Here is a 57671-nt window from a genome sequence, read left to right on the forward strand (position 1 = left end):
TCGCGACGCTGACCGTTCCTACGCTGCTCGGCAATTGGTTCGGCAAGAAGCAGCGCGGCAGAGTGCTCGGCATCGCAGCTGCGTTTACCGGCGTTGGCACGTTTTGTTGGGCTCCGTTGTTTACCATGATCCTTCAAAACTTCGGATGGTCGACGGCGTATCAGATCAACGCTGCGCTTATTTGTGTGTTCCTCCTTCCGTGGACGCTGTTCGTATTTAAATTCAAGCCGAGCGACAAGGGGCTTGAGCCGTATGGGTTCGACGCGGAACTTGCTTCTCAGGAAGCAGACGCCATGAAGCTTGGCGCGAGCCGTGCTACAGCGCTTAAATCAGCTCCTTTCTGGATCATGATGGTCGTCGTGCTGTTCACTTCGATCGGTATGGGATTTAACTCTAACCAGGTGGCTATTGCCACTGAGGCGATGGACGGGATTATGGCTGCCCCTGAAGCGGCCATGCTAGGTGCTTCGATGATTTCCGTTGCGGCGGTTGGCAATATCTGCGGAAAGGTTGCGTTCGGCTTCATGTCGAATCGTGCCGGCCTAAAGGCTACGTTTGTGGTATTCGTTCTCGCTTTCCTGGTTGGTTTTGGGCTGTGGGTGTTTGCTCCTGCTTCCGCGGCGCTTCTTGTAGGCGCGTTTTTGTTCGGCTCACACAACGCACTCATCTCCGTCGGCTATCCGCTTATTGTTCGTTCGCTTTACGGGAACAAGGATTACTCCAAGATTTTCTCGAACCTAATGACCGTAAACGGACTTATGGGTGGTATCAGCGGGACCATAATTAGCTTTGTCTATCAGGCTCTTGGCAGCTATCAGGCGGCTCTGATTGCCGCTATGGTAATGGTTATCGTCATTGGTGCATTGCTTCTTGTATCTTGCTCGTTTATCGGAAAGATCAAATGGGACAAAGCTGCTGCATAATGCGATTGAATCGATAGCTTAAAGGGGCGATATTTAGCATTTGCCCCTTGCTTTTCGGGGGTCTGCGGAAACGGAATCGGCAGGCCCCCGTTAGTAATTTGAGTTGAATGCTCCTTCGGTTTGTTAGTGGTATGCGGGCGGTCTATAGGGGTCGTTTTCTCCTTTTCGGCTTCTGCTGACGCGCTGGCAGAGTCCTCTCATGCTGCAGTGTGCGGATGCTTCGTTCAGTACAGCCTCATTTGCCCCGAGCGCATCGAAAGGCCAGAAGACTCTCGGTAAGTGATCATTCGCTTGCAAGCCGCATTGGCTAGCGGATTGTCAAAAGCTGTAAGTGCTGTATTATTTCCTTGCAAAATTGGCATATGCTCATGCATATCAGTTTGCGAGCGTTTTTCATGCGGTCGCTGGCGAAGAGCTAATTTATATTTGCGTTTATACTATGTCTACGGATCGGAGGGTCCTATGAACATAGATATTGTCAGAGAATTCCAGGTATTTGCAGTTAGCCAGAATTTAAGCAAAGCGGCCCGTGAGCTCCACGTTACCCAGTCTTGTCTTAGCAAACATATGGCAGAGCTTGAAGCTGAGACCGGACTTGATCTCATCGATCACGGATCAAAGAAGGTTACGCTTACGTCGGTTGGTAAATACTTCGCTAGCGAGATGGCGGTGCTGCTCTTTCAATGGGACGATTGTCTTCGCCGTTGCATGGAACTGCAAAAAGAGGCGCATTGCGAATTGCGTATAGCGGTATTTCTCGAAGGTAACGACGCGAACGATGTCTTATATCGGGCGGGGAATGATTTTCGTAAAGCTTGTCCGAATGTGGACATTGTTTACGCAAAGCTTGTCGGCAGTTCTCCCGCTGAAGCTATTCGAGATAGCTTGTTTGATGTTGTTGTCGACGTGCGGTGTGGCGAACCGAGCTCGTACCGCCCTGACGGAGATTACCTTGACATGCGCGCGGTGCCCATTTCGCGTAATCCGCTCCTTGTCTGGATGAGCAAGCATAATTCTCTGTCGGAGGAGGGCGGCATCTCTCTCGATGACCTGCTGAATATACCGATCATGACAAGCATGACGAATGTATACGATTACATGAGGGATATGACTCGCGACGCGTTTTCTCGATACGGCGCCGAACCCTTGTTTAAACCTGTGCATTTTGATGCGGAATCGCCTGCGTCGTTCTTTCTTTCCGATTTCGACGACAGGAGCGTCATGCTGACTACGTTAGGGATGGCCGACAATCGATGTCTTTCGGGACGTAAGGACATTGTGCATTTGCAAACGACGGATCCTCGCCTTGAGGCGACATCACTTGTTATGTGTCTCACTTCCAATAAATGCGCGATGTCTTTTCTTGATTATATCGAGCAGCTGCTGAGCAAATAATGAGATGCTCGATCACCGGGTTTCAACTGCTGGTTGAGAGTCATTAAGGTTTGGTTAATGCTTTGGGATGGGGTCGTCTAATCCCTGCTGAAAGCGCATGGCTAGAATGAACGCTTTCTTGGGTGGGTTCTTTCGATTTGTCAATTGCATCATGTCGTATAGGGCTGTTTGTACCAGGCACCCCGGAGTCGCGCCCAGAAGCTCGGAGGACGCATCGAGGTCTTCAGCTGCTTCCACCTGTATCTTGTTGGGCGATGTGGGGGAGACCTCCGTCTTCGACGTGGGCTTCTGAGCAGGAGCCGAAAAGCTGGTTCGCTTGTTTGAGGTATCTTCTTTGTCGCGTGAAAATGCTATTCACTCGGTGGGGGCGTTCCGACGGTCAGTCGCTTTTGAGTCTTCGCGTGCAGCACGCTTTGACGAACATTGGGAGAATGCTTTCTCGGCTCGTTCGATGCGATCAGCATCATGGAGCCTCTTGGAATCCCTTCTGGAGGCGAGCAAGGAATGGGCATTCTTTCGAAGAGCAGCTTCCCAGACGGCCTTCTCCGTTGCGGAGTGGACAGCGGCGGATGAGAACCCCTCCTCTCGGCGATTCTGCCGCGAGTCCATGGAATGCGACAAGAAGAATCAGATGTTTTCCTGGGGTCAACTCCTTCTTCTCGTCAGGAGCAATCCCGCCGCGGTGCCCGCGATCACGAACGGCACAATTCTGACGAACGCCCATTCGAACGCGTGGAGGAAGGCGATGGCGACTGCCGTCTCCGGATCGTCGAGATTCCAGTCCGGGTAGGAGTTGCCCAGAATCGCGAGGCATGCGAGAATTAGCACCATGATCGCGCGACCCTGCTCTCCGAATCCGTTCTCCACGCAGAACTCCCGGAACCACCTTCCGAAGATGTTCGGGTCGTAGCAGCCCCCGTAGATGTTGCTGACGACCGGGCTCTTCTCGGTTTGTGGGATCGCTATCGCGTCGGTGTCCTCGCCCTCTAGCCTCCTCTTCCTGGCCTCGAACTCCGTCCTTTGCACCCGCTTCCATTCCTCGAGGTACGCGACGATCTCGTTGTCGAGGGGGATCCAATGCTTGCTCTTCGGGTCTCTCGGGACCTTGTCGCAGGCATACTGCTGGGCGACGTAGAGCTTGCGCTTGTCGAAGTGGACGTGCTCCCAGGTGAGGCCGAGCATCTCGCTGCGCTTCATGCCCGTGTGCAGGGTACGCAGCACCGCGCAATGCTGGGCGCTCACGGACATCCCGAGGATGGTGGAGTTGAGCCTCTGCGCCTCGCCCGCCGTGAGGCTGTGCCGCTCCTTGGGCTTCGGCCTGGGGATGGATATGGGGGAGCAGGGGTTCTTGGCGACGAGCCCGTCGTCGACCGCCTGGTTCATGATCTGGGAGAGCTTCTGGTGGACGCGGTGTAGCCTGCTCTCGGTCGCGCCCTCCTTGCGCATCCTGGAGTAGGCGCTCCTCAGGGTGAGGGTGTCGAGCTCCTGCAGGCGGTACGCGCCGAAGGCCTCGGCTATCCGCTTGATCTCGTAGGCCTCCCGGTTCCACGCGAGCGGGCTCCTGAACTCGTGCTCGCGCTCCTCGTGGAAGCGCACCGCGTATTCCCCGATGGTGATGTCGCTCGGCCTCACCGCCGAGGCGTCCATGATCTCGGCGCGGTACTCCATCAGCGCCTTGGTCGCCTCCGACTTGGTGCCGTGCACGGTGCGGCTGGGCGACTTCCTGTACTTGCCCGTCACGGGGTCCTTGCCGAGCGCGACCCTGATGCGCCACGTGTTCTTCCTTCCCGTCTTCTCCACCGACCCTATGCCGGACAATGAGCTTCTTCCCGACATCGCGTACTCCTTTCCTTCGGTTCGCATGGGAAAGAAGACACCGCCGAAGACCGGCCGCGTCAAGCGGCGTTTACTGACTCCTTTGCCCGTCTTCGGTTACAGTACATAAACGTACTGTTATGGGCAAATTTGGGCTAATTATGGGCTAAAATGCTGAAACATCCTGAAACATCATTGGTGTCAGGATTTTTTGACGGGCTTTTAACCTGCGAAAATAGGGAAAAATGAAACAATCTGGCCACTTATAAGGTGTTCTCATAACCCGGAGGTCGTAGGTTCAAATCCTGCCCCCGCGACCAATAATCCCAGATCAGGCTTCGGCCTGATCTTTTTTTGTCGGTTCGACCGCCATGCAACCGTCATTGGTTTATAACCCAGTCTTTTATAGCCCCTTTCCCTTACCTGGTGCGCGTGGTGTTCAAAACTAAGTAGGTTAACTCATGTTGAACAGGTATACTGGTTTTGCGAGCGCGATAGGTTCGTGCGACACAGCATCGATAAGCGAGGTGATGGTGATGGGTCGAAACAAGAAGGCGTCGAATCCGTCCCAGAAAAAACTCGTAAAGTACTTCAGATACGCCGCCAAAGATGTCGGGCAAGCTAGTGAGGAAGCTGTCAACCAGAACAAGTGCTATCCTGACGGCCAGGCGTTCTATTCACTACTTTGGTATTTTGAACATTGCATCGAGCATGACCTGGATCCAAAATCACCATGCTTCAGCCCGTTGCTGGACGCATATCTGAACGGCAATCTCTCCGCAATCGTTGATCCGCCAAGAATCGACGATGCGCAACGCGCGGAAGAACGGCGTCTGCTGGACACCATGTTTCCCCAAAGCGAGTATCCGTTGAACCCGCGTCAGATCGAGGCGGTGCATAAGGCGCTGCATTTCCCCTTTTCGATCATCAAAGGTCCTCCTGGAACCGGGAAGACCGAAACCATCTTGCGCATAGTCGCTTTGGCTGTGGCCCAAGGTCAAAGCGTGGCCGTCGTCTCCACGAACAAGGCGGCGGTGGAGAATGTCGATCAGAAGCTTGAAAGGGAGGCTTTGAGGTTCTACGGGTCTCCGTCCTTCGACCTGCTCTCCCTTCATGAGGCGGATGACCTTGCCTTTGCCGCGGCGTGTAAGCATGCGAGCTTGGGCGACAAGAAAAAGCGTGCGAAAGCGGAAGATCCCGTGACTGGAGCGTGGCTCGCTTTTGATGCGGAGACGAACCGCGGTATCCATGTATTCGCAGACGGCGAGAGTATGTCCGGCTGGGAGCAGAACAAACTGCATGAAGAATTTACCGCCAAGCACCCTCTTGTCACTAGCACTATACACTCCCTTAAAAAATGCTTCGCCGACGGTGACGTTGAAAAGTACGACTTGATAATCATGGATGAGGCGTCGCAGACGAATCTCATAGTAGGAATTGTGGCGATGAGCTGTGCGAAACGCATGGTGCTCGTGGGCGATGAGGAGCAGTTGCCGCCGGTGATAACCGAAGTGCACCAAGAAGTCATGCGCGCCTACGCCGAGCGCAAAGAGCTGTTCAAGAAGGAAGACACATCACCTTACGATATCAGCCGGGGCGGCCTCAGCTTTCTCACTTCGTGCTATGAGGTATTTAGCGATCGCAACCCCGTTCTCATGACTATGCTGAACGAGCATTTTCGCTGCCACCCAGCCATTATCGGGTTTTGCAATCAAGAAGTGTACGGTGGCGAATTGGTCATCAAGTCGCACCCGAAAAACCTGGCGACGCCCTGTCCTATCCGCATCTGCTGGTATGAGGGGGACTACCGCGAAGGGGTTTGGCCTCCCAAAGCCCCACCGGAAGAAAACCCGAATCAGAAGCAGCGATCCACCTATGTGAACCGCAAACAACTGCTCATCTTGGAAGCAAGAAGAGGCTGCCCATCTTCGAGAGCTTGCGCGTGCCGGAAAGTCAATCTGTATACTCTCGCCTTTCCGTGGGCAGATATACGCGCTGATGAATTCTGTGAAATGGGTGTTGGCTGGTATCGTTCAAGACGCTGATATCGCCCTTGAAACCAGTTACGAGGAGGAGAGCGACTCGCCGGGGGCGTACGATCCCATTTACACGCTGACTATCCATAGATCCCAAGGCCGGGAGTTTGATTCCGTGTACCTGCTTCCCGTCGAGGATGGTAACTGGGAGTGGCCTTGGTCGCAAGGACGCCGACTTGTTAACGTCGCAGCCTCGAGGGCGAAAGAGGAACTCGTCGTCATTCTCTCGACAAAGCTGATGGAGGACGACACGCAGTGTTGGCTTGCTGGGAGGAATGCGAACGTCACCAAGCCGGCGAGAGCAGCTGACGACAAGAACAACCAGGAAATGTACGTTCGCCGCCTTGTCGAATACGTCCGGCGTCTTGCTCCGGAGAAAGAGGGGCAGGCTGGGTGCGACGCCTACTATGGTTTTCACAAGTCGGTGATCACTTCGGTGTTCGACGAGGTGCCCTTCAAGCAGGAGCGAAAGAAGAACAAAGAGTGGGCTCCGGAATTGTGCATCAAGGAATCTCTGCAGGATTTGAGGGTAAAGGGAGTATCAGTCGCGCAAAATGTCAAACTCGATCAACTTAGCCTGTCTGATGGCACGTTGGTCAGCGAGGCATGTGCCGGTCGTTATGTCAAACCCGATAAGGCTCACTACGATTTTGTTCTGTACGAATCCCACTCAAAGCGCGTTCTAATGGCCATTGAGGTTGACGGCACGCAGCATCGCTTCAAGCGAAAGAGCGGTCGTCCCGATGACTCGCAGCGCGAGCTGGATGAGACGAAGAACGCTGTGGCCAAAGAGGTGTGTGGCGCAGACCTCTGCTGGTTGGGCAAAATTCGCATCGGGTCTCTCGCGGCGGAAACGGGAAGCGCGGAAGCCATTGAGGAAGACTTGGCGTCGGAAGGCGCACCGAGAACCGCTTGGCCCAGCTGGAAATGCTTTCCCAGCAAAGTCAGCATCGATGCAAGTTTCGTGTTCCTGCGTATTCCGTCCGACGGCAGCACGTTTTGGGAAACCGAGGCGCTTCGCGAGAAGGCTTTGGATCTGGGCGCCAATGAGGTTATCGCCAACGATTATCTTCCGCCGACCATCGAAGAATATCTCGAAAAGCAGCGGTGGCTTAACGCTCGGAGCACCGCCAAAAGTTTCCTTCGTTATCTCGGTGATGAGGAGGGATATGCGGTAACGCCGCATGCGCAGCAGCCAGGACGCAAGGAGCAAAATGCGTGTAGCACCAAAACCGAGAACCTGCCCATCACCAAATGCCTTGAAGAATGGCGTCGGGATCCCGCATTGGCCGAGTTATTGGGCGGCATGAGCGCCGCGGATATGAATCGATGCCTTGTGAAAGCCGGGTATCAAGTGATCGAGGACGGCGATTATCGCAAAAGAAAGCCGTCAGAACAGGGCAGGCGCATTGGCATTTCCGAGTTCTCCTCCTCTGACGCCAAGGGGCCTTATACCTCTCCGTGTTATTCGGCCGAAGCCCGTGCGTATCTGGCCGAGCATATGCGGGAACTGGTTGAAGCATGATTACGCCGATGCGGTGTTCTCTGTGATACGCTGAGAACCGGGATCGTATAGGAAATATCTTGCGCGCTGCCGCCGGGCGGTGCGGATGAAAGGCGATGAGTTGTAGTGAGAATCCAGAGCGTGCGCGCTATCCCCGTCGACCTGCCCCTGCCCCATCCGATGGAGTGGGCCACCGGGTGCATGGCCAGCCAGGCGCATGTGCTGGTGCGCATCATGACGGACGAGGGCGTGGAGGGCATCGCGGAGGCCATTCCGCGCGAGAACATCTACGGCGAGACGCAGGTGGGCATGGTGCACGTGATCAACAACCTGCTGGCGCCGCTGGTTGCGGGCCTCGACCCGTTCGATGTGGAGAAGGTGCACGAGGCCATGGCCTTCATCAAGGGGAACCTGGCCGCCAAGGGCGGTATCGACGTGGCGCTGTGGGACATCATGGGCAAGGCGTGCGGACTGCCCTGCCACAAGCTGCTGGGAGGCTACCGCGACAGCATCGAGCCGAGCCGGATACTCTGGCTCACGAGCGACGAGGTCATGGTGGACCAGGCGCGCGAGCTGAACGCCAAGGGCTACCGGGCTTTCAAGGTGAAGGGCGGGCTGGACCCCGATGCCGACATCCGCCGCGTGCATGCGCTGCGCCGCGCGGTCACGTCCGACACGAGGCTCTACATCGACGGCAACCAGAGCTACACGTACTTCGGCGCGAAGAAGGTGCATGACGCGTTGCGCGGCGAGCTGGACTACTTCGAGGAGCCCATCGCCGCCACGAACGAGAAGGACCGCGTGCGCCTGGCCCACGCCATCGACATCCCCATCGCCGGCGACGAGAGCAACTTCACGCTGCACGACATCGCCCACCAGATAGACATCGACGCGCTGTCCATCATGATGATCAAGATCCCCCGCAGCGGCTTCACCTACGGCCGCAAGATCGCGGCGCTGTGCGAGGCGTACCACCGGCCCATGATGATCGGCAGCCAATCCGAGAGCAGCCTGGGGATGGCCACCCTCGTCCACATAGGCTGCGCGCTGAAAACCATCAGCTACCCCTGCGAATTCATGGACTTCGACGACCCCGCCGCTCCGAGCCTGGTCAACGAGCGCATCCGCATGGAGAACGGCCGCGTCTACCCGCCCGAGGGCCCCGGCCTGGGCCTCACGCTCGACGAGGACGCGGTGGAGCGCTACACGGTGCGGGGGTAAGGGCGGCCGCGCGCCCTCGTTGCAGCCGCATCGTCAGGGCAGCTCCTCGGTCCTCACCTTGACCATCGTGGACAGGGCGTTCCTGATTCGGTCGTGCAGGTCCTCCAGCCCGAATGCCTGGAGGACCGCCTTATCGAACGCTTCCCGGTCGGCTTCGTAAAGCTCTTCCCGGAGGGGCTTCACGGGCCTTCCCTTCAGGGGCTCGAAAGCGTTCAGGATCGCCTGTCTCGACTCGGGGGCAACCAGTGAGGGATCGAGCATCGAGAGGCTGGCCAGGCTCTCCTTCCGGTTGTCCAAGGCGCCGTCCCCCATAGGCCCCCCGGAAGACTCCAGCATCAGAAGGCCCGCGCATGAGTTGAGCAGGGCGTGGGCGAGCGGAAGGTCGGCGTGGTCGGAGAGGGCCCGAAGACAGATGAGCCGCTGGTTCGCGAAGCACACGTCCCCTCCAGCCTGCGCGAAGAAGAGGCGGTCGCCCGGGTTCATCATGGTTGCGAAATGGAAGCTCTTGCCCGCCGGCAAGGAGTACCAATAGGGGGTGTTCGACTTCGCCGATTCCGTCACGCCTGCCTCGTGCCTTCTTATATGCCCGAGGGTCTTGAAATGGCCCTCCCTCGCAAGCTCGTCTTTGGATTTGTCGCAGATGAACACGTACTGGTTCGGCTCGAGGGTGTACGAGTGCGTGCCGCGCAGGTTCTTGATCAGCGGAAAGCAGAAGGGAGGGTCGACGAAGCAGGGATCGTCCGAATAGAAGGCGCTGTCGTACCCCGATTTGACGCCGCGGAAAACCTCGAACAAAGAGCTGATGGGGACGAGCTTCCCGGCCAGCGGGGACAGGGACGATGCCCCGAAGCAGAGCGCGTACAGCGTAATCCCCCATGCGTGGAAACGCCGGATGTCCTCGAGGGAGTAGCGATGCTGCGATACGAGGGCGCTGCGGTCGCTTCCCGCAAGGATGCTCTCCACGATCGCGGATCGTTTCGCCGGGTCGTCGAGGTCGCCGATGCTCGCGTGGACAACTCCCATGCGCACGTCGCTGGGGGTATCGCCCGGCTTCTTCTTCCTAAGCACCAGCAGCGCGTTCATGACTTTCGTCTTGTGGAACCAGCGCGCCTGCCCGTTCACGAATACCCCTTCGATCTGGTACTTCAGTGCAAGCATCTCGAAGAAGCTGACCCCCGCTTGCGAGAAGAGCCACGTGTTCGAGGTAAGCAGGCAGGCCACGCCTCCGTCGTTGAGCAGGCGCTCAAGGTAGAGGCAGAAATAGCAGTACAGGTCGTTGCGGTCGTGGAGCTTGATGCCTGCAGCCCGCGCTTCCTGCTTGAGCTCGTCTTTGATCTGGGAGTACCGGCCTATCTCCTTGGTGTTGAAGTCGACGTAGGGGAGGTTGCTCGCGATGGTGTCGAAGCGGGGCACGGCTTTGCCGACCTCTTCGCCCGTGGAGGGGTCGATGAACTCGACCATGGTCCCCGGCTCGACCTCGAACGCGTTTTTCTGGAAGACCAGCAGAAGGGAGTCGATATGCTCGCGCGGGGAAAGGGCGAGCGTGGCCACCTGCAGGGGAAAGTCATGGATGTCCGACAGCCAGGTTGTGCGGTACGCCCGGTCGGCAGCATCGTCCATTACCGGCTCGGTCAGCTTCACCTTCCTCTCCCAGAGGGCCTTGCCTATCGTTCCCGTTCCGCAGCAGCAGTCCCATGCGTGGCCGGTGGCGTTTCTCACGCCAAGCTCGGCCATGAGCCTGGCGAGGGGCTCGGGGGTGGGGTACTGGCCGGAGACCTGCCGCTTGGCCGAGGAGATGCTCTCTTCGAGCAGCCGGTGTCGATAACGGCTGTCAAGCTGGTCGAGGTCGCACATCTGGAGAAGGCCGTTGAACTGCACGAGGTCGGACAGCGTGGCTTCGGGCAGCGAGTCGAAGTACGGGGGGCTGTTGAAGAGGTGGTAGAACCCGCAGCGGCTTGCAATGAGGGCGAAGCACCGCGCGGCATCTTCAACCGTGCATCCCTCTGCGATGCCCTCGACCTCGCGTGCGTCCTGGTAGTAGACCTTGATGAGGTTTGCGAAGAGGAATTTGTTCAGCCAGCCGATCAGGAGCATTTTCGCATAGGCGCAATAGGCGTCGCTCTCGTCGAGGGTGTACTCCTTCGCCACGGTGCGCCACCAGGATCTGATATTGATGTCCACCAGGGCATCGACCGCGGTCCTTCCCTTGAGGGCGGTGGACACGGACGCCTTGTTGTCGTTGATGATCTTGGGCATGACGGAGTCGGTGATGACCTCGCCCAGTTCCCGCTGCTTGATTCTTCCCGACGCGATGAAGAGCTCTATCGTGTCGACGAGGGAGTGGAGGAACGCCATCCATTCGCCCTGGAACGCGTTGATCGACGCCCTGTCGGTTATGCGCTCCGAGATGGTCCATGATTCGAGGATCTCGAAGGAGCCCTCTTTCGTCCTCACGTGAAGCTCGGCATGCTGGAAGTTCCACAGGATGCATGAATTGCATCCCAGCAGCTCTGCCTTGCGGCGGGCGTCGGACACGAACGCCTCGTCGTCTATCTTGACGTCGGGGCACTTTATCTCCCAGCCCTGGAGGATGGTCGAACGCTGCCGATCGGAGAAGAGCAGGACGTCGGGGAACTTGACGCGGCCGCGCTCGTTGATGGTCGACTCCCCGCCGGCCCGCTTGATGTGCATGTCCTTGCCGTGGAGGTAGTCGTTGATGGCGCTGATGAGCTCGATGGCGTATGACCGTTCGTTGTCATGGACGCGTTGGGCGCTCATAGGCTCGAACTCTCCTCGTTGCTCACGACGATGCCGGGTAGGCGATCGCGTTTTCCTCGTCCATGCGGGACCGTGCTTCTTCGAGGCGCCGACGGCAGACTTCGATATAGTCGATGGGCTCGTTTTTGAAGCGGGCGACGCCCTCGTTCTTCTCTATACCAATATAGCGGCGCCCCTCAAGGCAGGCGGCAACGCAGAAAGAGCCGCTTCCGCAGGCGTTGTCCAGCACGACGTCCCCCGGGTCGGTGTAGGTGCGAATGAGGTACCTCCCCAGCTCCACCGGCTTCTGCGTGGGGTGGTACACGGGGCCTTCCGATTCGGCGGTCTTGAAGTAGACGATGTCCGTGGGGTATCGGCTGCCGTCGCTCTGCACATGCTTGGGGTCGAAGTCGCCGTAGCTCCCGGTCAGCTGGTTCTTGCGCACCCCCTTGTCGTAAGACTCGCCTTGGGACATCTGGGGATGGTAGGTCGGCTGCGATCGGTAGAAGATGCAGATGTCCTCGTACTTCCGAAGGGGCTGCTTCTTCGCGTTGAGGAAGTTGGTCGCCTTCGACTTGATCCAAACCAGCTTGTACTTGTACAGGTCGGCCGCGTGGAGCATGAGCTTGGCGGTGAACAGGCCACTGCTCGTCAGGGCTATCACGCCTCGCGGCTTTATCACCCTGCGGTACTCGGTGAACAGGATATCGAGGTTGATGATGGAGTCCCATTTGTTCTGGGTGGTTCCGTAGGGCAGATCGCAGAGCACCATGTCTATCGATTCGTCGGGGATGGCCTTCATCTTCTCAAGGCAGTCGCCTTCGATGATGGTGTTGAGAAGCGGCTCAATTGAGCGCGTGTCTTCTGCTTGAACGATCCGCATGCAGTCCTCCATTCGTAGACTCCCGATTATATCCTCCTCGGTCGGTTTTGTGCCCTGCATCGGAGGGAAACATCAGAGGTGCAAGCCCTTGCCGCTGCCGGGTGCTGCGGCTCCGCAGCGGCCCTTCCGCCGCTCCGCCCGTTCGCCCTGCCGCGTACCGCTGTTTTGCTCGCCGCCTCGTCGCGTCCTGCCGCTCCGTCCTTGCGCCCTCGCTGGTTGGAAAGCGTGGGCGGATGCGAGGGAGCGGGAGTATAATGCTGCGGATCGATCGAGAGCAAGGAGCGTGTTTTGAGCGAGCAGGCGGCAAAGGCGAAGGCGAACGCGGGCGAGGGCGCGAACGGGGAAGGGCAGCACACCGACCGCACGGGGTTCCTCCAGGGGCTCGGGTGCTACCTCCTGTGGGGCGTCATGCCCGTGTACTGGAAGCTGCTGTCGGCGGTTCCCGCGTTCGAGGTGCTGGCATGGCGCATGGTGTGGTCGTGCGCGGCGGTGGTGGCGCTGTGCGTGCTGGTCCAGCGGACGCGCTTCCTCTACCTGTTCCGCGACCCGCGTGCGGTGCGCACGTTTCTGGCCTCGGGGCTCATCGTCTCGTGCAACTGGGGCGTGTACATCTGGGCCGCCAACAGCGGGCACCTGCTGCAGACGAGCATCGGGTACTACCTGTGCCCGCTGTTCACCATCGTGCTGGGGATGGCGTTCTTCAAGGAGCGGCTCACGCCCATGCAGACGGTGGCCACGGTGCTGGCGGCGCTCGGCGTGGGGTACTTCATCGTGGCGAACGGTGGCGACATCTGGATCGCGTTCGCGCTGGCGCTCACGTTCAGCGTGTACGGCGCGGTGAAGAAGAAGGGCGGGTACCCGGCGCTGCCCGGCATGGCGTTCGAGTCGCTGCTCACGGGGCTTATCGGCGCCGTCGCCCTGATCGTGGGGGCGGCCGCTCCGTGGATCTGGCGGCTCGTGCCCGCCACGCCCGACCCGATGGCCGTCACCGGCCCGGCAGTCGACATGGCGCTGCTCGCCGGCTGCGGCGTGCTCACGGCCATCCCGCTGCTGCTGTTCTCGGCGGCGGCCAACCGCATCTCGCTCACGGTGATCGGCTTCATCCAGTACGTCAGCCCCACCATCGCGCTCGTGCTGGCGGTGGCCTTCTTCGGCGAGCAGTTCACCATGGCGCACGGCATCTGCTTCGCCCTCATCTGGCTGGGCATCGCCGCCATCGGCGCTGAGGCCGCATGGATGGGCAGGCGGAAGCGGGCGGCAGAGGTCGCGCCGCCCGTGCCCGCAGCCGCTGCGCCCTCGCCGAACCCGTCGTCCGCAGCCATGCTGACCGACGCGCCCCCTGCTGAGCGCTAGCCGGCTTGTCGGGGGTCGCACCTCCCTTAGGCGTCTTTCTCGAAGACCAGGTCGATTTTGCGTATGCGGGCGTTGCCGTCGATTTCGGTGATTATGGAGTCGACGTAGCGGTAGCCGCGCGCCGCGTAGTCGTCGATGATCTCGCGGTGTTCCGAGGTGCCGAATCCAACTACGAATACTTCACGCTTCTTGTAGTCGACGCTCACGTACTCGTACCCCCTCATGGCGCACCCCTTTCGGCCGACTCGCCTCAGGGCATATCTTAGAGCTTGCTGCACGAAGCCGCAAGGACGCGCAAAAGACGGGCAACGCAGCTGCTCCGCCGACCTGTTTGCTGTACAATTGCAACGTTTTGCCAATGGGCAATATCGTACAAGACAAGCGCGGGGGAGTGTGGCATGGCGGAGGCCAAGAGGGAACGGTTCGGATCGCGGTTGGGGTTCATCCTCATCAGCGCGGGGTGCGCCATCGGCCTGGGCAACGTGTGGCGCTTCCCCTACATCACGGGCGAGTACGGCGGCGCGGCGTTCGTGCTCATGTACCTGGTGTTCCTCGTCATCCTGGGCCTGCCCGTCATGGTGATGGAGTTCGCCGTGGGCCGCGCCAGCCAGAAGAGCGCGGCCGCGGCGTTCGACACGCTGCAGCCGTCGCGCAAGTGGCATTGGTTCTCGTGGTGGGGCTACATCGGGTGCATGGTGCTCATGATGTTCTACACCACGGTGGGCGGCTGGATGCTGTCTTTCGTGGTGAAGATGGCCACCGGCGCGTTCAACGGCCTGGACAGCGCGGGCGTCGGCGAGGTGTTCAACGCGATGCTGGCTAACCCCACCGAGCTCGTGGGCTGGATGCTCGTGGTCATCGTGCTGGGCTTCCTCGTATGCAGCCTGGGGCTGCAGAAGGGCGTCGAGCGCGTCACGAAGGTGATGATGGTGTGCCTCCTGGGCATCATGGTGGTGCTCGTGGCGCGCGCCGTCACGCTGCCGGGCGGCCTCGCGGGCCTCGAGTTCTACCTCGTCCCCGACTTCGGGCGCCTGTTCGCAGGCGCGACGCCGGCTGAGCAGTGGGCCACGTTCGGCGACGCCGTGTTCGCGGCCATGGGCCAGGCGTTCTTCACGCTGTCGCTCGGCATCTCGGCCATGGAGATATTCGGCAGCTACATCGGCAAGGAACGCTCGCTCACCGGCGAGGCGCTGCGCATCTGCGGGCTGGACACGGCTGTGGCGCTCATGGCCGGCCTCATCATCTTCCCGGCGTGCTTCGCGTTCGCGGTGGAGCCGGGCAGCGGCCCCGGCCTCGTGTTCGTCACGCTGCCGAGCGTGTTCGGCCAGATGCCGATGGGGCAGCTGTGGGGCGCGCTGTTCTTCGTGTTCATGAGCTTCGCGGCGCTGTCCACCATCATCGCGGTGTTCGAGAACCTCATCAGCTGGTCCATGGACAAGTGGGGCTGGTCGCGCCACACGGCGGTGGCGCGCACGGCCGTTATCGTGTGCGTGCTCAGCCTGCCGTGCGCGCTCGGGTTCAACGTGCTGGCGGGCGTGCAGATCCCGGCCATCGGCGACATCCAGTCCATCGAGGACTTCATCGTGTCGAACAACCTGCTGCCGCTGGGCAGCCTGTTCTACGTGCTGTTCTGCGTGTCGCGTGGCGGCTGGGGCTGGGACAACTTCCTGGCCGAGGCCGACACCGGCAAGGGCATCCGCTTCCCGCGCTGGTCGAAGCTCTGGCTGAAGTTCGGCATCCCTGCGCTGATCCTGGTGATCTTCGTGATGGGCTACGTGCCGAAGTTCGCCGTGTGGCTGGGGATGGCGTAGAATAGCGAGGGCTGCGCGCGGCTTCGGCATTGGGCGCGGGTTCGGTTGCGGGCACGCCCCGGTTGTGGCCGGGCAGCGCGGCAGCCGGGTATCTCGGCGATAGGGCGACGAAGGGCAAGGCGATGGCGGCGAAGCGGCTGTTCTCCATTCTGGGCGATTCCATCAGCACGTTCGAAGGCTGCAACCCGGCGGGTTTCCGCGTGTTCTACGAGGAGGAGCGTCGGGAGGTCACGGGCGTGCGCGAGGCGCGCGACACGTGGTGGGCGCAGGTGGTCGACGCGCTGGACGGCGAGCTTCTGGCGAACGGGTCGTTCTCGGGCAGCATGGTGGAGGGCGCGGGCTTCCCGGCCGGCGACAGCGCGGAGCGCGTCGCGGCCCTTGCGCGCGACGGGCAGGCTCCCGACGTGGTCCTCGTGTTCATGGGTATCAACGACTACGGCTGGGGCGGCGCCGACGCGCAGGCAGCCGGGCGGGGCAACGCCCTGCCGACCTGCCTGGACGTTGACGCGCTCGGCGAGCAGCGCGAGCCCGGCCTGGCTGCCTCCGACGCGGCCGAGCGGTTCGGGGCTGCGTACGGGTCGATGCTCGCGCGCCTGCGCGCGGCCTACCCGCACGCCGAGGTGTGGTGCTGCACGCTCTGCCCCGGTCGCGTGGTCGGCCGCGACGGCTCCACGTTCGCCTACCGCCTGCGCGGCGCGGCCTTCGACGCCTACAACGAAGCCATCCGCGCCGCGGCCCGCGCGCACGGCTGTCGCGTGGCCGACGTGCGGGCGCTCGGCCGCGACTACGAGGGCCTTGAGGGCACGCACCCCACGGCACGCGGCATGCGCCAGTTCGCCGCCCTCGTGCTGCACGCGATGGCGGCCGAGTGCGGCGAGCCGCTGCCCGCCGACGATCCCGCGCTTCTCGACGCCCCGCCCTCGGCCGAGCGCTGCGCCGAGCCATCCTGCATCGGCTGCCCCCATGCCGCCTCCACCGGCGGGAAGTGGCTGCTGGTGTGCAACCGCCCGTAGGCTGGTCGCCCGGCGCTTGCCCTACGGGGCGCGCAGCGGGGCAGGCGGCACGCTGCTGGCGGCAGCCCCCGCCTGCGCTTAGGCGTTGTTTGGAATTGCCGCGTGTCCTCCTTGACATCGCCCCGCGTCGTACTAAAATCTCGTTTTAGCACTCGAAGGCTTGGACTGCTAGCACACGGGGCAGTCCGACCGCTTGACGAAGGAACGTACCCGAAAGGAAGCGACGCCGCCATGCGCAAGTTCAAAACAGAGAGCAAGAAGCTGCTCGACCTCATGATCAACTCCATCTACACGAACCGCGAGATCTTCCTGCGCGAGCTCATCTCGAACGCGTCGGACGCGGTGGACAAGCTCTACTTCAAGAGCCTCACCGACAAGTCCATCGAACTCTCCAAGGACGAGCTCGCCATCCAGGTGAGCTTCGACAAGGACGCCCGCACCGTCACCGTGAGCGACAGCGGTATCGGCATGACGAAGGACGAGCTCGACCGCAACCTGGGCACCATCGCGCACTCGGACTCCATGGCGTTCAAGATGGAGAACGACGAGGTGCAGGGCGACGACGTGGACATCATCGGCCAATTCGGCGTGGGCTTCTACTCCTCGTTCATGGTGGGCAAGAGCGTGCGCGTGGTGTCGAAGGCCTACGGCAGCGACGAGGCTTGGGCCTGGGAGAGCGACGGCGTGGAGGGCTACACCATCGAGCCGGCCGAGCGCGCCGAGCACGGCACCGACGTCATCATCACGCTCAAGGACAACACCGACGAGGACTCCTACGACGGCTACCTGTCCGAGTACGGCCTTAAAGACCTGGTCAAGCGCTACAGCAACTACGTGCGCTACCCCATCCGCATGGAGGTGACGAAGTCGCGCGAGCTGCCGAAGCCCGAGGATGCCGGCGACGACTACGTGCCGCAGTTCGAGAACTACCAGGAGCTCGACACGGTGAACTCCATGATCCCCATCTGGAAGCGCCGCAAGTCCGAGGTCGACCAGGAGGAGTACAACGAGTTCTACAAGACCGACTTCCACGATTTCGCCGACCCGGCCCGCACCATCTCCGTGCACGCCGAGGGCGCGCTGTCCTACGATGCGCTGCTGTTCGTGCCGAGCCGCGCGCCGTTCGACCTGTACAGCCGCGACTACCAGAAGGGCCTCGCGCTCTACAGCTCCAACGTGCTTATCATGGAGAAGTGCGAGGAGCTGTTGCCCGACTACTACAACTTCGTGCACGGCGTGGTGGACAGCCAGGACCTGCAGCTGAACATCAGCCGCGAGACGCTGCAGCACAACAGCCAGCTGCGCGCCATCGCCAAGAAGATCGAGAAGAAGATCACGTCCGACCTCGAGGACATGCGCGACAACGACCGCGAGGGCTACGAGGCGTTCTTCGAGAACTTCGGCCGCGGCCTGAAGTACGGCATCTACGCCAGCTACGGCTCGCAGAAGGACACGCTGGCCGACCTGTTGCTGTACTACTCCGCGAAACAGGACAAGCTGATCACGCTGGCCGAGTACTTCGAGGCCATGCCCGAGGACCAGCCGGCCATCTACTACGCCGCCGGCGATTCGGTGGAGCGCCTGAACAAGATGCCCATCGTGAAGACGGTGCTCGGCAAGGGCTACGACGTGCTGCTGTGCACGCAGGACGTGGACGAGTTCTGCTTCACCGCCATGCGCGACTACGGTGCGAACGAGGACGGCGAGGGCGCGAAGGAGCTCAAGAACGTGGCGTCCGGCGACCTCGACTTCGCCACCGAGGACGAGAAGAAGGAGGCCGAAGAGGCCACGAAGGAGAACGAGGACCTGTTCAAGGCGCTGAAGGACGCGCTCGGCAACGAGGTGACGAAGGTGGCCGTGTCCGCGCGCCTCACCGACGCGCCTGCGTGCGTGACCACCGAGGGCCCCGTGTCGCTTGAGATGGAGCGCGTGCTGTCGAAGGGCCCCGAGGGCCCCGACGGCGTGAAGTCGCAGCGCGTGCTGGAGCTGAACGCCAAGCACCCGGTGTTCGACACGCTGAAGGCCGCCCACGAGGCCGGCGACAACGACAAGATCCGCCTGTACGCCGACCTGCTGTACAACCAGGCGCTGCTGGTGGAGGGCATGCCCATCGACGATCCGGTCGCCTTCGCCCAGAACGTCGCGAAGCTGATGTAGTCGGGTTCCGGCGGCCTGCCGGCCGCCGGAACGACTCGACGCTGCGAAGCCCCCTGGCACCCGATCTTGCCGCGATCCCGGAGGTTCGCGTACCGCAGTACGCTTCACCTCCACGATCCCGCCAATCTCGGGCACCAGGGGGCTCCTCGCTGACTTACTACGCCAACCTGCGCGGCCGTTATGCGCCCTCCGGGCGCATGGGCGGATCGCTTCGCTCCCGCCCGTTCCACCGGGGCGGTTGTTCTCGCGCTGGCGCGCGAGGGGTGCGGCTCCTGCGGAGCGCACCCGGTTTCGCGCTTCGCGCGAACGGCTATTCTAGCTGACCGTTTGACGCGTAACCCGGCGGCCTTCGCGCGCAGCGGCCCTGGGGCATCCACTCGACACACGGGGCTTGCAGCGCCGTGGACAAATAGGGGTGGTAATCTTTATTCTGGATAAAAGATGATTAGAATGCCGAGCTTACTACCAGGCGCTTCGCAAACGCCGCATTCCCGATCCCTTGATTCCCGTCAGAAATCTACAGACTAACGACCCTTTTTGTCCATTACTCTTTAAGTCATATATGCAAGCGTCCCAAGGGAGCGGGAAAGCTTTCCGCGCGCAGCACGATCCGTGAGCATCGGCTGTGTGTCGATGGGGGAGACAGAACGAATGCCCTGACCCCACGTCGGGAATTTTTGTGCCGGGCAGCCTGCTTTCCGCACACGAAGCACCTCAGGCGCCGGGCTATGCGTCAAAGGGGGAGACAGAACGGATGTTTCACGTGAAACATCCGAGAGCGGCCGCGCCTTGCCCTCCCTTCGTTATCGGCTCGCCTCCCGTTCGCATCCGTGCTGCGCGCTACCGTGCGGAAAGCGCTATCATCGGCGCATGACGAAGCCGAGCGCAAGGAGGCATCCATGGCAGATGCGATTTTCAAACGGGCGAGCGTGCGGAGGTTCACGGACGACCCGATGACCGACGACGAGGTGCGCGCCGTGCTGCGCGCGGGCATGGCGGCGCCCTCGGGCGGCAACCAGCAGCCGTGGGAGTTCTACGTGGCGCGCGACCGGGCCACGTTGCAGCTGCTGTCCGAGGCCAGCCCCTACGCGAAACCGGCCGCCGGCGCCGCCTGCGCCATCGTGCCGTGCATGCGCACGGAGGGCCTGCGCTTTCCCGAGATCGCCGTGCAGGACATGAGCGCCTGCGTGGAGAACATCCTATTGGAGGCCGTCGACCTGGGCTTCGGCGCCGTGTGGATGGGCATCGCGCCCGAGCCCGAGCGCATGGCAGCCGTGTCCGAGATCGTGGGCGCGCCGGCGGGGCTGGAGCCGTTCGCCATCGTCGCGCTGGGCTACCCGGAGTCCGAGCCCCACGCCAAGGGCAAGGACCGCTATGCCGAGGACCGTGTGCACTGGCTGAGCTAGCCCGAGCACGGGGCCATAGGTTGGGCGGCCATGCGGGAAGACGGCGCTGGCCGTTGGACGGTGGACGACGGTTTCCCGCATGCCGAAATCCGCTATCCCGCCCGCACGGCCCCCTGGTCGCAGCGGTTGCCCCAGGAGTCGATGAGCTGATCGTCGCGGTAGACGCAGATGATCTCGCAGTGGTTCGCGCACTTGGCGCATTCGATCTCGCGCGTCTTGAACGCGAAGTCGCCCACAGCATCGAAGTCGAATGCCTCGCCGCCGGCGCTGCGCGAGGCCGCACCCGCGATCCCGTCCCTGCCCATCCCCGCCGCATCCGCCCCTGCCGCCGCGACCGCCTCGGCGGCCAGCAGCGCGACGCCGAACGCGCCCATCAGGTGGCCGTCGGGGTCCACGAGCACGTCTATCCCCAGCATGTCCTCGAACGCGCGCACCACGCCCGCGTTCTTGCTCACGCCGCCCTGGAACACCACGGGTGCGACGATCTTCTTTCCCTTGCCCACGTTGTTCAGGTAGTTCGACGCCACCGCGCGGCAGAGCCCCGCGATGATGTCCTCGCGCGCGTAGCCCACCTGTATCTTGTGCACCAGGTCGCTCTCGGCGAACACGGTGCAGCGCGCCGCGATGTTGGCCGGCCGCTTGGACGCGAGCGCGATGGCGCCGAATTCCTCCACCTCCACGCCGAGCCGCGCCGCCTGGCTCGACAGGAACGCGCCCGTGCCAGCCGCGCATAGCGTGTTCATGGCGTAGTCCACGGCTATGCCGCCCTCCACGCAGATGATCTTCGAGTCCTGCCCGCCTATCTCCAAGATGGTGCGCACGTCCGGGTGCAGGTAGGTGGTGCCCACGGCGTGCGCGGTGATCTCGTTCTTCACCACGGCCGCGCCCAGCATGGCCCCCACGAGCCGCCGCGCGCTGCCGGTGGTGCCCACGGCGCGCACGCGCACCGCGTCGCGGTCGATCTGCGCGCCCAGGTCGGCCACCACCCGCCGCGCCGCGTCCGTCGGGTTGCCCTCCGTCCACAGGTACGACCGCGCCACAATGGCGCGGTCGGCGTCCACGATGACGCCCTTCGTGGAGATAGACCCGATATCTATCCCGAGGTAGGCGTTTGCCGGCGCGTCCGTCATATCGTCTTCTCCTTCTTCATGGCCAGCATGTCGTAGAACGCCTCGAGCCGGGTGTCGAGCCCGGTGTCACTGGTCTGCGAGTCGTAGCTCAGGTACAGGATGGGCAGGCCCGTGTCGCGGCTGACCTGCTGCAGCACGGGGATGCAGTCCACCTCCGGCGTGCAGCCCGCCGACTTCAGGTGCACCACGCCGTCGAAGCCCTCCTGCGCGTACCTCAGCGCGGCGGCGATGGTCATGCTGGACGTGGGCCCCATGTCGTAGCGCACGTAGTCGGAGATGCCCGCGCGCAGGTTCCGTTCGTTGTAGCGCAGGTTGCGGTTCGTCATGTTCAGCTGCCGGTGCACCTCCACGCCCAGGTCGAGCAGCTTGCGCTCCAGCCCCAGGTTGGAATGCGGGTCGGCCGCGGTGAAGTACTCGCCAACCACGCCCACGCGCACGGGGCGCGCCGGGCGGCGCACCGGCAGCGCGCGCAGCGACTCCAGCCCGCGGCGCTGCGCCTCGGCGATGTCGCGCTCGTTTGCCGCGGCGCGCATCTCGGCATGGTAGGCGGCCAGCGCCCGGTCGAACGACCCGCGCTCGGCCTCGAACCCGGCATGCGTCAGGTAGAAGTCCTGCGCCTCGTCAAGGCACTCGATCATCTTGAACGCCGTCAGCATGCCGCGCACGCCGTGCGGCACGGACAGGTTCGGGTTCACCTTCTTCTTGCACACCTCGATGTAGTCCGTGAGCGGCTTGCCCGTGACGGTGGCGAAGTTCAGCATCTCGAACTCGTAGCCCATGTCGCGCAGGATGGACTCCTGCAGCTCGCCGTAGTAGCCCAGCCGGCAGGGGCCGGCGAACTGCACGAGCACGTCGGCTCCCAGCTCCAGCGCCTCGAGGTAGTCGCCCAAGATGTGCTTGAACGGGGCGCACACCGAGTCGTTCGAGTTGCGGCTGCCCAGCTCCACCGTGCGCTTCGTGGGCTCGGGCAAGGGCAGGTAGTCGGCGTCCAGCACGTGCTCCACGAAGAACTTGAGCACGATGTCGTAGTAGCTGTAGCGCAGGAAGGCCACGCGCGTGCGGGCGTGCCGGTCGCGCTTCGGGCGGCGCCGCGGGCGCGGCAGCACGAGCCGCGGCGGGCGCCTGCGCTCCAGGAACACGGCCGTGCGGGCGCGCAGCGTGTCGTCCGAGCCGTCGGCCGGGCCCGCCTCCAGCGGGCCTCCGCCTGTCCCGCTCCCGCCTACGGCGCTTCCCTCGAGGTCAGCCATGCACGTAGCCCCCCTTCTTCTGGTAGCGCAGGATGTCCACGAAGCTCTCGATGCGGGTTTCCAGCCCGGCCGTGCCGCTCTGCGCGTCGATGGTGAGGTTCAAGATGGGCTTGCCCTGGATGCAGCGCATGATGGCGTCGTCGGTCATGGAATCGGGCCCGCAGGGGAACGCGCTCACCAGCACGATGTCGTCGATGCGCTCGTGCAGCAGCAGGATAGCCCCGATGAGCTCGCGATTCACCACCCAGGGCATGGTGGCCGAGAAGTCGAAGCTGGCCTTGAGCGCGCGCTCGTGGTCCGCTTCGTCCGCGTAGAGCACCGTGGCGCCCAGGCGCTCGAGCGGGTCGACCACGCTGCCGCCCAGGTAGGGGTCGTGCGCCAGGTAGGGGTGCGCCACCAGCAGGATGGCCAGCGGCCGCCCCGCGCCCTGCGTGGCCGCAAGCGAGGCCAGCAGCCTCTCCTGCGCCCCCGCCGCCGCGCGGTCGGCGCGCTCCTGGGCGTGCAGGGCCGACCTCCAGGCGCGCTTCGCCTCATGAGGGCTGGCACCGAAGCACCCGCCCAGCTCGAGGAATGCGTCGCGCAGCGACGAGCGTCCCTCCACGGCGTCTGCCAGGCATGAGGCCACGCGCACGCCGCGGTCGCGGAAGGTGTTCGCCACCAGGTCGGGCAGCGCCTGGAACTTCGTGCAGAACCCTTTGCGCCGCCCCAGGTTGCCCATGCTCGGCACGAAGAGCGCGTCGCAGGAATCCAGCAGGCTCTCGGCGTGCCCCAGGTAGGTCTTCGACGCCAGGCAGCACTCGTCCACGGACAGCGCCTCGCCCGCCTCCATGAGCGCGCGGTCCGTCGGTCGGCTCAGCACCACCTCGCGCCCCAGCTCGCCGAAGAACGTCTCCCACAGCGTGCCGTAGCGGTAGTACAGCAGCGCACGCGGGATGCCCACGCGCTGCACGTCGGCGCAGTCGCCCTGTTTGAGGATGCCCATGCGGCCCTTTCGCTCGCCCTCGATGATGGCTTCATGGTATCGCTTGGCAGCCGGGGCGCGCGTCGCCCTGCACGTTCGCCACAAACCTTCCAAGCGGCGGGTGCGCTGCGGGCAAGCGGCGGCCATCCTGCGCGTCGGCTCTGCAACCGCAAGGTTTCAAAAGAAGTTGAATGAGCCTCGCTGCATGAAAAAGTGACATTTGTCGCTGTAAAGTTCAAAGGATAGGGAAACGAGGAGCGTTTGGGGGCAAAGTCGTTGAATATCAAGCAGATCCGATACTTTGCCGCGGTCGTCGAGCACGGTAGCCTGTCCGCGGCGGCAAAGGGCCAGTACGTAACCGTGCAGGCCGTGTCGAAGGCCATCGCCGACCTCGAGCGCGAGCTGGGCCAGAGCCTGTTCGTGCGCGAGAGCCGCGGCGTGCATCCCACGCCGTTCGGCAAGGCGTTCTACCAGAAGGCCTTGCCGGTTCTGGATGATTTCGGCGAGCTGGAGGCGTTTGCCAAGCTTTACCATGAGAACGTCCTTCCCGATGCGCTGCGCCTCGCGCTGTGCTCGCCGGCGTTTTACGGCTACGAGCGGGCCTGCGCGAGCATAGCCCAGTTCGCGAACCGGGGCCTCGGCCTCGATTCGACCGTGGTGCTGGAAACCGGTACGCAAGGATTGTCCCTGTTGCGGGCGGGCGAGTACGATGCGCTCATCACCATCGGCACGCTCTCGACTCCCGATACCGACTGCGTGTCGGTTGGGGCGGTCGCCCCCGGGGTGGTCATGTCCAAGACGCATCCCCTGGCCGGTCAGGACGAGGTGAGCTTGGCCGATCTCTCGGGCTACCCCATTGCGGTGTCGCAGGAATTCGACAGCTTCAACGAGTCCATCGTCACGGTGTACCGCAGGCGCAAGGTGGATGCGACGTTCGTGCCGATCGTTCCGGAGAAGTTCGACGAGCATCTCGACGTCCATCGTGGCATGTGCCTCATGGTGCACATCCCGGCGCTGGGCGAGATGTACCCTGGTACGGTCATCAAGCCCCTGGCCTCCGGAGACGCCGTTGCCATTCCCCTCTGCCTGGTGAGCATGAAAGACCGCAAGTCCCCGGCTTATCTTGCCTTCGAACGTTGGATCGCCAGCGAGCTGATCGTCGTCGGAGGGGGAGGCATCCCCCCCCCCGCTTCCCCGATGAGGGAGCGCGCGATACCGTGTTCATATCCCGGTCAAGGTAAATCGTATCGCGACTTGAAAATATATTTGAAGGGCATTCATAACCGGCGGGCGGCAGGGAAGGCCGGGTACAATGGCACGCTGATACGCTCGTTCTCGGTTCGATAGGGTGCGTCGTTGAACATAAAGCAAATCACATACCTGGCCGCGGTCATCGAGCACGGTAGCCTGTCCGCGGCGGCCAAAGACCAGTACGTAACCGTGCAGACGGTGTCGAAGGCCATCGCCGACCTCGAGCGCGAGCTGGGTCGGCGCCTGTTCGTGCGCGAGAGCCGCGGCATGCGCCCCACGCCGTTCTGCCAGGAATTCGGCGAGAAGGCGCTTGGCGTGATCGCCGGGTTCGACAGCTTGGAGGCGTTCGCCCGGTCCTACGGCGAGCGCGGGGGCCTGCCCGATCGGCTTCGGCTTGCGCTGAACACGCCGGCCTTTCCTGGCAACGAGGTGGTGCGCGAGAACACGGCCTCGTTCTCGCGGGCCCGTCTCGGCATCGAGGTGACGTACGAGCTTGCCACGGGAGAGGCCGGATTCGAAGGACTTGCGGACGGCACGTACGATGCCCTCGTCACCGTAGGGGCGTTCCGCCATGGCGATGTGGAGTGCTTCCCCGTGGGCACCGTCCCAGCGGGCGTCATGATGGGGGCGCGGCATCCGCTCGCCCAGAAGGACGTCGTCAGCCTGGAAGACCTCGCACGGTACCCCATGGGCCTTTCAAGCTGGTTCGACGACGCGAACGAAACCATCGTCGAGCACTACCGCCAACAGGGGGCGCATTTGAATTTCGTCGAGCTGGCCCTAGCGGACGTTGTCCGGTTCCTTGGCGAGGGCGGCATCATCTTCACGACGGGCATTCCTGCGCTCGGCCGCGCCGATCCATCCCTGACGGTGCGCGTGCTGGCACCGAAAGATGCCGTGCCCGTGCCCATCTGCCTCGTCTGTCTCAAGGGCCGCGGTGCCATGATGCGGTCCGTGGTGGAGAAGCTGCGCCTGGGAGACGGCGGGCTCCCGTTCCTGAAGTAGCGCGCCGGAAAAAACGGCCCCTTTAGGGAGGAAAGCTCCCCTTCCGTCCCTGTGGAAGGGGAGCTTTCCTGCTTGCTGCCTGCGCCTTTACTTGCGCTTTTTCAACCCCATCCAGATGAGCGCGGCCAGCGCGGCGCCTGCGAGCGGGGCCGCGATGAACACCCACACCTGCGACAGGGCGGTGGCGTCGCCGGAGACGGCCATCATGAGGGCCGGGCCGAAGCTGCGCGCCGGGTTCACGGACGTGCCCGTCAGCGGAATGCCCATGATGTGCACGAACGCCAGCGTGAGGCCGATGATGATGCCGGCGTAGGGTGCCGTGCGCTCGTCGGCCGTCGAGCCCAGCACGCTGAGCACGAAGATGCAGGTGAGGATCACCTCGACGATCAGGGCGCCCACCAGGGATATCCCCACGGCCGATGCGGCCCCGTACCCGTCGCAGCCCAGGCCCGTGGCGGCCACGCCGCCCAGGTCGCACATGCTTATGACGAGCGCGAGCACGGCCGCGGCCACGATGCCGCCGACGAACTGCGCAACCCAGTAGCCCGCGAGGTCCTTGCCCGACAGGCGCTTGTCCAAGAACAGGCCGAACGACACGGCCGGGTTGATGTGGCACCCCGACACGTTGCCGATGACGAACGCCATGGCCACGATGGACAGGCCGAATGCCATGGCAATGCCGAGCGTGCCCAGCGTCGCGCCCGCCACGGCGGCGCTGCCGCAGCCGAACAGCGTGAGCACGAACGTGCCGAACGCCTCTGCGGCGTACTTCTTCATCGATGATGTTTCCATATTGAGGCTCCCCTTGTTTTCGATACGCGAATGCTTGCGCGGGCTCATGTGCTGCGCGGGCCCGCTCCTTCCTTGCCTGCGCGCTCCCGCGATGCGCGGTTGCTCGCGGGAGCGCCGGCTGCCCGCCGCTACTTCGTTTTGCCGATGCGGCAGATCGTGCTGCCGCACACGGGGCACGTGCCCTTCGTGATGGGCTTCCCGTTCTTCGTGGTGCTGGCCACGGGGTCCTTCATGACCTTCTTCTCCTTGCACTTCATGCAGTATGCCTCGACCGCCATGGGTGGTCTCCTCTCCTTGGATAACAGTTGGCGCTGTTATCGTCGTTTGACCGTAACCCCATGTCAATACAGTTAAAATGTAGTTGAAAGGCTTGACAGCGCACGTTGGCCGACCGTTCTTTGACACGCGGGCGCCAGCGGGCGTATGATCGGGGCATGCCGTTCGTCGAAAAACAGTTCAGCCCGAAGGTGGTGCTGGTCGCCATGTTGGTGGGCACCTTCGTGGCCTCGGTCAGCCAGAGCATGCTCACGAGCGCCCTTCCTGCCGTGATGCGCGAGTTCGGCGTAGATGCCACGCTGGGGCAGCTGCTCACCACGTCGTATATGTACACGTTGGGCATCGTGGCCGCGTTCTCGGCGTTCCTCATCACCCGCTGCAACGTGCGTCGGCTGTTTCTGGGCGCCCTCGCCCTGTTCGCGGCAGGTTGCGTGCTGGCGTACTATGCCACGACCTACCCCCTGCTGCTGGCGGCCCGGCTCATGCAGGCGTGCGGCACGGGCGTGCTCATGCCCCTCATCCAGGTGGTGGCGCTGGAGATCTACCCGAAAGACCAGTATGGGCAGGCGCTCGGCCTGGTGGGGCTCGTGTTCGGGTTCGCGCCGGTCGTGGGTCCCACGTTGTCGGGCATCATCACGGATGCGCTCGGCTGGCGCACCATCTTCCTGCTGCTGGGGCTGGTGGCCGTGGCATCGCTTCTGGCCTCGTCGCTCGTGGTGCGCGACGTGGGGAGGCACGAGCGCGTTGCGCTCGACGTGCCGTCCGTGCTGCTGTACACGTTCGGGCTGATCGTGTTCATGGTGGGGGTGACGGGCCTCGAGCAGTTCGGGTTCCTCGACGCGCGCGCCTTCGGCCCCACGCTCGCGGGTCTGGCCTTGGTGGCGGCGTTCGCCGTGCGGCAGGTGCGCCTGCGCAAGCCCTACCTGAAGCTGGCGCTTTTCGGCAACCGCGTGTTCCGCACGGGGGTGCTGCTGCTGGTGGTGGCGCAGATGGCCATGATGGCGTCGGCCCTGCAGGTTCCGCTCTACCTGCAGGAGATCCACGGGTTCACGGCCACGCAGTCGGGGCTCACGCTGCTGCCGGGCGCGCTGTGCATGCCGCTGCTGAACCCGGTGACGGGGCGCCTGTTCGACCGCTTCGGCGGCAAGCTCGTCGGCATCGTGGGCTTCTCGCTGCTCATTGCGGGCACGGCATCGTTCGTGTTCTTCTCGGATTCCACGCCCGTGGCGCTGGTGGCGGCCCTGTACCTGGTGCGCATGGTGGGCGTGGCGTTCATCCTCATGCCCATGACGGCGTACTGCATGACGGATCTGGGAGGGGACGACCTTCCCCAGGGCACCGCCATCGTGAACTCGCTGAGGCAGATCTGCGGGTCGCTGGGTTCGTCGGTCATGGTTGCCGTGGTGGCGCACGCGTCGGCGGGCGCGGCGGTGGTTGCCGGGGCGGGCGTGAGCATGCACGGGTTCAGCGTGTCGTTCGGCCTGCAGGCGGTGCTGCTGGGGGTGTCGCTCGTGGGGACCATCGCGTTCGTGCACGGCAAGCGCCACGGCAAGGCTGCGAAGGGTGCGGCTGCGGCCTGACGGGCAGGGGAATGCCGCGGGCGCGGAGCGGGCCGTCCTACCAGGCCACGGTCACGCCGGCCCAGTCGAGGATGCCCTTGTCCATGTTGTACACGTTGGTGAAGCCGTTGTTGATGAGCTGCGCGCAGGTTTTCCGGGCGCGGTTGCCGGTGCGGCAGTAGGCGAGCACCGGGGCGTCGCGGTCGAGTCCTTCGAGCTCCGGGGGCAGCGGGTCGAAGCTGTCGTAGCGGATGTTCAGCGAATCGCGCAGGTGCCCGTCGCCGTACTCCTGCGGCGAGCGCACGTCCAAGATGGTCACGCCGCCTTGGTCGACCAGGTCCTCGGCGGCCTCGCTCGATATCAGGTGGTAGGCGCCCGAGTCGAGCGCCCGCTGGTCCTCGGCCGTGATGACGACCTTTACCGAGCCTTCCTCGTCTGCCACGGTGCCCTCCTGCCTGCCCCTTCCGGCGCGCGATGCAGGAGGGGGACTAAATGTATTCAATGTAATTACAGTTTATGATGGTAACAGTAGTTCTCTTCGCGGGGCGTGTCAAGCGCCAGTTCCCCCGGCGCGGCGAAAACCGGGGCGGCCGTCCGGGAGGCCGCCCCGGTGCAAGGCGGGAAGCTGTTAACGAACGATGCCGTGCCGTCCACCACCTCCACGTTCGGCAGGTCGGCCAGCTTATGGTAGTTCTTGCCGCGCAGCAGGCCGGTCACGCGGTCCTTCTCGTCGATGGCCGCCGCATAGCGCGCGGCGCGCTCGTCGAACGTGCCGCCCTGCGCCGCCGAGAGCGCCGCGGAGTGCACGAGCGACTTCGTGGGGATGCAGGCCACGTTGATGCAGGTGCCGCCGTACCTCTTCGGCGACTTCTCAACCAGCGCCACCATCTTGCCCGCTGCGGCGAGCGCGCCCGCCAGCGCCTTGCCGCCCTTGCCGAATCCGATGACGGCTGCGTCGACTTTCCTCATGATGCTTCCTTTCAGGGAAGGGGATGGTTCGCTGTTCGTGGTGTTCGTGGTGTTCGTGGTGCTCGTGGGGGCGCGTGGGGCCGGGGGCGTTGGGGAGCGTGCCGACGTGGCGCGACTCGTCGAGGTTGCGTTTGCCCACACAACTACGAGTTCGGTCGTGGCGGCACGCTCCCCAACGCCCCCGACTTGCGGCTCGCGTTTCGTGAGAGAAGGGGCGGGGAGGGAAGGGGTGCGAGCGCGGAGACGGCTAGGCGCCGTCCGGCTCGGAGCCGGCCACGGTGCCGTAGGGCCAATCGACGATGCCGCCCATGTCGTTCACGTCGGTGAAGCCCAGGGCAACCAGCTTGTCGGAGGCCTGCTTGCTGCGCACGCCGGTGCGGCAGTATACGATGAGCTTGTCGTCGGTGCCGGTCAGCTGCGAGGGCCGTGCCGACCCGATGTCCTCGTTCGGGATGTTGAGGGCGCCGGGCACGTGGCCGTCGGCGTACTCCTTGGGCGTGCGAACGTCTACCACGGTGACGCCGCCCTCGTCGATGAGGGCCTTGGCCTCTTCCGCCGTTATCTTATGGTAGGCGCCCGTGTCCCCGCCCGTATTCGCAGCCGGGTCCGCACCGCCCGCCATGCCGCCGTTTTCGCCGGCCGGCGCGCTGCAGGCCGCCAATGCGAGCACCGCCGCCAACGCAAGCGCCCCTGCGGCCATGACGAGCGCCCTGCTCCCTGGCTTGCCCTTCCTCATATCCGCTCCCTCCAACGTTTTACCATTCAGTGTAATCGTTCCAAGTACAGTTACTGACTGTAACAGTAAATCATACAGTTATAAAAGTCAACACAATCAGTAGGATTTATCCAGCGAGCGGCACAAGCGAAAGCAAAGGGGGATTATGCATAAAAGCTGGAGCGGCTCCCAATCCGCAAGGACGGGGAGCCTCCAAAGTAAGACCAAACCGCCGAAGCGATTCGAGAGCCGTGGGGAGTACCACCTCCCTGCGCCTGCCGCCTGCGCCTACCCCGCCACCTTCGCGAACAGGTTGTTCAGCTCCTCCGTGACGGTGGGGTGGGTGAACACGGCGTCGCGGATGTCGGCGGCGGTGCAGCCGTCGTCCAGGAAGCGCTTCGCCAGGTTCACGATCTCGGGCGCGCCCGTGCAGTACAGGTGGATGCCCAGCACGCGTCCCGTGGCGTTGTCCACGACGCCCTTCATGAGCCGCGCCTCCTTGCCCAAGAGCGGCACCTTCGGCATGTCATCGGCCGTCATGACGGCGCAGGCCACGTCGAACCCCTGGTCGCGCGCCTCCTGCTCGGTCAGGCCGACGTGGGCGAGCGGCGGGTCGGCGAAGATGCAGGACGGCACGGCGCCGCGGGTGCCCTTCGTCTTCGTGCCGTCGCCCAGCACGTCGGAGACCACGATGCGGTAGTCGTCGTACGACACGTAGGTGAACTGCTGCAGCTCGGTCACGTCTCCCATGGCCCAGATGTTCGGCGCGGTGGTGCGCAGGTGCTTGTCGGTGACGATGGCGCCGCGCCCGTCCACCTGCACGCCGGCGGCCTCGAGGTTCAGGCCGTCCGTGGCGGGGCGGCGCCCCGTGGCCACGAGCGCGAAATCGCCGGGCAGGCGCATTTCCTTGCCGTCCACGTCGGCTATGACCAGCACCTGCGCCACATCGTCTTCCAGGCTCTTCACCTGCGCGCCCAGCATGAGCTTGATGCCCCGCTGCTCGAAGTCCTCGCGCACGGCGCGCGCCACGTCGGCGTCCTCGCGCGGTAGGAACTCCTCGCCGCCCTGCAGCACCGTCACGTCCACGCCGAAGTCGGCGAACAGCGAGGCGAACTCCAGCCCTACGTAGCCGGCGCCCACGATGACCGTGCGCTCGGGCAGTATCTTTACGTCCAGCAGCGACTCGCTCGTGTACACGCGCTTGCCGTCCGCGCCGGGAATGTCGGGCAGCGCGGGCACGGAGCCGGTGTCGATGAACGTGCGTGCCGCCTCCAGCTGACGCTCGCCGTCGGTCGTGCGCACGGACAGGTGGGTGGCGTCGACGAACGAGGCCTCGCCGTCGATGACCTCGATGCGCGGGTTGTCGGCGAGCACCCGGTAGCTCCGTTCGCGCAGGCGGGCCGTGGCCTCGTTCTTCTCGTCGATCACGGCCTCGTAGCGCTCGGCGCGCGCCGGGAACTCGCCTCCTTCGAACGCGCTCACGGCAGCCGCGTGCACGAGCATCTTCGAGGGGAGGCAGGCGGTGTTGACGCAAGCCCCGCCGTACATGCGGGTCGAGCGCTCGATCACGGCGACGGTGAGGCCCGCGTCCGCCAAGTCGAGCGCCAACGGCTTGCTGGCTGCTCCGAATCCGATGATCGCCGCATCTACCTGGTCCATGGCTCTTCCTTTCCTCGGGGCCCGCGCGGCCGGATGCCGCCGGGGCGCACGCTCCTGCGGCGCAGCGGGTTGTGTCGGGTGGTGCGCGCCTCGCGCACGCGTTGCGTCCATCGTACGTCTTGGCCCTTGACGCTCCCAGCGGCGCGGGCTCCCCTGCGCCGTGCGATAACCGAGCTGTTGGCAAATCGCGATGCAGCCCGCCGCGCGCCGCCCAGGCAACCGCCTCCGAACAACGGCGCACGCAGCCTGCCAAAACCTTTATACTGTCAGTGAAGGAAGCTCGCCGGCGACAAGCGCGTTCGAAGCGGACGTGCGCGAAAGGAGCGCGACATGAAGATCAACAAGGTATTGGTGGCTGTGGACGAGTCCGAGGGCGCTCGGCGCGCGCTCGAGCTGGCGGAGGCCCTGGCTGCGCCCGATCCCGACATGCACCTCGATCTGGTGTACGTGGTTCCCATCCCACTGCTTGACGAATCGCAGACGGCCAGCTTCAAGGATATCCTCGACATGATGATATCCGACGGCGAGGACGTGCTGACCAAGATGGAGGAAAGCCTGGGCGAAGACGTGGCCGCGCGCACCGAGACCCTGCTCATGACGGGTGTGAACCCTGCGACGGAGATAATCAAGCTCACCGAGCAGCGCGATTACGATATGGTGGTCATCGGCAACCGCGGTCTCGTCGGCCTCAAGGAGTACATGGGCAGCGTGAGCCATAAGGTGCTGAACGGCACGAGCCTCCCGGTGCTTATCGCCCGGTAGCGTTTCGCCGATAGCAGCTGCACGCAAGCGCACCGCTGGGGGGCGGTGCGCGGCGGCCTCGCGCTCCTGCAGGGCCGCCGCAAAGAGCAAGGAGGAGAAATTTGAGGGAACGCAAGAACTCGTTGGTCCTGTTCAGCAAACCGCCGGCGCCGGGATTGGTGAAAACTCGCCTGACTACGCTCAAGGACGGCGTGTTCACGCCCGAGGTGGCCTCGGCGCTGTACCACTGCATGCTGTTCGATGTGACGGAGGTCTGCTGTGCGGCGCTCGCCGACCTCGAGGCGCGTTCGGCCGAGCGGGCCGAAGCCGAGGGCGTGCGCGACGTGTACGAGCTGGTCATCTCCACAACGCCGGCGTCGAACGTCGGGGTCATGCGCGACCTGTACTACAAGGCAGGCACGTGGCCGCGCCCGATCACGTTCATCGCCGACGAGGGCTCGAGCTTTGACGAGCACTACAACCATGCGTTCGCGCAGGCGTTCGAGCGCGGTGCCGACGCGGTGCTGTCCATGGGCGCCGACATGCCGGCGCTCACGAAAGCCGACGTCATTGCCGGGTTCGACGCGCTGCACCGCTTGGACGACGTGGAGGGCGGCGGTATCGTGCTGGCGCCGGACCAGGAGATGGGCGTGTCGGTGATCGGGTGGACGCGCGAGACGGACTTCGACCACACGGGCGTGTTCTACAATCCCGACGGCCTTACCGTGCTGCCCGCCTATATCGCGAAGGCGCGCAAGCAGGGGCTTCCGGCGCTGTACCTGCCACCCATCCCCGACGTGGACACCATGGCCGACCTCATGCACGCCATCACCGTGGTGGAGGCGCTGTGCTACTGCGCGAAGTTCGACGACATCACGCCGCCGTGGCGCACTGCCGACGCCCTTAAGCAGATGGGCTGGGACGAGGTGCGCGTACCGCCGAACGACCTTCACGACCCCCGCGAGGGCATCGACTGACGAAAGGCGCCACGGGGCGATGCTGCGCGGAGGAGGTGCGTCGCATGCTCCTCCGCACAGCTTGCGTTCTCCCGACGCTTCGTCCCGTCCTTCCTCCCGCTGTCGTGTCCTCCCGTCCTCGAAACGCTGACAGCGCGCTTTCCGACGCCGTATGCGCCGCGCCGCGCCCTCCTGCTTCGCCGATACTTGCAGGCAGGCATGCGACGGCGAAGGAGCGGTGATGGAAGGCGTGGATCGAACAGGCGGCACGGCGGCCGACGAGGCGCGGGTGCGCGAAGCGGCAGAGACGCAGCGAACGGCCAAGGCGGCGGAGGCGAGCGGCTCCGCGCGCCCTTCGACGGTCCCTTCGCCCGCTTCGGCCACCACCGAAGGAGTGCCTGCTGTCGCCGTGCGCGACGCGCAGGAAGCCGCCGCGGCCGAGCGCGCCCGCGAGCTGGCCGCCGCCTCCGCCAGGCAGGGCGACGTGCCCGCCGCCGAGCTCAAGCCCGAGCGCAAGCGCGGCGTGGCGGCCGTGTTCGCGGGCCTGCTTTTGGCCATGTTCGTGTCCACGCTGTCCGAGACGGTCACGGCCACGGCGCTGCCCACCATCGTGGGCGACCTCGGCGGTGTCGACCACATGCAGTGGGTGACCACGGCCTACATCCTGGCCTCCACCATCATGATGCCCATTTACGGCAAGCTGGGCGACCTGTTCGGCCGCAAGTACCTGTTCATCGTGGCGCTTTCGGTGTTCATCGTGGGCTCGGCCACCTGCGGGCTCGCGCCCAGCATGGACGGCCTCATCGCGGGTCGCGCCGTTGAAGGGCTCGGGGGCGGCGGCCTCATCATCTTGGCGCAGGCCACCATCGCCGACATCATCCCGCCCCGGCAGCGCGGCAAGTACATGGGCGTCATGGGCTCGGTGTTCGCCGTGTCCACCGTGGTGGGGCCGCTTCTGGGCGGCTGGTTCGTGCAGGTGACGGGCTGGCGCTGGCTGTTCGCTTTCAACATCCCGCTGGCGCTCTTGGCTATCGCGGCCGTGGCGTTCTTCCTCACGAACCCCGAGCGCCGCGACGACCGCCCGCCGGTGGACGTGGGCGGCATGATGGCCATGGCCGTTTCGGTGTCGTCGCTCGTGCTGGCCACCGCATGGGGCGGCACGTTGTATCCCTGGCTGTCATGGCAGATCATCGGCTTGTTCGCGCTGTTCGTGGTTGCGGCCGTGGCGTTCGTGCTGGTGGAGCGGCGGGCGAAGGAGCCCATCATCCCGATGCTCCTGTTCAAGAACCGCAACTTCGTGGTGTGCACCGTCACGGGCATGTTCATCATGCTGGGCATGATGGGCACGGTGTCGTATCTGCCCACGTACTTCCAGATCGTGGACGGCCTCGCGCCCGAGCAGGCCGGGCTCATGACGTTCCCCATGATGGCGGGCGTGCTGCTCACGGCGGTGGGCACGGGCTTTTTGGCCACGAAGACCGGGCGCTACAAGTGGATGCCCATCGCGTCGTGCGCCGTGGCGGCGGTGGGCTTCGTGCTGCTGTCGCGCCTCACGCCGGATACATCGCTGCTGGTGACGGGCGTGTTCCTGTTCGTGCTGGGCTTCGGCATAGGCCTCGGGCAGCAGATCCTCGTGCTCATCGTGCAGAACGAGTTCCCGCACGCCATCGTGGGCACGGCCACCGCGGCCAACAACTTCTTCCGGCAGATCGGCTCCACGCTGGGGGCGTCGCTCGTGGGCGCGCTGTTCACCTCGCGCCTCGCGTCGGATCTGGCTGCGCAGCTGCCGCGTGTGGACAACATCGGCATGAACCGCATCACGCCCCAGTACGTCGACCACCTCGCCGCCCCCGTGCGCGACATCATCACCGCCGCGTACTCCGACGCGCTCGTGCCCATCTTCCTGTACGTGGTGCCCTTGCTGGTGGTGGGTTTCATCCTCATGCTCACCCTTAAGGAGAACCCCTTGGCCAAGAGCGTGAACCACACCGGCCACCCTGGGGACGACGCGCTGTAGGGGCGGGCATCCTGGTTACGAGCATTCCAGCGAGGACGCTCGCTAGGGAAGCCTGCTTCGGGGCTTTTCCGGCTTCATGACGCCGAATCAGGCCCTTCGTGCCAAAAACGAGCCGTTTTGGCAATCCATAGTAGATAACTATGAATATGTCTGAAGAACGCCACCTGGTGAAACGCCCTCGTTGCTCGCTGTATGAGCGTCGGATATCCCTCCGAAGCCGCGTCGCGATTGCCAAACCGGCTCGTTTTTGGCAGAAGTGGGAAAAATCGGCGTCACTACCGGCGCAGCTCCCAGAAGGCCACGGCGCTGGCGGCGGCCACGTTCAGGGAGTCCACGTGGTGCTGCATGGGGATGCGCACCGTGTAGTCGCAGGCGGCGATGGTGGTAGGGGCCAAACCGTCGCCCTCGGTGCCGAACACCAGCGCGAGCTTCGGCTCGGCGGCCAGGCGGGCGTCGTCCAGCGGCACCGAGTCGTCCGACAACGCCATCGCGGCCGTGGCGAACCCCAGCTCATGCAGCAGCGGGAGACCGCCCTTCGCCCAAGCGCCCTTGCCCGCGCGCGGGTCCGCCTCCTCGCCGATGCGCGTCCACGGCACCTGGAACACGGTTCCCATCGACACGCGAACCGCGCGGCGGTACAACGGGTCGTAGCACTCGGGTGTCACGAGCACGGCATCCACGCCCAGCGCCGCGGCTGAACGGAAGATGGCGCCCACGTTCGTGTGGTTCGTGATGTTCTCCAGCACGGCCACGAGCCGCGCATCGCGCACGACGTCGGCCACGCTCGGCGGCGCGGGGCGCTTGAACGCCGCAAGCGCCCCGCGCGTCAGCTCGAACCCCGTGAGCCTCGCCAGCTCCTCGCGCGGCGCCACGAACACGGGCACCTCGGGGTGCTCGGCCTCGGTGCGCGCGATGACAGGCTGCAGGGTATCGAGCCACTTCGCCTCCATGAGCAGCGACAACGGTTGCATTCCCGCCTCGAGCGCCCGCTCTATCACGTTGCCCGACTCCGCGATGAACACCCCGCGCTCCGGTTCCAGCCGGCTGCGCAGCTGCACGTCGGTCAGGCGTGCATACGCGTCGAGCCGCGGGTCGTCGAGCGTCTGCACGTCAACGATCATGCGCGCGGCCCCCGCACGGCGACGGCCACCTCGGCTGCCACGTCGCGCACGCTCGCCAGGCCTTGCATGCAGAACTCGTCGCAGGTGAGCATCTGCGCACCGATGTGGGCCATGTCCTCGATGTTCGCCGCCTGCACGGCCGGGGTGCGCGAGGAGGTGCAATCCTCGATGACGGCCACGTTGTAGTCGAGCGAAAGCGCGTCGTAGCAGGTGGTGCGTATGCAGTTCGGCGTGGTGGTGCCGATGAGCACCACCGTCCCCACGCCCAGGCGTCGCAGCACGTTGTCCAGGTTCGTGTTGAAGAACGCGGAGAAGCGCGGCTTCACCACCACGCGGTCGCCGGGCTGCGGCGCAAGCGGCGCCAGCTCGTCTAGCGAGCGTGGGTTCACGCACGCCCGCGACACGGGCTTGCCGCCGTCGTGCCACGCGGCGTGGCGCACCGCCTCCACGTCCGAGCCGTCCTCGGCGTACTCGCGCACGACGTGGAACACGGGCATGCCCAGCTCGCGGGCATGGTCGAGCGCGCGCGAGCACGCGGGCACCGTGGCCGCCGCCCCCTCCACGCACAGGGCCGATGCCGGGTCGATGAACCCGTTTTGCATGTCGATGACGATGAGGGCCGCCTTGCGCGGATCGATCATAGCGTGCTCCCTTCCCCGAGCTCGAACACGTTCTTGTGGAAGTCTATGATACCCTCTTTCCTCATCCGCGACAGCTCGGCGCACATGGCGCTGCGGTCAACGGACAGGTAGTCGGCAAGCTCCTGGCGGTCGAACGGGATGGCGAACCGGCTCGCTTCCGCAGCTTTGGCCTGGTCGGACAGGTATGACAGCAGCTTGGCGCGCGTCGTGCGCTGCGACGTGTGCTCTATCTTGCGTGTGAGCGCGTGCGCGCGGCGCGCCACGATGCCCAGCAGGTTGCGGACGAGGCGCGCGTGGAACGCACACGACGCAGGGCACAGGCTGGTGACGCGCCGCACGTCCATGAGCAGGACAAGCGCGTCCTCGGCCGCCACCACGTTGAGGTCGAGGGGAAAGCCGGGCTCGCAGGCGTACACCTCGGCGAACGATTGGCCGGGGCCGAACGACGCCAGGATCGTGCGGTTGCCCCAGTAGTCCTCCTTCTCCAGCCGCACCGCCCCCTCCAGCACCAGCCCCATGCACGTGGTCACGTCGCCCACGCGCAGCACGGCCGACCCTTGTGGGTAGCGGCGCTCGCGTGCGCCCAGGCAGTGCAGCAGCGCCTCGAGGTCGTTGTGGTCGATGCCGTCGAACAGCGACGAGCGGCTGATGACGGGAAGATGGCGGTCCATCGATCTCCTTCGTTGGAATTACAACGGAACATCTTATGCCAGTATCGTAGGGTGGGGCGTGTCAGGCAAGAAGGAATTCGCGCGATCGCCCGGCATGGGGCCGCGAGTGGCGCGAGACGAAGGGAAGGACGACGGTATGGACACCACGATGTTCTGCTTCCAATGCGAGCAAACTGCCGGATGCGCCGGGTGCATGGGCGCGGCGGGTGTGTGCGGCAAGACGGCGGCCACAGCGCAGGTGCAAGACGAGTTGACCGGCGCACTTGTAGGTCTCGCACTCACGGTGCAGGCGGCGAAAGCGGCCGAAGGCGTGAAGGCGGCGGTGTGCGACGAGGCCGATAACGTGGCAATGGAAGGCCTGTTCGCCACGCTCACCAACGTCGATTTCGATGATGCATCGTTGCGTGCGCTCACAGCTCGAGCGCACGCCGAGCGCGACCGCATCGCCGCCGCGCTCGGCGTGGAGGCCGCTTCCGACTACGATCTGGCCCTCTTGTGGAACGCGCCGGAGGATGTGCGCTCGCTTAAGTCGCTCGTGTTGTTCGGCTTGCGCGGCGTAGCCGCCTATGCCTACCACGCGGCCGTGCTCGGCTACCGCGACGAGACGGTGTCGGCTTTCCTTCACCAGGGTTTGGCTTCGCTCGCCGACAACGAGGCCGGCGCGGACGAGCTGCTGCCGCTCGCGCTGCGCGTGGGCGAGGTGAACCTGCGCTGCATGGAGCTGCTCGACCAGGCCAACACCGAGACGTTCGGCACGCCCGAGCCCACGCAGGTGGCGCGCACGATCGAGCCGGGGCCGTTCATCGTGGTGTCTGGGCACGACCTGCTGGACCTCAAGCTCGTGCTCGACCAGGCGGCGGGCCGCGGCGTGAACGTCTACACGCACGGCGAGCTGCTGCCCGCGCACGCCTATCCGCTGTTCAAGCAGTATCCGCACCTCAGAGGCAACCTGGGTACCGCGTGGCAGAACCAGCGCGAGGAATTCGCGAACCTGCCCGCGCCCATCCTGTTTACCACGAACTGCCTCATGCCGCCCGCTGCATCCTACGCCGATCGCGTGTTCACGACTGGTCCCGTGGCGTTCCCTGGTATGGCGCGCATCGACGCGAACAAGGACTTCGGCCCCGTCATCGAGAGCGCGCTGGAGCTGGGGGGGTTCGCCGAGCCGCGAGCCGTCGCGGCGGAAGAGGGGGCTTGGCTCACCACGGGTTTCGGGCATGGCGCCATCCTCGGCTCGGCAGACGCGGTGGTCGATGCCGTGAAGCAGGGCGCGATCAGCCATTTCTTCCTGGTGGGCGGCTGTGACGGCGCGCGGCCGGGCCGTGGCTACTTCCGCGACTTCGTGCGGCGGACACCCGCCGACAGCGTGGTGCTCACGCTGGCCTGCGGCAAGTTCCGCTTCAACGACCTGGACCTCGGCACGGTGGCCGGCCTGCCTCGTCTCATGGACATGGGGCAGTGCAACGACGCGTACGGCGCCATCCGCGTAGCCGTCGCGCTGGCCGAGGCGTTCGAGTGCGGCGTGAACGACCTGCCGCTCACGCTCGTGCTGTCGTGGTACGAGCAGAAAGCCGTGAGCATCCTGCTCTCGCTGCTGAACTTGGGCATCAAGGGCATCTACCTGGGTCCGACGCTGCCCGCATTCGTGTCGCCCGGCGTGCTGGACGTGCTTGTCCGCGAGTTCGACGTGCACCCCATCTCCACGCCCGAGGAAGACCTCGCCGTCATCTTGGCGTGAGCCGAAGGGGGAGTAGCGGGGTAGGGGGCGGGCGCTTGTGCCTGCCCCCAACCCCGCTACTCCCTTCCTAGATGTCCACGCCCAGGAACTGCTTCACCAGGATACCGATGACGAATGAGAGCGCGGCCACGCCCAGGCTGATGCCGGCCATCTGGCCGAAGCGCTTCTTGAACGGCAGGTCCTGCGCCACGGAGATGTAGTAGTTGAACACCACCAGGATCAGCAGCCCGATGACGATCATGGTGGCCATGGCCCACAGGTAGTGCGCCTCGTCGAACAACAGGTACGGCAAGATGAGCAGCGCCACCGTCACCAGGTAGGCGATGCCGGTGTACGTGGCGGACTTGAATGCGTCCTCGCGGCCCTCGCTCTTGGATGACAGGTACTCGCTCGACGCCATGGAAAGCGTCGCCGCAATGCCGGTGATCAGGCCTGACAGCGCGATGAGGCGGGTGTTCTGCATGGCCAGCGTGAGGCCCGCCAGCGTGCCCGTCATCTCCACCATGGCGTCGTTCATGCCCAGCACCATGCTGCCCACGTACGACAGGCGCTCCTCGTCGAGCATCGCCAGGAGCGCCTGCTCGTGCGCCTCCTCGTCGGCGCGGATGTCCAGCGCCTCGGGGGCCTCGCGCGCCAGCTCCTCGTAGGAGATCTGCGCCTTGGTCTCGCCCTTCTCCATGAGCTTGACGGCGAACGTGAAGCCGAACACGAGCGCGATCAGCGCGTAGCGGCGCACCTTGCCGGCTTGCGGGCGCATCTCCTCGCCGGTGTAGCGCTGCCAGATGGCGGCGTGTTTTGCCTCCTCGTCGGCGATGCGCAGAAGCGTGTCGCGGTTGCCCGCGTCCTTCGTGCGCCGGGCGATGCGGCGGTACACCTCGGCCTCCGTCACCTCGTTCTGCTGGAACGCGCGGATCTGCGCGAGGGCCGCGGGCGAGAGCCGCGCGGCATCGGGCTGGTTGTTGCTGGTCATGGTGCTCCCTCGTTGCCGGTACGTTGAATCAACAGCACAGTATATCCGATTCTGCCGCCGCCGCAGCTCCGGCGTTCTCCCCCGCGGGATGCCTGCGCTATGCCCCGGGTCCCGTCGCGGCTCGCCTCGCGCGCCGGTCGGCCAGCACCAGCCAGGAGAGCGCCGCGGCCATGAGCATGAGGCCTGCGGCGTCGAAGGCTATGAACCGGATGATGGAGGCTGCGAGCGCCGCATGGCCGACGGGGAGCGACAGCAGGATCCACGACTCGCCTGTCAAGCCCACGACCTGCTGCACGAGCAGGACGGCGAACAGCGCGCGGAAGCGGCGCGGGTTTGCGATGACGGGGGGATAAGTGGCGTTCCACATGAGGAAGGCCACGCCCAGCCCGCGCACGGCGGCCGCGCCCGGAACGCCCGCCAGCTCGAACCCGGCCGCGAACGCCTCGGGCCACAGCGCGAACGACGCGGCGCACTGCACGTTCACGGCGAACACGAGCGCTACCGCCACGCGCGCCGCAATGCCCGCTGCCCTCTGGCCGCGCGTCATGCGACGGTTGCCCATCTTCCGGTTGCCCGTCTCCTGGCTGCCCAGGCGTCGGTTGCCCATGTCGTGTATCCTTCCGTCACCGTGTCCGCAGCTTGCCGAGCTGTCTGCTGCCCGCCGCCTCCCGCAGGTCGAAGCTGCAGGCCGCACGCAGCTCGCCGATCTGCGTGCGCCTCCCGCCGCCCGGCCGCCTCCCGCCGCCCGGCCTCCGCCTCCCGCCCTCCGGCCGTCGCCTCTCGTCATCCGGCCTCCGCCTCCCGCCGCCCGGCCGCCGGCTCTCGCAAGCCGCAAGCTGCCTGCCGTTCGGCGTCGCTCGCTCCCGCTTCCGCAGGTTCGGCGCGTCAATGTCGCGCTGATCCGCCTCAAGTGTCAAAAAACGGTCGCTTTGGCAAGCGAAGCGGCGCCTGTCGACCGGTGTTTCGCCCATAGCGTTGCAGAAACCGCAGGTCACGTGTTCCCATGGAGACGATCGCCGCAGTCTCCGTTTGCCAAAGCGGCCGTTTTTTGACACTTGCGAGCAGGTTACGCTTCAGGGAGGGGTGGCCGCGCATGTTGCGAGCGACCCGCCAGCCGAGGCTCCACCCGCCGCGGGCTCGCTGCCACGGGCTGCCAAAGCGCCTGCACCGTGGAGTGTAGCGCATTCGACGCCGCGTGCGTTGACGAGGGGTATACTGCTTGCAGACCATCGGCTGAAAGGAAGCGTCCATGACCACCGAGCCCGAACTTGCGCCCGCGCCCATCGCGCCCATCGACCACCCGTGCTTCGACGATTTCGTGGCCACCATCGCCGCACTGCGCGCTCCGGACGGGTGCCCATGGGACCGCGCGCAGACGCATCGGAGCATCGCGCATAACATGATCGAGGAGGCCTACGAGGCGGTGGACGCCATCGAGTCCGGCGACACGGCGCACCTGCGCGAGGAGCTGGGCGACGTGCTGCTGCAGGTGGTGCTGCAAAGCCAGATAGCGGCCGATGCGGGCGCGTTCGATATCGACGACGTGTGCGCGGACGTGAACGCGAAGATGATCCGCCGCCATCCGCACGTGTTCGGCGAGGCGCGCGCGGACAACGCCTCCGAGGTGCTGGACCTGTGGGACCAGGTGAAGCTGGCCGAGCGCTCCTCCCAGAATGCGGCAGGCATCGTGCCGAGCGCCGGGGCTTCGGGCTCCGATGCGGCGGCAGGCGCCGGCGTAGCCGGCCAGGCCGCACAACGCGAGGGCCTGCTCGACGGCGTGCCCACGAGCTTCCCCGCGCTCATGCAGGCGCAGAAGGTGTCGCGCAAGGCCGCGTCCGCCGGCTTCGAGTGGGATTCGCTCGACGATGTGTGGGAGAAGGTGCGCGAGGAGGTCGACGAGCTGCGCGCCGCCTACGCCGCCGCACCGAAGGCCGCGAACGGCAAGGTCGATGCCGGCGCGGCCGAAGGCGATTCCGCGGCGGCCGAGCAGGCGGCGGCGAGCGTGGAGGACGAGTTCGGCGACGTGCTGTTCTCGCTGGTCAACGTGGGTTGCCGCATGGGCATCGATGCAGAGAACGCGCTGCGCGCCACGTGCGGCAAGTTCCGCCGCCGCTGGTCGTTCATGGAGGGCGCGGCCTGGGCGCAGGGGACGACGGTCGAAGCGCTCGCTCCCGAAGAGCGCGAGGCCCTGTGGCAGCAGGCCAAGGACCGCGAGCGCGCGTAGCCTTGCGAACCCCGGCTGCGGCGAACCCCGGCTGCGCCTCGCGTCCGCCCTGCGCGTCCACCCGACCGCCTAAACGAATCTTTGCAGGCCGTGCGATGGCGCCAGGCTCCCGCAAGCGTTAAACTATACGTCCGACATCATATTTCGCTTGAGAAGGCGAGGAGGGCGATGCGACCTGCATGGGAACTTGGAATCGCAAAAGGCTCGTCGGTGCAAGAAGAAGACGCGGGGGGGGGGGGCTCATCTCCGGTTTCTGACCACGACACGCTCTCCGGGCTGCTGGGCAGGAGCGGGTTCGACAAGCGGGTGCGCATGATCATCGACGGCCACCCGAATGAGTCGTACCTGCTCGTATACGGCGACATCGACCGCTTCAAGGTCTACAACGACCTGTTCGGCGCGCCGGCGGGCGACCGCCTGCTCGCAGACATCGGCGCCATGATCCGCGACCTCATGCCCGCCGGGGCAGCGGCTGCGCGCTTGCGGGCCGACCACTTCGTCTGCTGCTGCTCGCGTTCCTCGTTCGATCCCGACCGCATGCCCGCCGCGCTCGACGCCTGGTTCGCCTCCTATCGCGAGGACTTCACCTTCTTCGTGCGCCTGGGCATCTTCCCCATCGACGACCCCTCCCTCGACGTCAACCTCATGTGCGACCGCGCGCTGCTGGCCCTGCGCTCTGCGAAGAGCGGCTACGTGGGAAGCAAGTACGTGTTCTACGACGAGAAGCTGCGCTCGTCGGTGCTCAAGGAGCAGGAGCTCGCCGGCGAGATGATCGCGGCACTCGAAGGCGGCCAGTTCGTGCCGTACTTCCAGCCGCAGTACCGCTACGCCACGGGGCGCATGATAGGCGCCGAGGTGCTGGCGCGCTGGAACCATCCGGCCAAGGGGCTGCTGGGGCCGACGGAGTTCATCCCCGTGTTCGAGCGCAACGGCCTCATTGCCACGTTCGACTACTATATGTGGGAGCAGGCGTGCCGCTGCCTGCGCATGTGGATCGACGGGCGGGGTGTCGAGGGCGCGCCGCGGCTGTCCGTGAACCTGTCGCGTGCCGATATCTACCGGTCCGACCTCTGCACGTACTTGAAGGGCCTGGTCGAACGTTACGACGTTCCTGCGGAGCTGCTGCACCTGGAGATCACCGAAAGCGCGTACATGGAAGCGCCCAAGCAGCTTATCGGCGCCGTCACGAAGCTGCGCGCCGCCGGATTCGTCGTGGAGATGGACGACTTCGGCAGCGGGTACTCGTCGCTCAACACGTTGAAGGACGTACCGGTTGACGTGCTGAAGCTGGATATGGGCTTCCTCGGCGCGAGCGCCAGCTCGCGAGGCGGGCTCATCCTCGCGTCGGTCGTGCGCATGGCGCGCTGGCTCGACCTGCCCCTCATTGCCGAGGGCGTGGAGACGAAGCAGCAGGCCGCTTACCTGGCCAGCGTCGGCTGCGACTACATGCAGGGCTACCTGTTCTCGAAGCCAGTCGACCGGGAAACGTTCGAGAAGCTGCTCGAAGGCACGGCTGTCGAGGACCTTGCGCACCCGTTTGCGGAAAGCCTGCAGGACGGGGCCGCGGAGTTTTGGGATGTCGACTCGCAGCTCTCCCTCATCTTCAACAGCTATGCAGGGCCAGCGGCCATTGCCGAGTACGATGGGGAGACGTGCGAGCTCATCCGCGTCAACGGCGAGTTTGCCCGCTTGCTCGATTTAGCCGACGAAGCGGCGTCGGCGGAGCTTGTGCGCAAGAACTTCTTGGGCGTGCTGCAGGAGGAGGACCGCGCCGCATTGGAGGAGGCGCTGCGGGCGGCGAGCGAAGGCGATGCGGCGTGCGATCTGCGCTACCGCAGCGCTGCCGGCAAGGGCCGCTGGCTCCGGCTGCATTTGCGCCCGCTCTCGCGCGCGGATAGCGTGATCAGCCTGTACGTGCTGGCGGAGGAGACGACCGAGGAGCAGGTTCTGCGCGACCGCCTGGCGGCCCCGCGTGATTCCATTCCCGGCGGCCTGCAGCGACTTCGCCGGCAGAACGAAGCCCGGCAGCAGCTGTACGACGCCATACCGTGTGGAATCGTGCGCTATACCGTAGGCGACGGCCAGCATATCGTCTCAATCAACAAGAAGGGCTGCGAGCTGCTGGGCTACCGTGACAGGGAGGAGTTCATCGCCTCATCGGGCGACAACGCGCTCATGCCCATCCATGAGGACGACGTGCCGCGCCACCGTGCGGGCATCGAGCGCTTGAGGAACGGCTCGAAGCCCCTCGACTTCGCGTACCGCTACTATCGCAGCGACGGTACCGTTGGCTGGCTTGAGGGGACGTCGGCATACGAGCTGGGCCCGGAGGGCGAACCGATGATCCAGAGCGCCTTCCTCGACGTGTCCGGTCGGCGCCGGAAAAGCCACGAGCTCGATCTGCAGCGTTTCACGGAGGTGCTGTGTTCGGTATACGACGAGATATTCGAGTTCGACCGCATGGACGACCGGTACCACGTGCTGTATTCCGCCCTGCACCCCGAATCGATCGGCGTCGCGCTTCCGCTAGAAGAGGCGCTCGAGCGGTGGATGGCGCACATTCCCGATGGCGTGGAGCGCGCCGGCCTGCGCAAAACCTTTGACGAATGCCGTGCGAACGTCAGCGGAAAGCCGTCTTCCTGCACGTACAAGCTGTCGAAAGGCGGCAACGCCACCTGGTGCCAGAGCACGTTCATCCGCGTGTCCGATACCTGCACGCTGTGCTGCAACAAGGATGTCACGGAGGGCCTGGCCACCGAGGATCGCAGGCGGGCGTGGCAGGACGAGCGCTACCGGCTGCTCACCGAGATGACGAACAAGATGAGCTTCGACTACGATTCCGACACCGACACGGTCCTGCTGTATATCGATCGTACGGGCGACGGCGTCGAAGCGCAGGTCATACCGCATTACTTGGAAAAGCTTGCCAGCACGCGCAGCGGCGTGGTGCATCCCGACGATATGGACGACGTGCGCAGGATGTTCGAAGACGCCCGGGCCGGTGCTGCGGAGGTGAGCGCGGAGTATCGGGCGAACTACTACGGTCACGGCTACGCGTGGTACCGCGCGAACCTGTTCGTCGCGCACGACAATGCGGGCGCATGGCATCTCGTGGGCCTCATCGAGAACATCGAGGACGAACGCGACCTGCGCTACCGTGCCGAGAACGATGCCGCCACGGGGCTGAGCAACCATGCAACCACGCAAGACCTGGTGGCAGCGGCGCTTGCGAAGCCCGCCGTTCGCGAGCACAGCGTGTGCGTGGTGCTGGACATCGACGACTTCAAGGCGGTAAACGACAACTCCGGCCACATGGAGGGCGATGCGCTGCTGCGCAAAGTGGGCTCGGTGCTGCGCTCGAGCTTCCGCGAGAGCGACGTCATCGGCCGCGTAGGCGGAGACGAGTTCGTGCTGCTGCTGAAAGAAGTGGATATGGATGTGGTGCTGCGCAAGTTGAACCAGGTGAGAGCCCAGATATCTGCCACGACGGTGCCCGGGCTGGGCCACGCTCCCACGCTCAGCGTGGGCGTGTACGCCACCTGTTCCGACGACCGCACGTACCGCGATGTGTTCACCCGCGCCAACGAGGCCCTCTACCAGGCGAAGCGCGCCGGAAAGAACCGGGTCCAGGTTTACGGCTCCTAGCGTGCCGCCCGCTTCCTGCGGCTGCGCCCTTAGCCCCGCTCCCGCTCGTTTTTCCGCCGAAACCCCTTGACCTTCGACTTGGTTCAGGCCGTAGGGTGAGGTCAGCTTTTCAAACCGCAAGGGGAAAGGGAGACTCATCATGGAGAAGCAGGACAGCGGGGAGATCCGGGCGGACGAGGCCGGGCGGGAAGCCCACGAGGCCGTGCGCGCCGAGGGTACGCCGAGGCGCGGCATGGACCGCCGCAACTTCCTGAAGGGCGCGGCGCTGTCGGCGCTGGGCGTGGCGTCGGCGGGCGCGCTGGCGGCATGCGCGCCGCAGCAGAACGGCGGCAAGGCGGCGGACGCGTCCGACGGCGCGAAGGGCGGCGAGGACGAGCCGTTCAAGGCCGAGGAGACGGTGGATGCCGACGTGGTGGTGGTCGGCTGCGGCGCGGCCGGCTTCATGGCGGCGCTGCGCGCGTCGAAGGGCGGCGCGAACGTGGTGGTGCTGGAGAAGGGCGACAGCATGGCGGCCCCGAACGGCATCTACGTGTCCGGCCCGTTCGCCGTGGGCACCGACGTGCTGCAGAACAAGCCCGGCGGCACCACGCTCACCGTGGACGACGCGTTCTACCACGTCATGGAGTATTCGCACTGGACGCCGAACCCCGCGCTCATGCGCCGCTGCCTGGAGACGTCGGCCGACGCCGTGGCCCAGCTCGAGAAGATCGGCTACACGTTCGAGGAGAAGAACTTCCGCTTCGAGACGCCGTTCATGGGCGAGAAGGGCGGCTTCCACGCCATCACGAACGCCTCCGACGAGCGCGCGAAGCTGTGGGAGCAGGCGCTGGCCGACCACAACGTGGACGTGCGGTTCTCCACGGCCCTCGTGTCGCTGGCCACCGGTGACGACGGCTCCGTGACCGGGGTGAACGCCGTCGAGAAGGACAAGAAGAACATCACGTTCAACGCCAAGGCCGTCATCCTGGCGGCGGGCGGCTACCTGGGCAACCGCGATTTGCAGGAGCGCTTCCTGCACACGCGCAAGCTCAACGTGGCGCGCGGCGGCGACTCCATCTGCACGGGCGACACCATCCTCGCGGCCGAGAAGGCGGGTGCTGCGCTGGAGAAGACGTACGGCTACTGCCCCTGCGAGTACGGCGGCACGCACGCCAACGCTTCGCGCCCGGCCAAGCAGGACAAGTTCGACCAGAACACCGCGTTCAAGTTCGGCCTGTACGGCTGCCTCCTGGTGGACGCCGAGGGCAAGCGCTTCATCAACGAGGGCCTGCTGTGCGACTATCCCATGAGCTACGGCTCCGAGCAGATCCTCAAGAACTCCCCGTGGTACGCCGTGGTCGACCAGGCCTACGTGGACGCCATGAGCACGCAGGGCCTCTACAACTACACCACGGCGAAGGGCGCCACCGAGGACACGTGGTTCATCGGCAACTACTTCAAGGACCGTATCCTCGAGAACCTGCCCGCCGACATCGAGGAGGGCATCGAGGAAGGCTGGTGCTTCAAGGCCGACACGCTGGAGGAGCTGGCCGAGCACTTCGGGCTGGACGAGCTGCCCCAGACGGTGGCTCAGTACAACGAGTTCTGCGACGCCGGCGCCGACGCCGAGTTCGGCGCGAACCCGTGGTACCTCTCGAAGGTGGCCACGCCGCCGTTCTACGTGACCGAGAACGAGCCGAGCGCGTGGAGCACGTTCGGCGGCATCCGCATCGACGACTGCTGCCGCGTGCTGGCCGCCGAGACGAACGACCCGATACCCGGCCTCTACGCCGCGGGCACCGATGCGGGCAGCCTGTACTACTCGCCTTACTACGACATTCCCGGCTACTGCTACGGTCTGTGCATCGATTCCGGCTACATCGCCGCCGAGGAGGCCGTGGCCGCGCTCAAGGCGTAGGGTTTCACCAACTCCGAACGGTCCCGGCGGCGCACCCCCCCCGCGCCGCCGGGGCCCTCTCCGACCGCCCCGCCGCCTCCTCTCCCTCCAACGGCGGGGCGCCTTTATCTCACCGGGGCGAACAGCGTCTCGATATCGCTGCCGTTCCCGTCCAGGTTCAGAAACGACGGGAACAGGATCACGTCCCCCCGCAGCGCGTAGCCGTGGTCGTCCAGGTAGGCGAACAGGTCCGCGAACGTCTCCTTGCGCACGCTCTCCGCCCGCGTCACGCGGCGCCGGAACCGCACGCATTTCCCCAGGCACAGGCGGCCCACGTGCGCGCGGTCGACGCCTTCCAGCCGGTGCTCCTCGCTCTCGGGCATGGCGATGACGTAGCTGGGGTCCACCGTTTCGCCCGGCGCGTCGAAGTCGCGCTTGGCGATGATGCGCGCGCAGCTGGTGATGCTCAGCAGGTCGTAGAACAGGGCGATCTCCCGCTCGTTTTCCACCGACACGCCGAAGTCGCGGCCCACCGATGCGCTCACGTACAGCTGGTCGGGCGCGTCCACGAGCGTGAAGGCCGCCCGGCCGCCCCCGTCGATCAGCGCGAGCGCGCTGTCTATCTTCGCCAGCCGGTAGCGCAGCAGGTCGGCCTCGCGGCGCAGCTTTGCCTGCTGGTCCTCCAGCGAGCGCTTGAAGTCGTCGGTGCCCTGCTCGGCGTCCAGCATGGCCACGGCCTGCTCCACGGTGAACCCGTACTGCAGCAGCACGCGGAACGCGTTCGCGCGGAAGGCGTCCTCGGGCGAGAACACCCGGTAGCCGTTCTCCTCGCGGCGCGTGGCCAGCAGGCCGTGCTTCTCGTAGAACCTGATCTTCGACGGCGGCAGCCCCGTCATCGCCGCGAACTCCTTGATGCGGTACATGCGAACCCCTCCCTCGCGCCGGCGCCCCCGGCGGTCGTCCCCTGCGTGCAGCATACCACACGCCGACGCCCGCCCGCGTCCGCTCGCACCGTCGCGCACGCTCGCGCCCGCCTGCACCGTCGCGCACGCGCCTCCAGCCCCCCCATAAGCGGGCCGCGTGCATGCCGGTCCGCCCACGCCATCCCGCGCATCCGCAGCGCCCGCATTCCCTACTCCCTTTCTCACCCCCTCCCTCAAGCATCTGGTGATTTGCGCGAGATTACGCGCGCAAACGCCGGCGCGCGGGCCTGTCGCGCTATCATGGGCGCCGAGGAGAGCAACCTTTCGCCAAGGAGCAACAACATGCCAGATGCATCGCAGCAGCGGTCGGACCAGCGGCTCGCCGTGGGGGAGAAGAAGGAAGAGCCGCAGGAGCGCCCGCCGTTCAGCGTGACCGACGACCTGCGCGAGCCCATCGACGAGCTGACCCGCCTCAAGGACATGGAGGCGAAGACGCGCGAGATCATCCAGAAGTACCAGGCCGCCATGCGCGAGATGGAGGTGCGCTTCGAGATCCTCGACCAGGACCTCAACCTCAAGAAGCACCGCAACCCCATCCACCACGTGGAGTCGCGCATCAAGAAGCCGGCGAGCATCTTCGAGAAGCTGGGCCGCTACGGCAAGGAGCCCACGCTCGAGAACATGGAGCGCTACATCATGGACATCGCGGGCGTGCGCGTGATCTGCTCGTACATCCACGACGTGTACAACCTGCTGGAGTTGCTGCGCAAGCAGGACGACCTCACCATCGTCACGGTGAAGGACTACATCGCCGACCCCAAGCCCAACGGCTACCGCAGCCTGCACGTCATCGTGCGAATTCCCGTGTACTTCCTGGATAACAAGGAGCTCATCCCCGTGGAGGTGCAGCTGCGCACCATCGCCATGGACTTCTGGGCCAGCCTCGAGCATGACCTGAAGTACAAGGCCGTGAGCGAGGTGGAGGGCATCGACTCCTACGACGAGCTGAAAGACTGCAGCCGCATCATCGAGGACGTGGAGGCCCGCATGCAGATCCTCGCCGGCGCCCTCGAGGTGGACGACTAGCGGCTGCGGCCGTCCGGGTGCCCGGATGGCCGGACGCGAGCATCCCTCCCCCACACACGAACAGGCCCCGCAGTGGGGCCTGTTCGCAAGAAAAGGGGAGGCTAGTTGTCGAAGTTCTCCGAGAAGCGCGCGATCTGCGCGTTCTCCTTGAGCACGGCCACGCTTTGCGGCTGCTCGATGCGGCGGAAGAAGAACCGCAGGTAGTGCGCCAGCACGTAGGCCACCATGACCGTGGCCAGCGCAACCTCCACGTAGAACACCACGTCGAAGGCGAAGGGAAGCGCCACGCCGTTCCCGCGGAAAAACGCCGTGCCCTGGCCGAGCGCCGTGGCCGTGATGACGAAGGGGAACGTCATGGCCGCGTAGCTGGGGTAGAACTTCAGGCGCAGCAGGTGCGGCAGGCGGGAGAGCACCACCAGGAGCAGCACCTGGGCCAGCACCATCATCACGCCTACGAACAGGGCGTTCGGCGCGTCCGCCACGGCCAGGTAGCCCACGATGGACAGGCTCATGGGGGCGGTGTAGATGCAGAACAGCGGGCGCGCGCCCTCGGGCACCTCGTGCTTGGCGTAGCGGTACGTCACCAGCACCAGCAGCGCGGCGTAGCAGGCGAAGCCGAACCAGAAGATCGCCTGGCCCAGGGCCTGCATCCCGAACACGGGCGACGTGACCGAGGCCACCACGATGCCCACGTAGCAGATGAAGTAGGTGGGGAACACCTCGTGCAGCTTGAACGGGCGGAAGAAGCGCACCGTGAACCACACGATGAGCGCCAGGTGCGCCATCGTGGCCGCCACCCAGAGCGCGAACGCGGGGCCGAAGGCCAGCGGCGCCAGGTAGTTGGAGAACTGCATGAGCGTCATGAACACGGTGCCGCTCACGCTGGCCATGATGGAGTTGTGCAGATCGTCGCGGATAAGCTGGGGAAACATGATTGCCTTCGCCGCCAGCAGCACGATGAGGAACAGCGCGACGGCGCCGCAGAGGATATGGATGCCCTCGTAGGCCGGCTGCAGCAGGTTGCCCAGCGCCGTGAGAGCCAGGGCGACGCCCGCTGTGGGAATAGGTACCTTCTCGATGATGTCGCGCATAGTCGCATGCCTTTCTACGCCGTTCCTGGTTTTGCTCAGACGCATTCTGGCATGCTCCCATCAAAAAGAAAAATTATATATCGTTATGTGTTGATAACTATATATAATAGATTGTCGTTCGCTCGGCGCCTCTGCATCGTAAAAGGGCAGGTGATGTGTACCGTTGCGAGGCCGACGATACCGTTCCCGTCATGGGAGCACAAGCAACGAAAGGATTACCATGCAAGATTTCCGCATGAACACGTTCTTGAGCGTGTGCCGAACGTTGAACTACACCCGGTCGGCGGCGGAGCTCAATATCACGCAGCCCGCCGTGTCGCAGCACATCGCTTACCTGGAGAAGGCGTACGGCGCGAAGCTGCTCTCCTACCACGGCAAGAAGCTCACGCTCACGCCGGCGGGCGAGCTGCTGCGGGATGCCGCGGCCACCATGGCGCACGACGAGGCCACGCTGCGCGACGCCATCGCCGCGTTAGCCGGGCCGCGCCGCCGCCTGAGGTTGGGCATGACGCTCACCGCCGGCGAGTACGTGCTGGCGGAGCCGCTAGCGCACTACCTGGTGGGCCATCCCGAGGTGCAGGTGCGCATCGCCTCGTCCGACACCGAGCGCCTGCTGGCGCAGTTGCACGCCGGCGAGATCGACTGCGCGCTCGTGGAGGGGTTCTTCGACAAGAGCTCCTACGACTGGCGCGTGTTCGCCACCGAGCACCTCATGGCGGTATGCGCACCCGACGCGCCGCTTGCCCGCGTGAAGGAGCCCCAGCGCTTCGAGGACCTGCTCGACCAGCACATCCTGGTGCGGGAACGCGGCTCCGGCACGCGTGCCGTGCTCGAGCATGCCCTGGCCGCCCGGAACCTCTCAGTGGAGAGCTTCGCGCGCGTCACGGAGATAGAGAGCGTCAACATCATCAAGCAGTTCGCCGCCAGCGGCTACGGCATCGCCTTCCTCTACGGCGCCGCCGTGGTGTGCGATCTGGAAGCCGGCACGCTTGCGCGCATCCCGTTGGCCGGCCACCTCATCGAGCACGACATCACGTTCATCCGCCCCAAAGGCAGCGTGTTCGGTGCCGAGTACGCCCGACTGTTCGACGACCTGCGCTCGGTGTGAGGCCACAAGCGCCCTGCGCGAAATTCCCGCTTGACTTCGAGTGCGCTCCAAGTTCTATGATGGTCGGGCAATCCTGACGAGAGGAGACTCCATGAGGCCCGATTTGGAATCCACCCCGAAGCTCGGCTTCGGCTGCATGCGCCTGCCGCTGCTCGACCCCGCCGACCAGCAGAGCATCGACATACCGCAGCTCGAGCAGATGGTGGACGCGTTCTTGGAAGGCGGCGGCACGTACTTCGATACGGCGTTCGTCTACCACGAGGGCGCGTCCGAGAAGGCGCTCGGCCAGGCGCTCGTGGCGCGGCATCCGCGCGAGTCGTTCACCATCGCGACGAAGTGTTTGGCCTGGGCCATCGGCAGCGCCGAGGAGGCGAAGTCCAACCTAGGCACGTCGCTTGAGCGTCTGGGCACCGACTACGTCGACTTCTACCTGCTGCACAACGTGGGCGGCGCGCGCACGGCCAAGTTCGACGAGTACGGCATGTGGGATTTCGTACGCGAGCAGAAGGCGACCGGGCGCATCCGCAACTGGGGCTTCTCCATGCACGACGGCCCTGAGACGCTCGACGCGCTGCTCACGGCGCACCCCGACGCCGACTTCGTGCAGCTGCAGGTGAACTACCTGGATTGGGACGACCCAGTGGTGCAGGCGCGCCGCTGCATGGAGGTGGCCGCACGCCACGGCAAGCCGGTTGTCGTCATGGAGCCCGCCCGCGGCGGCCGCCTGGTGGAGCTGCCCGAGCAAGTGGCCGCGATCCTGCGCCAAGCGAACCCGGAGGCCAGCCTGGCTTCGTGGGCCTACCGCTTCTGCTACCAGCTGCCCGGGGTGCTCACGGTGCTCTCCGGCATGTCCACGATCGGCCAGGTGCGCCAGAACGTGGCCGACTTCCGCGCGGCCGAGCCGTTCTCGCCGGCCGAGCGCCAGGCGTTCGACCGCGCGGTGGACGAGCTGCGCGGTATGGCGTCCATTCCGTGCACGAACTGCCGCTACTGCGTGAAGGGCTGTCCGCAGGGCGTGGTTATCCCCGAGATCATGGGCCTGCTGAACCTGGAGCTCATGACCGGGAACCGCGACTTCGCCAAGGGCCTGTACTCGTGGCAGGCCGCGCCCGGCCCTGCCTCGAAGTGCGTCTCCTGCGGCGCCTGCGAGGCCATGTGCCCCCAGGGCATCGACATCGTGCACCAGCTGGAGGCAGCCGCCGAGCACTTCGAGTAGCGCCGGCGATCCAGGTGCCGAACGGCCGAGGGCTCTTGCCTGGCCGGCGGGGGGGGGGGCTTGCCTGCGCTTTCCTCGCGCGCTTTGAAGCCTGCCTGCGCCGCCCCGGCCTCGAGCTCCGGGGCTCGCCTGCGCCCTCCCGCTCGCCCCAGGCTTGTTTGCGCCGCCTCGGCCTTTCCGTTGACGCCTAAAACGCTCCCAGCTGTCAAAAACGGGCCGGTTTGGCAATCGCCATCGCCATGAAAAGGGTGCTGTGCGGAGGCGTGCGAGCATTTTCCCTGGTCGCGTGTGTGCACGGCAAAGGGCACCCGATGCCAGGATTGCCAAACCGGTCGTTTTTTGGCATAAGTGGCCGGAAAAAGCGTCATCCCTCGTGGAGCGCACCCCCATCGGCCGGATAGGGCGCGTGGAACGCGGCGCCGCTACGCGCGAAGTCGCCCCCTCGTGGAGTTCTTCGCGCACGGCCGCCCCCCCATGGCCCGCGGTAGCGGCAAACGGCGAGGTGTTGGCGGCATCGGGCGGCGGCGAAAGGAGCGCTTTATGATCCCTTTGCCTGTCCTTGATCCCTTCTTTGCCTGATCTTGGGAGCATCTTTACGTGCGCCTGAACCCGGTTTTACCTGCCTTTCGTAGCATGGTCTGCAACGCGCCGAGCAACTGGCGGTGCGGCAACCAGACAACACTCCGGCGCTACGGCGCCGGGAATGCGAAAGGGTGAGGCGAATGGCAGACGGGTACCTGAGCAGGCGACAGTTCGTGGCAGGCGGTGCGGCCGTGGCGCTGGCAGGCATGTTCGGCGTGATGACGGGCTGCACCGCCGGCGGCTCGGGCGCGGCGGCGGGCGGGGCCGACTCGCAGTCCGGCAACGGCGGCGGTGCGGGCGGCGGCTCGTCCGAGCCGATCACGTTCGTGTGGCTGCCGGACAACTCCTCGTCGGACATGACGTCGTCGCGCGAGGCCATCGGCGCCGCCATTCTGGCGGCCTGCGGGCGCCAGACCGAGCTTTTGACCACCACCGACTACAACGTGGCCATCGAGGCCATCGCGTCGGGCAAAGCGCAGATGGCGCTCCTGGGCCCCGAGGGCTACGTGCAGGCCAACAAGAAGAACTCCGCCGTGCAGGCCGCGTTCACGAACAGCGATGAGGACGGCGGCCTGGACGGAGCATGCTACTACAGCCGCATCTGCGTGCGCACCGAGGACGCCGACGCCTACAAGAGCGGCAGCGGCTACTCCATCGAGGGTATCAAGGGCGGGTCGTTCTCGTTCGTGTCCGCCACGTCCACGTCGGGCTTCAAGGTGCCCTCGAGCGGCATCGTGGAGGAGTTCGGCCTGGACAGCTCCGACATGCTTTTGGAAGCGGGCGGCTTCTTCAGCGAGGTGCTGTTCGGCAACTCGCACGTTGGCTCGGTGGTGAACCTGCTCTCGGGCGATGCCGATGCCGCCGCGTTTGACGACGTTGACGTGGACATGTACCTGGATCTCGTGTCCGGCGAGCCCAACAGCGTGGGCGCGGTGTACCAGGCCAAGGCCGACGCCGAGGCGCCCATGGACACCGTGCGCGGCAAGCAGTTCACCATCATCGCTCTCACGCCGGTGCTGAACTCGCCCTTCTGCTTCAACGAGGATGCCATCTCCGAGGAGGACCGCACGAAGATCGTCGAGCATTTCTGCTCCGAGGCGGTGGCCAACGACGAGCAGATCTTCGTCGATCCCGAGGACGAGAACGCGAAGGGCCTGTTCGAGAAGGACTCCGAGAAGACGTGCTTCGTGGAGACCGATGACGCGTGGTACGAGCCTATCCGCAAGCTCGGCGGGGCCGCGTGATGGCCGAGCCGCTGCTGGCGGTGCAGGGCTTGACGAAGAGCTACGATGGCTGGTCGAAGGCGCTCGACGGCGTGTCGATGGCGGTGGCGCGCGGCGAGTTCGTGTCCATCATCGGCTCGTCGGGCGCGGGCAAGTCCACGCTGCTGCGCTGCGCGAACCGGCTCGTCGACCCCACGCAGGGCACCGTGTCCTTCGACGGCGCGGACGTTACCCGCGTGAAGGGCCGTGACCTGCGTCAGGTGCGCCGCCGTATCAGCATGATCTTCCAGCATTACAACCTGGTGTACCGCGCCACGTCCATCGAGAACGTGCTGCAGGGCCGCTTGGGCTACAAATCCACGGTGGCTGGCGCGCTCGGGCTGTTCTCTGAGGAAGAGAAGCGCCGCGCCTTCGAGGTGCTCGACCAGGTAGGCCTGGCCGACTTCGCCTACACGCGCACCGATCAGCTGTCCGGCGGGCAGAAGCAGCGCGTGGGCATCGCCCGGGCGCTCGTTCAGGACCCGCTGCTCATGCTGGCCGACGAGCCCATCGCTAGCCTCGACCCGAAGTCGTCGCGCACGGTCATGGAGCAGCTGCGCTGGGCGGCCGACGAGCTGGGCATCGCATGCCTCGTGAACCTGCATCAGGTGGACTTTGCGCTGGAGTTCTCGGACCGCATCGTGGCGCTCAAGAAGGGCCGCCTCGTGTTCGACGGATTGCCGTCCCAGCTCGACGAAACCGCCATCGCCGACATCTATGAGACGGACGAGGACGATGGCGAAGAGGCCGCCGACAACGCCCCCGATGCGGCGCGCGTGGTGGAAGAGGCTGCATGATGGAGCGCACCTTGCAGCCCTCGGGCCTTGTCGCAGGCTTGCGCGCTGGAAAAGACCGGCGGCACGGCCAGTACGACCCGTCGTTCTTCGCGCGCCGCACCGCGTCCCTCGTGGCCGTGGCGCTCGTGGCCGTGGCGCTCGGCGCGCTGTCGGGCACGTACGTCGGATTCGATTTCGTGCAGGCAATCCTCGACGTCCCGAGCGGGTTCGCGTGGATGGCCGTCCAATTCGCCCCCTCCCTCCCTTCCTTCGGCAAGTTGGGCACCATCCTTCCCGCTCTGGGTTCGACGATCCTGGCCTCCATCGCCTCAAGCTGCACGGCGGCGGTGCTGGCCTATATAGTTGCGGTGCTCGGCTCGCGCACGGTGGGGGTGGGCGGACCCGTTCCCCTCATCGCGCGGGGCATCGCGTCGCTTTTTCGCAACATACCGGTGGTGGCCTGGGCATTCATCTTGCTGTTCTCGTTCAAGCAGAGCGAGTTCACCGGGTTCTTCGCCCTGTTCCTCACCAGCTTCGGGTACCTGACGCGCTGTTTCCTGGAAAGCATCGACGAGATGGGCTCCGGGCCGGTAGAGGCGCTGCGGGCGGCGGGCGCGACGTACGGCCAGATCGTGGCGCAGGCTGTCATCCCGATGAGCATAACCTCGGTGGTCAGCTGGGTGCTCTACATGATTGAGACGAACATCCGCGACGCCACGCTCATCGGCCTGCTCACGGGCACGGGCATCGGGTTCGTGTTCGACGTGTACTACAAGAGCTTCCGCTACGACGTGGCCGGCCTGGTGATACTCGCCATCATCCTGGCCGTGGTGGCGTGCGAGCTCACCTCGAACTTCGTGAGGAGGAGGATACTGTGACGGGCTGCGCAGACAGGATCGCCGCCGAAGCCGCCGCGGCCTCCCTGGCAGAGGAGGTGGGTGCGGCGCGCGGTATACCGGCCGATGAGCGCGGTGCCGGCGCCGGCGCGGGTGCCGCGCCGATGCGGGCAAAGGGCGCGCGCCTGACCCGCTCGGGCAAGATCAAGGTGCGGGTGCCCAGCTCGTCGAACGTGGCGCTGGGCGCCGTGCTGGCCGTCTTGGCGGCTGTGACGGTGTTCGCGCTGGCCACGATGAACTACGGCAAGGTGGCGTTCCCTGCCGCGATGGCCGCCGCGGTGGACGACTTCCTC

47 protein-coding genes (2 of these 47 only partly in view) are annotated in these 57671 nt (G+C 65.1%); 27 read left to right on the forward strand and 20 right to left on the reverse strand.

The features are described 5' to 3' along the window. Together C1877_RS01475 and C1877_RS01480 are read left to right on the forward strand one after the other, a co-directional pair. Positions 1–923 carry the 3' portion of an MFS transporter gene (locus C1877_RS01475; protein ID WP_114568174.1) on the forward strand. Its footprint begins 358 nt before the window's first position, so the window shows 923 of its 1281 coding nt (coding positions 359–1281); the start codon falls outside the window, past its left edge; its stop codon occupies positions 921–923. A gap of 462 nt (positions 924–1385) precedes the next feature. Next, positions 1386–2318 carry a LysR family transcriptional regulator gene (locus tag C1877_RS01480; RefSeq protein ID WP_114568175.1) on the forward strand — a complete coding sequence of 311 codons (933 nt, stop codon included), beginning with the start codon at positions 1386–1388 and terminating at the stop codon, positions 2316–2318. Between the two features lie 645 nt (positions 2319–2963). Here the strand turns inward: C1877_RS01480 and C1877_RS01485 are convergent. Further along, positions 2964–4154, reverse strand: a complete 1191-nt coding sequence (locus tag C1877_RS01485) for a tyrosine-type recombinase/integrase (RefSeq protein ID WP_181813766.1) — start codon at positions 4152–4154, stop codon at positions 2964–2966. 515 nt (positions 4155–4669) lie between these two features. Between C1877_RS01485 and C1877_RS01490 the strand changes: the two genes are divergently transcribed. The 3 genes from C1877_RS01490 to C1877_RS01500 all read left to right on the forward strand — a co-directional run bounded on the left by C1877_RS01490 (position 4670) and on the right by C1877_RS01500 (position 8894). Continuing rightward, positions 4670–6178, forward strand: a complete 1509-nt coding sequence (locus C1877_RS01490; protein WP_181813767.1) for an AAA domain-containing protein — start codon at positions 4670–4672, stop codon at positions 6176–6178. Next, on the forward strand, positions 6132–7694 hold the full coding sequence (locus tag C1877_RS01495; RefSeq protein ID WP_083809128.1) for an ATP-binding domain-containing protein: 1563 nt from the start codon (positions 6132–6134) through the stop codon (positions 7692–7694). Before C1877_RS01490 ends, C1877_RS01495 begins: the two co-directional genes overlap by 47 nt. Before the next feature lie 105 nt (positions 7695–7799). Beyond that, on the forward strand, positions 7800–8894 hold the full coding sequence (locus C1877_RS01500) for a mandelate racemase/muconate lactonizing enzyme family protein (protein WP_041239592.1): 1095 nt from the start codon (positions 7800–7802) through the stop codon (positions 8892–8894). Between the two features lie 33 nt (positions 8895–8927). On the opposite strand, the gene C1877_RS01505 is transcribed toward C1877_RS01500, so the two are convergent. Both C1877_RS01505 and C1877_RS01510 read right to left on the reverse strand, forming a co-directional pair. Beyond that, positions 8928–11672, reverse strand: a complete 2745-nt coding sequence (locus C1877_RS01505; RefSeq protein ID WP_114568178.1) for an Eco57I restriction-modification methylase domain-containing protein — start codon at positions 11670–11672, stop codon at positions 8928–8930. Positions 11673–11694: 22 nt separating this feature from the next. Further along, a complete protein-coding gene (locus C1877_RS01510) occupies positions 11695–12534 on the reverse strand; it encodes a DNA-methyltransferase (RefSeq protein WP_114568280.1) in 840 nt (279 codons plus the stop codon). 288 nt (positions 12535–12822) lie between these two features. Between C1877_RS01510 and rarD the strand changes: the two genes are divergently transcribed. Then, a complete protein-coding gene (gene rarD, locus C1877_RS01515) occupies positions 12823–13887 on the forward strand; it encodes an EamA family transporter RarD (RefSeq protein ID WP_114568179.1) in 1065 nt (354 codons plus the stop codon). A gap of 26 nt (positions 13888–13913) precedes the next feature. Here rarD and C1877_RS01520 read toward each other — a convergent pair whose 3' ends face one another. Next, positions 13914–14111, reverse strand: coding sequence for a DUF4177 domain-containing protein (locus tag C1877_RS01520; RefSeq protein ID WP_015540073.1), 198 nt, complete (start codon positions 14109–14111; stop codon positions 13914–13916). A gap of 174 nt (positions 14112–14285) precedes the next feature. Here C1877_RS01520 and C1877_RS01525 point away from each other — a divergent pair, with 174 nt between their 5' ends. The 4 genes from C1877_RS01525 to C1877_RS01540 all read left to right on the forward strand — a co-directional run bounded on the left by C1877_RS01525 (position 14286) and on the right by C1877_RS01540 (position 20274). After that, positions 14286–15698, forward strand: coding sequence for a sodium-dependent transporter (locus C1877_RS01525; protein ID WP_114568180.1), 1413 nt, complete (start codon positions 14286–14288; stop codon positions 15696–15698). 122 nt (positions 15699–15820) lie between these two features. Next, positions 15821–16711: an SGNH/GDSL hydrolase family protein gene (locus C1877_RS01530; protein WP_114568181.1), complete on the forward strand. Its 891-nt coding sequence runs from the start codon at positions 15821–15823 to the stop codon at positions 16709–16711. A 231-nt stretch (positions 16712–16942) separates the two neighbouring features. Continuing rightward, entirely contained in the window at positions 16943–18868 is a 1926-nt protein-coding gene (gene htpG, locus C1877_RS01535; RefSeq protein ID WP_114568182.1) for a molecular chaperone HtpG, read from the forward strand. A gap of 899 nt (positions 18869–19767) precedes the next feature. Then, positions 19768–20274 carry a nitroreductase family protein gene (locus C1877_RS01540; RefSeq protein ID WP_114568183.1) on the forward strand — a complete coding sequence of 169 codons (507 nt, stop codon included), beginning with the start codon at positions 19768–19770 and terminating at the stop codon, positions 20272–20274. A 92-nt stretch (positions 20275–20366) separates the two neighbouring features. Here C1877_RS01540 and C1877_RS01545 read toward each other — a convergent pair whose 3' ends face one another. Genes C1877_RS01545 through C1877_RS01555 form a run of 3 tightly spaced genes read right to left on the reverse strand, consistent with a single transcriptional unit; the run spans position 20367 to position 23633 of the window. Beyond that, on the reverse strand, positions 20367–21404 hold the full coding sequence (locus tag C1877_RS01545) for an acyl-CoA dehydratase activase (protein WP_114568184.1): 1038 nt from the start codon (positions 21402–21404) through the stop codon (positions 20367–20369). Further along, a complete protein-coding gene (locus tag C1877_RS01550; protein ID WP_244909763.1) occupies positions 21401–22651 on the reverse strand; it encodes a 2-hydroxyacyl-CoA dehydratase in 1251 nt (416 codons plus the stop codon). The genes C1877_RS01545 and C1877_RS01550 overlap by 4 nt, the downstream gene beginning before the upstream one ends. Then, complete coding sequence (locus C1877_RS01555) at positions 22644–23633, reverse strand: acyl-CoA dehydratase activase-related protein (RefSeq protein WP_114568282.1); 990 nt, start codon at positions 23631–23633, stop codon at positions 22644–22646. The genes C1877_RS01550 and C1877_RS01555 overlap by 8 nt, the downstream gene beginning before the upstream one ends. A 240-nt stretch (positions 23634–23873) precedes the next feature. Between C1877_RS01555 and C1877_RS01560 the strand changes: the two genes are divergently transcribed. After that, complete coding sequence (locus tag C1877_RS01560; protein WP_114568185.1) at positions 23874–24959, forward strand: LysR family transcriptional regulator; 1086 nt, start codon at positions 23874–23876, stop codon at positions 24957–24959. A 9-nt stretch (positions 24960–24968) separates the two neighbouring features. Continuing rightward, on the forward strand, positions 24969–25868 hold the full coding sequence (locus tag C1877_RS01565) for a LysR family transcriptional regulator (RefSeq protein WP_049784148.1): 900 nt from the start codon (positions 24969–24971) through the stop codon (positions 25866–25868). Between the two features lie 87 nt (positions 25869–25955). On the opposite strand, the gene C1877_RS01570 is transcribed toward C1877_RS01565, so the two are convergent. Further along, on the reverse strand, positions 25956–26660 hold the full coding sequence (locus C1877_RS01570) for an aquaporin (protein ID WP_049784286.1): 705 nt from the start codon (positions 26658–26660) through the stop codon (positions 25956–25958). Between the two features lie 128 nt (positions 26661–26788). Next, positions 26789–26938, reverse strand: a complete 150-nt coding sequence (locus C1877_RS15250; protein ID WP_015540068.1) for a DUF5679 domain-containing protein — start codon at positions 26936–26938, stop codon at positions 26789–26791. A gap of 156 nt (positions 26939–27094) precedes the next feature. Between C1877_RS15250 and C1877_RS01575 the strand changes: the two genes are divergently transcribed. After that, positions 27095–28516 (forward strand): DHA2 family efflux MFS transporter permease subunit, encoded by a 1422-nt coding sequence (locus C1877_RS01575; protein ID WP_114568186.1) that lies wholly within the window; start codon positions 27095–27097, stop codon positions 28514–28516. Between the two features lie 37 nt (positions 28517–28553). On the opposite strand, the gene C1877_RS01580 is transcribed toward C1877_RS01575, so the two are convergent. The 4 genes from C1877_RS01580 to C1877_RS01595 form a co-directional block, all read right to left on the reverse strand. Continuing rightward, positions 28554–28937: a rhodanese-like domain-containing protein gene (locus tag C1877_RS01580; RefSeq protein ID WP_049784146.1), complete on the reverse strand. Its 384-nt coding sequence runs from the start codon at positions 28935–28937 to the stop codon at positions 28554–28556. A 65-nt stretch (positions 28938–29002) separates the two neighbouring features. Beyond that, entirely contained in the window at positions 29003–29464 is a 462-nt protein-coding gene (locus C1877_RS01585) for an FAD-dependent oxidoreductase (protein WP_015540067.1), read from the reverse strand. 247 nt (positions 29465–29711) lie between these two features. After that, positions 29712–30200, reverse strand: coding sequence for a rhodanese-like domain-containing protein (locus C1877_RS01590; RefSeq protein ID WP_041239588.1), 489 nt, complete (start codon positions 30198–30200; stop codon positions 29712–29714). Positions 30201–30467: 267 nt separating this feature from the next. Continuing rightward, positions 30468–31838, reverse strand: a complete 1371-nt coding sequence (locus tag C1877_RS01595; protein WP_041240509.1) for a dihydrolipoyl dehydrogenase family protein — start codon at positions 31836–31838, stop codon at positions 30468–30470. A 330-nt stretch (positions 31839–32168) separates the two neighbouring features. Between C1877_RS01595 and C1877_RS01600 the strand changes: the two genes are divergently transcribed. The 3 genes from C1877_RS01600 to C1877_RS01610 all read left to right on the forward strand — a co-directional run bounded on the left by C1877_RS01600 (position 32169) and on the right by C1877_RS01610 (position 35552). Next, on the forward strand, positions 32169–32600 hold the full coding sequence (locus tag C1877_RS01600) for a universal stress protein (protein WP_015540065.1): 432 nt from the start codon (positions 32169–32171) through the stop codon (positions 32598–32600). A gap of 101 nt (positions 32601–32701) precedes the next feature. Next, positions 32702–33556 (forward strand): TIGR04282 family arsenosugar biosynthesis glycosyltransferase, encoded by an 855-nt coding sequence (locus tag C1877_RS01605; protein ID WP_041239587.1) that lies wholly within the window; start codon positions 32702–32704, stop codon positions 33554–33556. A 220-nt stretch (positions 33557–33776) separates the two neighbouring features. After that, a complete protein-coding gene (locus C1877_RS01610) occupies positions 33777–35552 on the forward strand; it encodes an MDR family MFS transporter (RefSeq protein ID WP_114568187.1) in 1776 nt (591 codons plus the stop codon). A gap of 275 nt (positions 35553–35827) precedes the next feature. On the opposite strand, the gene C1877_RS01615 is transcribed toward C1877_RS01610, so the two are convergent. From C1877_RS01615 to C1877_RS01625, 3 genes are read right to left on the reverse strand one after another with little or no spacing between them, the layout of a single operon-like run. Beyond that, positions 35828–36673, reverse strand: a complete 846-nt coding sequence (locus C1877_RS01615) for a TrmH family RNA methyltransferase (protein ID WP_114568188.1) — start codon at positions 36671–36673, stop codon at positions 35828–35830. Then, complete coding sequence (locus C1877_RS01620) at positions 36670–37314, reverse strand: cysteine hydrolase family protein (RefSeq protein WP_015540064.1); 645 nt, start codon at positions 37312–37314, stop codon at positions 36670–36672. Before C1877_RS01620 ends, C1877_RS01615 begins: the two co-directional genes overlap by 4 nt. Next, positions 37311–37985 carry a Crp/Fnr family transcriptional regulator gene (locus C1877_RS01625; protein WP_015540063.1) on the reverse strand — a complete coding sequence of 225 codons (675 nt, stop codon included), beginning with the start codon at positions 37983–37985 and terminating at the stop codon, positions 37311–37313. The genes C1877_RS01620 and C1877_RS01625 overlap by 4 nt, the downstream gene beginning before the upstream one ends. Positions 37986–38121: 136 nt before the next feature. On the opposite strand from C1877_RS01625, the gene hcp reads away from it, so the two are divergent. Continuing rightward, complete coding sequence (gene hcp / locus C1877_RS01630) at positions 38122–39723, forward strand: hydroxylamine reductase (protein ID WP_015540062.1); 1602 nt, start codon at positions 38122–38124, stop codon at positions 39721–39723. A 67-nt stretch (positions 39724–39790) separates the two neighbouring features. Here the strand turns inward: hcp and C1877_RS01635 are convergent, their stop codons facing one another. Both C1877_RS01635 and C1877_RS01640 read right to left on the reverse strand, forming a co-directional pair. After that, positions 39791–40693, reverse strand: a complete 903-nt coding sequence (locus tag C1877_RS01635; protein WP_114568189.1) for a VIT1/CCC1 transporter family protein — start codon at positions 40691–40693, stop codon at positions 39791–39793. Between the two features lie 97 nt (positions 40694–40790). Then, the gene (locus C1877_RS01640) at positions 40791–41300 is read right to left on the reverse strand and encodes a hypothetical protein (RefSeq protein ID WP_227115134.1); all 510 of its coding nucleotides are present in this window, start codon (positions 41298–41300) and stop codon (positions 40791–40793) included. A gap of 642 nt (positions 41301–41942) precedes the next feature. Here C1877_RS01640 and mazG point away from each other — a divergent pair. The 3 genes from mazG to C1877_RS01660 all read left to right on the forward strand — a co-directional run bounded on the left by mazG (position 41943) and on the right by C1877_RS01660 (position 48459). Further along, positions 41943–42917: a nucleoside triphosphate pyrophosphohydrolase gene (gene mazG / locus C1877_RS01650; RefSeq protein WP_114568191.1), complete on the forward strand. Its 975-nt coding sequence runs from the start codon at positions 41943–41945 to the stop codon at positions 42915–42917. A gap of 312 nt (positions 42918–43229) precedes the next feature. After that, positions 43230–46562, forward strand: a complete 3333-nt coding sequence (locus tag C1877_RS01655; protein ID WP_244909764.1) for an EAL domain-containing protein — start codon at positions 43230–43232, stop codon at positions 46560–46562. Between the two features lie 139 nt (positions 46563–46701). Continuing rightward, entirely contained in the window at positions 46702–48459 is a 1758-nt protein-coding gene (locus C1877_RS01660) for an FAD-dependent oxidoreductase (protein WP_114568193.1), read from the forward strand. A 104-nt stretch (positions 48460–48563) separates the two neighbouring features. Here C1877_RS01660 and C1877_RS01665 read toward each other — a convergent pair whose 3' ends face one another. After that, positions 48564–49361 (reverse strand): MerR family transcriptional regulator, encoded by a 798-nt coding sequence (locus C1877_RS01665; RefSeq protein ID WP_015540058.1) that lies wholly within the window; start codon positions 49359–49361, stop codon positions 48564–48566. A 342-nt stretch (positions 49362–49703) separates the two neighbouring features. Here C1877_RS01665 and C1877_RS01670 point away from each other — a divergent pair, with 342 nt between their 5' ends. Next, a complete protein-coding gene (locus C1877_RS01670; RefSeq protein WP_114568194.1) occupies positions 49704–50447 on the forward strand; it encodes a GTP pyrophosphokinase in 744 nt (247 codons plus the stop codon). A gap of 101 nt (positions 50448–50548) precedes the next feature. Here C1877_RS01670 and C1877_RS01675 read toward each other — a convergent pair whose 3' ends face one another. After that, complete coding sequence (locus C1877_RS01675) at positions 50549–51538, reverse strand: TDT family transporter (RefSeq protein ID WP_114568195.1); 990 nt, start codon at positions 51536–51538, stop codon at positions 50549–50551. Between the two features lie 220 nt (positions 51539–51758). Between C1877_RS01675 and C1877_RS01680 the strand changes: the two genes are divergently transcribed. The 6 genes from C1877_RS01680 to C1877_RS01705 all read left to right on the forward strand — a co-directional run. Further along, complete coding sequence (locus C1877_RS01680; protein WP_114568196.1) at positions 51759–52646, forward strand: LysR family transcriptional regulator; 888 nt, start codon at positions 51759–51761, stop codon at positions 52644–52646. Positions 52647–52737: 91 nt separating this feature from the next. Continuing rightward, positions 52738–53862 (forward strand): aldo/keto reductase, encoded by a 1125-nt coding sequence (locus C1877_RS01685; protein ID WP_114568197.1) that lies wholly within the window; start codon positions 52738–52740, stop codon positions 53860–53862. A gap of 722 nt (positions 53863–54584) precedes the next feature. Next, positions 54585–55688: a phosphate/phosphite/phosphonate ABC transporter substrate-binding protein gene (locus C1877_RS01690; RefSeq protein ID WP_114568198.1), complete on the forward strand. Its 1104-nt coding sequence runs from the start codon at positions 54585–54587 to the stop codon at positions 55686–55688. After that, positions 55688–56503, forward strand: a complete 816-nt coding sequence (phnC, locus tag C1877_RS01695) for a phosphonate ABC transporter ATP-binding protein (protein ID WP_114568199.1) — start codon at positions 55688–55690, stop codon at positions 56501–56503. Before C1877_RS01690 ends, phnC begins: the two co-directional genes overlap by 1 nt. After that, complete coding sequence (locus C1877_RS01700) at positions 56500–57360, forward strand: PhnE/PtxC family ABC transporter permease (RefSeq protein WP_015540052.1); 861 nt, start codon at positions 56500–56502, stop codon at positions 57358–57360. The genes phnC and C1877_RS01700 overlap by 4 nt, the downstream gene beginning before the upstream one ends. Then, positions 57357–57671, forward strand: partial view of a PhnE/PtxC family ABC transporter permease gene (locus tag C1877_RS01705; protein ID WP_114568200.1) — the beginning only. Its footprint extends 651 nt past the window's final position; the window shows 315 of its 966 coding nt (coding positions 1–315); its start codon is at positions 57357–57359; its stop codon lies beyond the right edge, outside the window. The genes C1877_RS01700 and C1877_RS01705 overlap by 4 nt, the downstream gene beginning before the upstream one ends.

Source organism: Gordonibacter pamelaeae, assembly GCF_003340385.1.
GTDB classification, from domain to species: domain Bacteria; phylum Actinomycetota; class Coriobacteriia; order Coriobacteriales; family Eggerthellaceae; genus Gordonibacter; species Gordonibacter pamelaeae.

Bases quoted from the DNA above. Each gene is read 5' to 3' on its own strand.
- C1877_RS01480 (WP_114568175.1), top strand. From the start codon at position 1,386: ATGAACATAGATATTGTCAGAGAATTCCAGGTATTTGCAGTTAGCCAG.
- C1877_RS01485 (WP_181813766.1), bottom strand. From the start codon at position 4,154: ATGTCGGGAAGAAGCTCATTGTCCGGCATAGGGTCGGTGGAGAAGACG.
- C1877_RS01490 (WP_181813767.1), top strand. From the start codon at position 4,670: ATGGGTCGAAACAAGAAGGCGTCGAATCCGTCCCAGAAAAAACTCGTA.
- C1877_RS01495 (WP_083809128.1), top strand. From the start codon at position 6,132: ATGAATTCTGTGAAATGGGTGTTGGCTGGTATCGTTCAAGACGCTGAT.
- C1877_RS01505 (WP_114568178.1), bottom strand. From the start codon at position 11,672: ATGAGCGCCCAACGCGTCCATGACAACGAACGGTCATACGCCATCGAG.
- C1877_RS01510 (WP_114568280.1), bottom strand. From the start codon at position 12,534: ATGCGGATCGTTCAAGCAGAAGACACGCGCTCAATTGAGCCGCTTCTC.
- C1877_RS01520 (WP_015540073.1), bottom strand. From the start codon at position 14,111: ATGAGGGGGTACGAGTACGTGAGCGTCGACTACAAGAAGCGTGAAGTA.
- C1877_RS01525 (WP_114568180.1), top strand. From the start codon at position 14,286: ATGGCGGAGGCCAAGAGGGAACGGTTCGGATCGCGGTTGGGGTTCATC.
- C1877_RS01530 (WP_114568181.1), top strand. From the start codon at position 15,821: ATGGCGGCGAAGCGGCTGTTCTCCATTCTGGGCGATTCCATCAGCACG.
- htpG (WP_114568182.1), top strand. From the start codon at position 16,943: ATGCGCAAGTTCAAAACAGAGAGCAAGAAGCTGCTCGACCTCATGATC.
- C1877_RS01540 (WP_114568183.1), top strand. From the start codon at position 19,768: ATGGCAGATGCGATTTTCAAACGGGCGAGCGTGCGGAGGTTCACGGAC.
- C1877_RS01545 (WP_114568184.1), bottom strand. From the start codon at position 21,404: ATGACGGACGCGCCGGCAAACGCCTACCTCGGGATAGATATCGGGTCT.
- C1877_RS01550 (WP_244909763.1), bottom strand. From the start codon at position 22,651: ATGGCTGACCTCGAGGGAAGCGCCGTAGGCGGGAGCGGGACAGGCGGA.
- C1877_RS01555 (WP_114568282.1), bottom strand. From the start codon at position 23,633: ATGGGCATCCTCAAACAGGGCGACTGCGCCGACGTGCAGCGCGTGGGC.
- C1877_RS01570 (WP_049784286.1), bottom strand. From the start codon at position 26,660: ATGGAAACATCATCGATGAAGAAGTACGCCGCAGAGGCGTTCGGCACG.
- C1877_RS15250 (WP_015540068.1), bottom strand. From the start codon at position 26,938: ATGGCGGTCGAGGCATACTGCATGAAGTGCAAGGAGAAGAAGGTCATG.
- C1877_RS01575 (WP_114568186.1), top strand. From the start codon at position 27,095: ATGCCGTTCGTCGAAAAACAGTTCAGCCCGAAGGTGGTGCTGGTCGCC.
- C1877_RS01585 (WP_015540067.1), bottom strand. From the start codon at position 29,464: ATGAGGAAAGTCGACGCAGCCGTCATCGGATTCGGCAAGGGCGGCAAG.
- C1877_RS01590 (WP_041239588.1), bottom strand. From the start codon at position 30,200: ATGAGGAAGGGCAAGCCAGGGAGCAGGGCGCTCGTCATGGCCGCAGGG.
- C1877_RS01595 (WP_041240509.1), bottom strand. From the start codon at position 31,838: ATGGACCAGGTAGATGCGGCGATCATCGGATTCGGAGCAGCCAGCAAG.
- C1877_RS01600 (WP_015540065.1), top strand. From the start codon at position 32,169: ATGAAGATCAACAAGGTATTGGTGGCTGTGGACGAGTCCGAGGGCGCT.
- C1877_RS01610 (WP_114568187.1), top strand. From the start codon at position 33,777: ATGGAAGGCGTGGATCGAACAGGCGGCACGGCGGCCGACGAGGCGCGG.
- C1877_RS01615 (WP_114568188.1), bottom strand. From the start codon at position 36,673: ATGATCGTTGACGTGCAGACGCTCGACGACCCGCGGCTCGACGCGTAT.
- C1877_RS01620 (WP_015540064.1), bottom strand. From the start codon at position 37,314: ATGATCGATCCGCGCAAGGCGGCCCTCATCGTCATCGACATGCAAAAC.
- C1877_RS01625 (WP_015540063.1), bottom strand. From the start codon at position 37,985: ATGGACCGCCATCTTCCCGTCATCAGCCGCTCGTCGCTGTTCGACGGC.
- hcp (WP_015540062.1), top strand. From the start codon at position 38,122: ATGGACACCACGATGTTCTGCTTCCAATGCGAGCAAACTGCCGGATGC.
- C1877_RS01635 (WP_114568189.1), bottom strand. From the start codon at position 40,693: ATGACCAGCAACAACCAGCCCGATGCCGCGCGGCTCTCGCCCGCGGCC.
- C1877_RS01640 (WP_227115134.1), bottom strand. From the start codon at position 41,300: ATGGGCAACCGACGCCTGGGCAGCCAGGAGACGGGCAACCGGAAGATG.
- mazG (WP_114568191.1), top strand. From the start codon at position 41,943: ATGACCACCGAGCCCGAACTTGCGCCCGCGCCCATCGCGCCCATCGAC.
- C1877_RS01655 (WP_244909764.1), top strand. From the start codon at position 43,230: ATGATCATCGACGGCCACCCGAATGAGTCGTACCTGCTCGTATACGGC.
- C1877_RS01660 (WP_114568193.1), top strand. From the start codon at position 46,702: ATGGAGAAGCAGGACAGCGGGGAGATCCGGGCGGACGAGGCCGGGCGG.
- C1877_RS01665 (WP_015540058.1), bottom strand. From the start codon at position 49,361: ATGTACCGCATCAAGGAGTTCGCGGCGATGACGGGGCTGCCGCCGTCG.
- C1877_RS01670 (WP_114568194.1), top strand. From the start codon at position 49,704: ATGCCAGATGCATCGCAGCAGCGGTCGGACCAGCGGCTCGCCGTGGGG.
- C1877_RS01675 (WP_114568195.1), bottom strand. From the start codon at position 51,538: ATGCGCGACATCATCGAGAAGGTACCTATTCCCACAGCGGGCGTCGCC.
- C1877_RS01680 (WP_114568196.1), top strand. From the start codon at position 51,759: ATGCAAGATTTCCGCATGAACACGTTCTTGAGCGTGTGCCGAACGTTG.
- C1877_RS01685 (WP_114568197.1), top strand. From the start codon at position 52,738: ATGAGGCCCGATTTGGAATCCACCCCGAAGCTCGGCTTCGGCTGCATG.
- C1877_RS01690 (WP_114568198.1), top strand. From the start codon at position 54,585: ATGGCAGACGGGTACCTGAGCAGGCGACAGTTCGTGGCAGGCGGTGCG.
- phnC (WP_114568199.1), top strand. From the start codon at position 55,688: ATGGCCGAGCCGCTGCTGGCGGTGCAGGGCTTGACGAAGAGCTACGAT.
- C1877_RS01700 (WP_015540052.1), top strand. From the start codon at position 56,500: ATGATGGAGCGCACCTTGCAGCCCTCGGGCCTTGTCGCAGGCTTGCGC.